The following is a 57,524-nucleotide window of genomic DNA, read 5'->3' as shown; positions in this document are numbered from 1 at the left end:
TGCTGGGTAACGGAGCTTTGGCGGCTTAATCTTGCTTCAACTGAAGTGACGTAGGGTCCCCCCATGTATGGGCGGACCCTACATTTTTAAGCGAACTGTAGTAATGGGTGATCACGCATTGTTTTTAAGTTGCCGCAGATACCCGACTACATCCGGCGCCCCCGCCAGGCGCAATCCCTCACCCAATGCGTTGGCCTCGGGTGAGTGCTTGGGTAATAGCAGAAACTCCGCAGCGCCTGGGCCGCCCAGCAGGGAAAGGCGCGCATAGGGCAGGCCCTTATCCAGCAGCAGCGCCATAAAGGCCGAGTCGCTCCATGCCGCATTGGGCATGCCCAATACGTGGTAATGCTGCTGCAGGTCAGCCAGGCCTTGCTCGCTTAAACGGTAATAGCTGAGTTCGGCCGGTAGGTTGACTTCCAGCTCGCGTCGACGGGCATAGGCAATGGCGCAGGCAAAAGCTTCGCTGTGATGCTCGCCCGCCCAAAATACGCGATCACCCCGCCAGCTGGCTTGTCGCAAACCGATGCGTTCGCCCGCGAGAAAACGCGGCAGCGCCGTACTGATTATTTTGACGAAATCCTTGTAACTGATGATGCGCACTTGTCGGCACGCCCCACTGGCGGCGAAGGTTTCGAAGCTCGCGTGGCTATCCTGTTGAGGATTGCAGGCGGATAACCCCTCAATCATGCGCAGGTCGAATGATGTCAGTTGCTGTTTTTGCGTTTCAATGACGCGCACTAACATGGCGTGTGCCTGCGCTTTGTCTTCCTGCACAGGGCCTGAGAGCGAGCTGCGCGGCAGGTCTATAAGACGGTGCAGCTGAGGTCCATCTTGCCAGCCGATACTTTCACGCAGCTGCGGCAGTGCGTTGAATGGCAGTTTTAGCTGGCTGGCGCGCTCAAGGATCTGCCGTTGTCCACGGCCGACAAGGCCCAGCCGTTGTGCCAAAGCACCCAGGCGTGAGCTTATGGTGGAGGGCTGCTCAGGCAGACTCATGGCCGGGTAAAACTCCTAGTAGACTCATTACAGTTTGGCAGAGCTCGTTGGCTGCTGCACTGGCTTTGTCGGCCGTTTTGACAGGTTCTTTATGGCTTGGCAGCCATGGCTGGGCGCTTTGCGGGTTATCGCATACGCCGGTAAAAGGGGCACCCGGCCATTTTTTACCGGTCACTTGCACGGGGTATGGCAAGATTGCCGCAGTCAGTTGCAAAGGTGCCTCCATGCCCAGTCTGGTGTTTGATATTGCGTTATCAGCCGAGCGCTTGCGTGCCGTCTATCAGGGGCGCGCCAACCGGATATTAGTGCAAAGTCGCGATGGGCGGAGTGTCAGTGTACCGGCTCACCATTTTCGGCCGTTTCTCACCCATGACGGTGTTTACGGATCCTTCGAACTTGAGTTCAGTATTGCGGGTGAGTTGCTCAGCCTGCGCCGTATCGGTTGATACCGCCGCGCGCCTCGCCTATCAGACTCTCAGCCGGCTATAATCGCAGTCTTTGTAACTTTATCGAGCTAAGCCTGCCCATGTATACCCTGGCCCGCGAGCTGCTGTTTAAACTCTCCCCCGAAGCGTCCCACGAGCTGTCCATCGACCTGATCGGTGCTGGTGGTCGTCTGGGGCTAAATGGCTTAATGACCAAGCGCCCGGCCGTCCTGCCGGTCAAGGTGATGGGGCTGGATTTTCCTAACCCGGTCGGTCTGGCTGCAGGCTTAGATAAGAATGGCGACGCCATTGATGGCTTTGCCCAGCTGGGCTTCGGCTTCGTTGAAATCGGCACCGTGACGCCACGCCCGCAGCCGGGCAACCCTAAACCGCGTTTGTTTCGTTTGCCTCAGGCCGAGGCGATCATTAATCGTATGGGCTTCAACAATCACGGCGTTGATCACCTGATGAGTCGCGTGCAGGCCGCTAAATACAAGGGCGTGCTGGGTATCAATATTGGTAAGAACTTCGACACCCCGGTTGAGAACGCGGTGGACGATTACCTGCTGTGCCTGGACAAGGTCTATCAACACGCCAGTTATGTGACGGTTAACGTCAGCTCGCCAAATACGCCAGGGCTGCGCAGCCTGCAGTTCGGCGATTCGCTCAAGAGCCTGCTCGAAGCTCTGCGTAAGCGCCAAGAAGCTCTTGCTGCTCAATACGGCAAACATGTACCGCTGGCGATCAAAATTGCTCCCGATATGAGCGACGAGGAAACCATCGAATTCGCCAATGCGCTAGTTGAGGCCGGAATGGATGCGGTGATTGCCACCAACACCACGCTCAATCGCGACGGTGTGCAGGGGCTGGAGAGTGCGGACGAAGCGGGCGGGCTTTCTGGTGCGCCCGTGCGTGAGAAGAGCACGCATATTGTTCAGGTGTTGGCGGGTGAGTTAAAAGGCCGTCTACCGATTATCGCCGTGGGCGGCATCACTGAAGGCAAGCATGCGGCCGAAAAAATTGCAGCAGGTGCAAGCTTGGTGCAGATTTATTCCGGTTTTATATACAAGGGCCCGGCGCTTATTCGCGAAGCTGTTGATGCGATAGCGGCGCTGCCGCACAGGCCTCGTACATAAAAAGGGCTCCTTGAAAGGAGCCCTTGGTTTGCATCCGGCGCTCGAATGAGCGCGTTGGGTGGGTCAGTAAGTTGCCGGGCTAGCCGACAGCGTGAAGTTCGTTAAGTCGATGGATGCCGGCAGTGCCTGTCATGCCGTCCCAGTTATCCCCGCGGCCTTCGCGCCAGCCGTTCAACCAAGCTTGGCGCACAGAGGGGAGTGTGAAGGGGCAGAGGTCGCGGGATTTACCACTGATGCCATATTGATAACCGCGCAAAAAAGCTCTTTCTAACGGATCACGCTTAAGTCTTTTCATAGGGTGAAGCCCTCAATGTTGACTGTTATGTCCCTTAGACCTTGTCGCAAGGTCAGGCAGAAATGGTCTGCCTACGGAGTTCGCTGCCGGCGTCGCGAGCCTCCTTGCCATCACCGTTGCAGTGATGACCTAGGGTGATTTCTAACCAATGCACGGGTGGCTGTGAATGATCGTTTTGTCATAAGGCTGTAGCCTTTTTGAGGGTCAGGCCATAAGGGCGGTGGCAGGTGTCTTGGTTTTTCTCTTTGGCGCCTATGCTGTGGGCGTAAAGGTGTTTTGCGATCGCGAATGTATTGCGATTGAGATTGTTGTTTATTCCGACGAAGGGTCGTGCTGAGGCGCTTTGTCACTTATTTTGGTTGTGCTGATTTTACGGCGCACCGTTGATTGCCTTAGGCACTGGAAACTCCCATGTCGGAACGCTACGAACTCTTTCTCACCTGCCCCAAGGGCCTCGAAGGCTTGCTGCTCGAAGAAGCCAGCAGCCTCGGCCTTGAAGAGGCGCGTGAGCACACTTCAGTCATTCGTGGCATGGCGGACATGGAAACCGCCTACCGCCTTTGCCTGTGGTCGCGCTTGGCCAACCGTGTGCTATTAGTGCTCAAGCGCTTCAGCATGCAGGATGCACAAGGCCTCTATGAAGGTGTGCTGGAGGTCGACTGGTTCGAGCATTTGGAATCCAACGGCAGCCTCGCCGTTGAGTTCAGTGGCAACGGTTCCGGCATCGATAACACTCACTTCGGTGCCTTGAAGGTCAAAGACGGCATCGTCGATAAGCTGCGCCTGAAAGACGGCACACGCCCTTCAGTCGATAAAGTGAACCCGGACATGCGCGTGCACCTGCGACTGGATCGCGGCGAAGCGATCTTGTCTCTGGATCTGTCTGGCCATAGCTTGCACCAGCGCGGTTACCGTTTGCAGCAGGGCGCTGCGCCGCTCAAAGAAAACCTCGCGGCAGCCGTGTTGATTCGTGCCGGCTGGCCGCGTATTGCTGCCGAAGGCGGCGCGCTGGCTGACCCGATGTGTGGGGTTGGCACCTTCTTGGTAGAAGCGGCAATGATTGCCGCCGATATTGCGCCGAACCTGACCCGTGAGCAGTGGGGCTTTAGCAAATGGCTGGGTCACGTACCCGCCTTGTGGAACAAGTTGCGGGCTGAAGCTCAGCAACGCGCCGACATTGGCATGGCTAAGCCGCCACTGTGGATTCGCGGTTACGAAGCCGACCCACGTCTGATTCAGCCCGCGCGCAACAATATTGAACGCGCGGGCATGAGTGATTGGATCAAGGTCTATCAAGGCGAAGTGGCGACCTTCGAGCCGCGCCCTGATCAGAACCAGAAAGGTTTGGTGATCTGTAATCCGCCCTATGGCGAGCGACTGGGTGAGGAAGCCAGTTTGCTGTACCTGTATCAGAGCCTTGGCGAGCGTCTGCGTCAGGCCTGTATGGGCTGGGAAGCGGCAGTCTTTACCGGCGCCCCAGACCTGGGCAAGCGCATGGGTATTCGCAGCCACAAGCAGTACGCTTTTTGGAACGGCGCGCTGCCGTGCAAGTTGCTGCTGATTAACGTGCAGCCCGAGCAGTTCGTCACCGGTGAGCGCCGCACGCCGGAGCAACGTGAGCGCGAGCGTGAACAAATAGAAGCCGACAAAGCCCCGCTTGAGCCGCTGGAGCGTCAGTACAACAAGAATGGCAACCCGATTAAACCCGCATCGGCACCCGCCCCCTTGGTGGAGTTGGCCCGTTTGAGCGAGGGCGGGCAGATGTTCGCCAACCGCCTGCAAAAAAACCTTAAGCAACTGAGCAAATGGGTGCGTCGTGACGGTGTACAGTGCTACCGCCTGTATGACGCTGACATGCCGGAATACTCCATGGCAGTGGATTTGTACGGTGATTGGGTGCATGTGCAGGAATATGCCGCCCCCAAGTCAATTGATCCTGAAAAAGCCAAAGCGCGCATGTTTGATGCCATTGCAGCAATTCCGCAGGCGTTGAACGTCGATAAGAGCAAAGTGGTTGTCAAACGCCGTGAACGCCAGAGCGGCACCAAGCAGTATCAACGCCAAGCGACTCAGGGCCAGTTTGTAGAGGTCAACGAAGGTGGCGTGAAGTTGCTGGTCAACCTCACTGATTACTTGGACACCGGTCTGTTCCTGGATCACCGTCCGCTGCGCTTGCGCATCCAGAAAGAGGCTGCCGGTAAGCGCTTCCTTAATCTGTTCTGCTACACCGCCACGGCTACCGTACATGCTGCCAAGGGCGGCGCACGCACCACCACCAGCGTCGATCTGTCAAAAACCTACTTGGACTGGGCGCGGCGTAACCTGTCGCTCAATGGCTATTCGGACAAGAACAAGCTGGAGCAGGGTGATGTGATGACCTGGTTGGCCGAGGACCGTGGCGAATATGAGCTGATCTTTATTGACCCGCCGACCTTCTCTAACTCCAAGCGCATGGAAGGTATTTTCGACATTCAGCGCGACCACGTGCAGATGCTCGATTTGGCCATGGCGCGTTTGACTAAAGACGGCGTGCTGTATTTCTCCAACAATTTCCGCAAGTTCGTGCTCGATGACAGCGTGGCTGCGCGTTATCAGGTTGAAGACATCAGCGATTCGACGCTTGATCCGGATTTTACCCGCAACCAGAAAATCCACCGCGCCTGGCGGATCAGTCTGCGTAGCTAATGCTAAAGCGCGCCTGCCCGCAGGCGCGCTTTAAGCTTTGTTGCGAATCAGCGCGCGCAATGCGAAGCGGTTTGGATGGCAGGCTTGGGCCACATCGGCAGGCACCGGCAGGGGTTCATCGTTTAACCAAGCGGCAATCAATTCACCGGCCAGCGGTGCGCTGATTAGCCCGCGCGAGCCATGCCCGCTGTTGATATACAGGCCTTGCAGCCAAGGGCAGGGCGCTTCCGGTAATTTGCGGGCGTCCTTGCTCAGCGCGGCATAGGTATCGGCAAAGGCGCTTGCATCCGCTAGGGGCCCGACAATCGGTAGGTAGTCGGGGCTGGTGCAGCGAAAAGCCGCACGTCCTTGCAGCAGATCGGTGTTGAGCATGGCGGAGTTAAGCTGATCTGCAAATTTCGGCGAAATCTCGTCCAATAACTGCAAGTTACTCAGGTGGTCGGCGCTGCTTAGCGTCAGGTCGTCACTGTTGAAGTCAAAACTTGCGCCCAAGGTGTGCTCATCCAAACGTGCCGGCGCGACATAGCCTTCAGCGCATACCACTGTGCTTAACGTGCGGCTGGCTGCTGTGGCGGGCAAACGGCTGATCTGCCCACGGATGCGTTTAAGCGGCAGTTGCGCGGCCTGAGTAAAGCCTTTGATTTCAGCAGCGCTGGCCAACACCACGACATTGGCACTGGCCAGCAACTGCTGGCCGTTCCAAGCCTGCCAACCATCGTCTTCACGGCGCAGTTCCAGGGCCTCTTGATGAAGTTGTAGGTGGATATTCGGCTGCCGAATAAGCAACTGACACAGGGCTGGAGGGTTTACCCAACCCGCTTCTGGGTAAAACAGGCCACCCGACGGTAAGGCGATGCCGGCCTTACGCTCAGCCGCAGCTTTGTCCAACTCCAGCAGCAGGTCGCTCGGGAAGGCGGCCGCAAGCTGCGCTTGACGCAGCGTTTCTTTGGCGTCGAAGGCCAGTTGCAGTACGCCACAATTATCCCAGTCCGTACCTTTTTGCAGGCGTTCCAAGAGCCGGCGAGTGTAGCCATAGCCGCTGACAATCAGGCGCGACAGCGTAGTGTGGTGAGCGGAGAGCTTGAGGTAGAGTACCCCTTGTGGGTTGCCTGAGGCTTCTTGAGCAATGCCCATGTGACGCTCCAGCAATGTGACCTGCCAACCCCGCTGGGCCAGACTCGCGGCCGTGGCGCAGCCTGCCAGCCCTGCGCCAATCACCAATGCACGCCGTTCGCCAACGGGTTGTGGCGGGCGAGCGAACCAGGGCTTTTGTAGCGCTGCGGAGCTACCAACAAACACGCCTTTGAGCACTTCCCATTTTTTCCCTAAACCTGGCACTCGCTTCATGTTGAAGCCAGCATCGTTTAGCCGACGGCGCACATAGCCGGTGCTGGTAAAGGTGCCCAAGGTGGTGCTGGTGTGCGACAGCCTAGCCAGGGCTGTAAACAGTTCTGGCGTCCACATGTCCGGATTTTTTGCCGGGGCAAAGCCATCTAGAAACCAGGCATCAACCTTGGCATCCAGCTGGCCGATTAGCGCCAGCGCATCGCCTATCAATAACGTCAAAACAACACGGCCGCCGGCAAAGACCAAGCGCTGAAAGCCCGGATGCAGCGCGATGTACTGCGCCAGTAATTGCTCTGTGTACGGTGCAAGTTCCGGCCACAACGCCAGCGCACGCATGAGGTCTGCTTTGCTCAGTGGGTATTTTTCCACGCTAACAAAGTGCAAACGCGCCGCCGGGCAGGCCTGCTGTTCGAACAACTGCCAGGCGCAGAGAAAGTTCAGCCCGGTGCCGAAGCCCGTCTCGCCAATCACAAGTTGCTGATCGCCCGTCAGCGCGCTGAAGCGTTCAGGCAGCTGATTGTTGGCGAGAAACACATAGCGGGTTTCAGCCAAGCCGTTTTCGTTAGAGAAATACACATCGGCGAACTGGCTGGACAGAGGCTGGCCCTGATCATCCCATTCAAGGCAGGCTTGTTGGTGCGGGGCATAAGGGGCGGCGGGCATATGCGGCTCGCTCACGGGTAGTCGATGGCGACGATGTACCACGTCTTCTCGCCGGTTGGGGTGTGCACCCGCACCTCGGCATCCAAGCTTTTGCCGATCAACGCTTGCGCGAGAGGGGCATCGATGCTGATCAGGTTCAGCTTAAGGTCCAATTCATCTGGGCCAATGATGCGGTAGCGCGACTCGGCGCCTTCTTCATCTTCTAGGGTTACCCACGCACCGAAATAAACCTTGTTAGGATCACTGGGACCAACGCTGACAACCTTAAGGCTCTCTAGTCGTTTGCTTAAAAAACGCACACGGCTGTCGATCTCGCGCAGCATCTTCTTACCGTAGGTGTATTCGGCGTTTTCTGAGCGGTCGCCTTGCGCGGCCGCCTCGCTAACCGATTGGGTGACTTGTGGGCGACGCACGTGCCAGAGCTCATGCAGCTCAGCCCGCATGCGGGCCTCGCCCTCGGGGGTGATCAAGGGCGTGCCAGCGGAGCGGGGTGGGCGGTAACGGCTCATAGGTCAGCTTGTTAGAGGCGGAGCGCGAGTCTATCAGCCCTCGCGCAGCACCGTCAGCGGGCTGACATTAAGGGCGCGGCGTGTCCCGAAAACACCTGCGGTGCCCACCAGCAATGCACCGATTATAGGCAATAACAGCAACCATGGGTGCGGTTCCCAGCTGAGGTCGAAGGCAAAGCGGTAGAGCAGGAAGCTGATTAGCTCACAACCGAACGCTGCCAGCAGACCACTGCTGGCACCCAGTAAACCAAACTCGGCGCAGCGTGTTCTCAGCAGCAACTTACGCTCGGCACCCAGTGCACGCAGCAAGGCACCCTGGCGGATGCGTTCATCCAACGTGGCTTGCAAACCGGCAAATAGCACGGCAAGGCCGGCGGCGAGGACGAATAACAGAACGAACTCGATGGCCAGCGTGACCTGAGCAAGAATGCTGCGCAGTTGCGCCAGCAACGCTTCAACTTGCAGCAGCGTCACGGCGGGGAAAGCCCGTGAAAGCTCGACCAGTTGTTGCTCTTGTTGAGGCGGCAAGTAGAAGCTGGTCAGGTAGGTGACGGGCAGGTCTTGCAAGGTCCCCGGTTGGAAGATCATGTAGAAATTGGGTTGGAAGTTGTTCCAGTCCACTTCACGCAAACTGCTGACTACCGCATCACGGTTGATGCCGCCCACGTTGAAACTCAGGCGGTCGCCCAGCTTTAGTTGCAGTCCTTCGGCCAATTCAGATTCCACCGAGACGCCGGGCAAGCCGCTGGCGTTACTGTTATCCCACCAGCTGCCGGCGACGAGGGTGTTGTCGGCGGGTAAGTCAGCGGCCCACGTCAGGCTCAGATCGCGACGAGTCGCCCGCTCGCCTTGGGATTCTTTGCTGACGATTTGCCGCACAGGCTCACCATTGATCATCACTAACCGGCCGGGTACCACCGGGAACAGCGGCGCCGGGTGGGGTGATAATTGGCTCAGGCGTGTGCTAAACGCCTCTTTGTCGGCCGGCAGGATGTTGAGGGCAAAGTGATTGGGTGCATTCTCGGGCAGTTGGTCCTGCCAGGTGTCGAGCAGTTCACCGCGCAGCAGGGCGATCAGCGCCATGGCCAGGATAATCAAGCCGAAGGCCAGCGACTGTCCGGCTGCGGCGAGTGGATAGCGCAGCAGTTGACCCAAGCCCAGCCGCCACGGCAATGAAGCCTTGGCCAACAAGCGGCGCAGGCTTTTTAAGCCGAGCAGTAGCAGGCCGCCTAGCAAAAAGGCAGTGACCAAGCCACCGCCGAGCAGGGCGAAGGTCAACTGCAGGTCCAGGCTCAAGCGCCACATGATCAAGCCCAGCGCGAGCAACGCTGCGCCATATACCAGCCAAGAACTGGCGGGTACGGGCAGCATATCGCGGCGTAAAACCCGTAACGGCGGTACGCGCCCGAGTGCAGCCAATGGCGGAAGAGCGAAGCCAGCGAGGGCGACCAGCCCAGTTGCCATCCCCGTCAGGGCGGGCCAAAGACCGCCCGGTGGAATGTGCGCCGGCAGCAAGTCATGCAGAAGACCGAACAACGCTAATTGAGCCAGCCAGCCCAGCAGTGCGCCGGTTAGACTGGCGGTGATACCCAGCAGTGCCAGTTGCAAGCTGAACAAGCCAAGCGCTTGGTTGCGTGACAGGCCTAGGCAGCGCAGCAGCGCGCTGGCATCAAAGCGCCTAGCCGCAAAGCGCGCCGCCGACATGGCCACGGCCACCCCGGCCAGTAGCACGGCGGCCAGGCTGGCTAGGTTGAGGTAACGTTCGGCCCGACCCAGGGCATTACCGACTTGGCGATTGCCATCTTTGGCATCTTCTAAACGCTGGTTGGGTGCAAGATCAGGGGTGATGGTCTGGCGATACTGCGCCAATGCATCGTGGCCTCCGCGCCACAATTCTTGATAACGCACGCGGCTGCCGGGCTGCACCACGCCGGTGGCGGCTAGGTCATCTAAATGCATCAACAGGTGCGGGGTCAGGCTGTAAAAGTCCCCGGCTTCATCAGGTAAAAAAGTCAGCACGCGGGTTAGGCGCAAGGTTTTTGCGCCAACCTCGACGCTATCACCGGGTGTGAGGTTGAGTGCAACAAATAAGCGGGCTTCTGCCCAAGCCTCTCCGGGTTGCGGGCCTGGGCCTACCTGTTCGGTGTCGTAGAGTGCAGCGGCACTTTTTAACTCGCCGCGCAGTGGGTAAGCGCTATCAGCGGCCTTAACGCTGGCCAGTTGGATGCCGGCCTCGCTGGCGACCACACTGGAGAACTCAACCAGCTGAGCATGTTCGAGCCCGAGTTGTTTGCCGTTACTGATTTGCTCTGCTGTGCTGGGTGAGCTGCCGGTCAGGCGTAAGTCGGCGGCCAGAAATTCGGTGGCGCGCAGCAACATGCCGTCGTTTAGACGTGCACCGAAATAGCCGATGGCAGTGCTAGCGGCTACCGCAATCACTAAGGCGAAGAGCAGTACACGCAGCTCTCCTGCGCGGGCATCACGCAGCAGTTGGCGACTGGCTAATGACAGCAGGCGGGTAAACGGCAAATGCTTCATCAGGGTTCCACGTGGTCGACCAGATGGCCGCCTTCTAAGCGAATCAGGCGCTTGCAGCGATGAGCCAGGCGCTCATCATGGGTGACGAGCACCAGTGTTGCGCCGCGTTCTTTGTTCAGTTCGAATAACAAATCGCTGATTCGCTCACCGGTGTGGCTGTCCAGATTGCCAGTCGGCTCATCCGCAAACAGCACCGCAGGCTCCGCAACAAAGGCGCGGGCAATCGCCACCCGTTGTTGTTCGCCGCCCGATAGCTGGCGTGGGTAATGGGTCAAGCGCTGCCCCAAGCCAACCCGCTCCAACAGGGCTCGTGCACGCTGGCGTGCATCGGCATGGCCTTCAAGTTCGAGCGGCAGCATGACGTTTTCCAGTGCATTCAAACTGTCGAGCAGCTGGAACGACTGAAAGACAAAGCCAACATGCTCGGCGCGAACGCGTGCGCGCTGGTCTTCATCGAGGCTACCCAGATCATTGCCAGCCAATATCACACTGCCACTGCTGGGCAGATCAAGCCCGGCAAGCAAGCCGAGTAGGGTGGACTTACCTGAACCTGAGCGGCCAACAATGGCCAGGCTGTCACCGCTAACCAGCGCCAGCGACAGATCATGGAGTATGGTTAGTTCGCCTTCCGTGCTGGTAACCACTTTGCTAAGGTTTCGCGCGGTGAGAATACTTGAGCTCATGGAGAATCCAATGCGTACATGGTTATTCGGTACTGCCCTAAGCGTGTTGCTGTGGGGGCCTGCGGCGTTCGCGGGTACCGTGCTGGTGGTGGGCGATAGTATCAGCGCAGCTTTTGGCATGGATACCCGCGAGGGCTGGGTTGCTTTGCTCGAAGAGCGCTTGGTTGAGCAGGGTTTTGATCAGCGCGTGGTGAATGCATCCATCAGTGGCGATACCAGTGCAGGCGGCGCCGCGCGGCTGCCTACGCTGCTTACAGAGCATCAGCCAGAGCTGGTTATTATCGAACTGGGGGGCAATGATGGCCTGCGTGGTCAGCCTCCTGCGCAATTGCAACAAAACCTTGCGGCGATGGTTCAGCAGTCACAAAAGATGGGTGCCAAGGTGCTGATTTTGGGGATGCAACTGCCGCCTAATTACGGGGTGCGTTACACCACGGCATTTGCAGCGGTGTTCGCCACGGTGGCGCAACAGTATGCGACACCCTTGGTGCCCTTCGTTTTGGAGGGTGTAGGGGGCGTGCCTGCCATGATGCAAAGCGACGGCATCCACCCCACGGCGCAAGCGCAACCCAAGCTGCTGGATAACGTCTGGCCAACGCTAAAACCTTTGCTCTGATGGACTTTTCTACAGGCAGTCTTTCGGCTACTGTTGCGGCCTGTAATGGAGCCCTGAATGCCGCGCCCTGCTTGGTCCTTATTCGCTTACCAACTGATCGAGCCTGACGAACAACTTGACCTGTTCGCGTGCCGAGAGGCGCGCGTGCACCTGTTGGCTCGCCAGCTTGAATTGGGCGAATTTGCTGACCGTACACTGTGTGGGGGGCTGCTGCCTGCGCAGCCATCATGGCGTGATCTGAGCAAGGCCATGCTGCGTGATGAGCGCTTGTGCGTGGCCTGTCGAGCCACATTAGAGGCGCAAAAGCGCGGTGAGCGTCGCATATTGCCGGGGCGTTGAGCTGTGCCAGCGGCTGATCAATCGGTGTACAATCGCTAACTCATTTAACCCATCATTTTCGTCAGGAATTCCCGGATGTTGTCGCGTGCCTTTGCCGTCACCCGCTGCCTGCCCCTTGCTGCTGTTTTCGCGGCAGCGCCCGTTAGTGCGCTTGAGTTCCCTATGCCGCCGCCTGGCGAGGATATCGTGGGCGAGGTCCGGGTGATTCAGGCCAAGTATGAAGACACCTTTGCCGATCTTGGCGTGGTTAATGACCTCGGCTACCTAGAAATGGTCGCGGCCAACCCGGGTGTTGACGCTTGGCTGCCGGGAGTTGGAACCGAGATTATTCTGCCTACGCGTTACATCCTGCCGCCGGGCCCGCGTGAGGGCATTGTGATTAACCTGGCTGAATACCGCCTGTACTACTACCCAAAAGACCGTAACGTGGTGCACACCTACCCACTGGGTATCGGCCGTGAAGGTTGGAGCTCGCCAGTGGCTAATGCGCACATTACCGCCAAAACGCCGAATCCGGGCTGGACACCGCCGCAGTCGATCCGTGATGAGCACGCCGCAGACGGTGACCCGCTGCCGGCCTACGTGCCGCCAGGGCCGAATAACCCGCTCGGGCCATACAAGATGGGTCTTTCGGTGCCCGGCTACCTGATCCACGGCTCAAATAAGAAGTTCGGTATCGGTATGCGCGTAAGTCATGGCTGCTTTCGCATGCTTAACCACAACGTCCTGAAGCTGGCATCACTGGTGTCTGTAGGCACGCCGGTGCGCATTATCAATGAGCCTTACAAGTTTGGTCGCAGTGGCGGCAAAGTTTACTTGGAGGCGCATGCACCTTTGGATGAAACAGGCGAAGCTTCGGTGGTCGATAAGCACACCGCTGTGATCAATGCGCTGCTTAAAAATGACGAGTTCGCTAATGTGCGCCTGGATTGGGAAATGCTGCGTGAAGTGGTAGCAGCGGAAGACGGTTTGCCGGTTGAAATCGCTCAGCCGGATCAGGCCATGGTGGCCGTAGAGCCCGCTATTTAACCCCTTAGCGTCTACCTGCTAACTTGCGGCGTAGCGCATCAAGGTTTCACCTGACACCCCGCGAAGGCTAAGCCTTCTCGGGGTTTTTTGTTTTGGCGGGGTTCATTCTGTTGACGGTAGATTAGGTTTAAAGCGCTGCCGGCGATGTTCAGTCACAGAACTGTTCCAAGGTTTCCAGCAGCACTTTTATCTTGGTGATGGATTCTTGATACTCAGCCTGGCCGTTGGAGTCAGCGACGATGCCGCCGCCGCCCCAGCAAGTGATCTGTCCGTCTTTGGCCAGCAGGGTACGGATCGCGATTGAACTGTCCATTTCGCCGCGCACATCCAAATACAACAACGAGCCGCAATACAGCGCACGGCGGGTGGGCTCTAATTCTTCGATAATCTGCATCGCGCGAATTTTCGGAGCACCGGTAATCGAGCCACCGGGAAAGCTACCAGCGATGAGGTCTAGGGCATCTTTATCGGCTGCCAATTCGCCGGTAACGGCGCTGACCAAGTGATGCACATTGGGATAGCTTTCTAAGGCAAACAGTTCAGGCACCTGCACTGAACCGATCTTGCAGCTGCGACCAAGGTCATTGCGCAGCAGGTCGACAATCATCAGGTTCTCTGCGCGATCTTTAGTGCTGCTAAGCAGCGCGTCGGCTTGCGCTTGATCCTGTTGTGGCTCGGCGTGGCGAGGGCGAGTGCCTTTGATCGGGCGAGTTTCGACGTGGCCTTGACTGACCCGCAGGAAGCGCTCAGGTGACAGACTGATAATTGCGCCGCCGTTCGGCAATACCTGATAACCGGAAAAAGGCGTCGGGCACGCCCTGCGCAATGCTTGATAGGCCGTCCATGGCGAGCCCTGATAAGGCGCCCGAAAATGCTGGGCAAAATTCACTTGGTAGCAGTCGCCCGCCTGAATGTAAGCCTGAATCCTAGCGAACCCCTGCAGGTACTGCGCCTCAGTCATGTTGGACTGAAACGCCTCCTGCAATTTGAACGATTGTTGAGTAAGCGCTGGCGGCGAAGCAAACAAGGCGATTAAGCGCTGACGTTCGGCCACCGCCAGGCTGGGATGAAAGACTAACTGGCTGCGCTGTTGTTGATGATCAGTGATCAACGCCCAGCCATACAGGCCAAAACGGGCATCGGCGAGATCAAGGTCATCCACAGCGTGGGAGGGCAGTTGCTCCAGCCTTCGGCCGAAGTCATAGCTCAAATAACCAATCAACCCGCCAACAAATGGCAGTGGGGTTTCGACAGGCGCTTGCGCCTCGCCCAGCGCGCTGAGGCTCTGACGCAGGCGTTGCAAAAAGGCATTGGCTGGCTCATCAGGCGTCGGTACCAGCTCTGCGATTGGCCAGGCACTTATCAGGTCATAGCGCCCACGCTGCGCCATTGGGCGCCCGGCATCCAGCAATACAGCACCGGGCGCATGCATCACGCAGCTGAAGTAACTCGATGGGTCTGCTTGGTAGGGCAGGGCCATTACAAGACAAGTAGGCATATGAGAGGTGCCGAGGTGTGCGGGCGACGATTGTAAAACGTCACCGACATTCAGCCTAGCGCTGACATAGGGCTTTAGCCGGGATGTTTGGGTGCATCCGCCTGAGCAGCCCACCTGGCGTCAGCGTTATTTGCGCAGGCTGGCGCCCAGCCAAGTTAAAACGCTGCAAGTGACGGCTGAAATAAAAAACACCCCATAAAGGCTGGGCCTTTGTGGGGTGTGGTGTGAGCGTCTGCTCAGCTCAGATTAATCCGAGCTTTATGTGTATGACCGATCAAATCAGGTCGTTGATACGTGGCCAAACAACTGTTGTGAGAAGCGCGTGCGCTCTTCGGCTGTTTCGACTATGCCTTTCTTTTTCAAGTCAGCTAGACGGGCTTCGACAGCATGGGCGCGATGCGTAAGGCCGCAGTCGTTAGCAATCTGGATGTTTAGACCTGGGCGGGCGTTGAGTTCAAGAATCAACGGGCCTTTGTCCTGGTCCAACACCATGTCCACGCCGATATAACCCAGGCCGCACAGTTCATAGCAACCGGCGGCTAGTTTCATAAAGCCATCCCAGTTTGGCAGTTGTACGCCGTCCACCGCGTTGGTGGTGTCCGGGTGTTTGCTGATTTTGTTATTCAGCCAGGTACCGCGCAGGGTTAAACCGGTGGCCAAGTCGACCCCCACGCCGATGGCGCCTTGGTGCAGGTTAGCCTTGCCGCCGGACTGGCGAGTTGGCAAGCGCAGCATGGCCATGACCGGATAGCCCATCAGCACAATAATGCGGATGTCAGGTACGCCTTCGTAGCTGATGCTTTTGAAGATTTGATCCGGGGTGACGCGGTATTCGATCAGTGCACGATCACGGTGGCCGCCGAGTGAATACAGCCCCGTGAGAATGCTGGAGATCTGATGTTCGATCTCTTCATGGCTGATGATCTTTCCCGAGATGGTCCGATACTTATCTTCGAAGCGATCGGCGATGACCAAAATACCGTCGCCGCCAGCCCCTTGCGCTGGCTTAACCACGAAGTCCGGCCGATCACCGATGATGTCACGCAGCTTATCGATGCCTTTTTCGGTATCGATAACGCCATACATTTCCGGCACATCAATGCCCGCTTCGATGGCGCGAAGTTTGGTGATGATTTTGTCATCGACGATCGGGTACAGGTGCCGTTTGTTGTACTTCAGCACGTAGTCCGCGTTGCGTCGGTTAATGCCCATGATGCCTTTGGCTTCAAGGGCTTTCCACGTCTTGATCAGACCGAACATGGCATTAGTCCTTGAGGAAGGCTTTGAAACGGAACAGTTCGGTCAGGCGGTAACCGCGGTAGCGACCCATCGCCAACATAAAGCCAACCATGATCATCAGCACTGCAGGGAAGGTGAAGATGAAGTAGTTCAGGCCCTTCACGCTCATCAGTAAGTGCGCCAAGGTGGCGGCGAACAGGGTGCCGATGGCGACCTTGAAGGCATGACCACCGCCACGCTCTTCCCACGTGATCGACAAGCGCTCGATGGTCATGGTCAGAATTACCATTGGGAACAGTGCAACCGATAGGCCGCGCTCAAGCCCAAGCTTGTGGCTAAACAGGCTGATAGCAGCGATCAGTACCACGACAAAGGTCAGCACCACTGAGAGGCGCGGCAGCATCTGCAGTTTCAGGTGTTCAAGGTAGGAGCGCAGCGAAAGGCCCAGTGCGGTGATGATGGTGAAGAACACAATGCCGTAACCCAGCTGCATCTCTCGGAAGGCCAGAGCAATCAGTACCGGGGTAAAGGTACCGAGCGTTTGCAAGCCGCCGAGGTTGCGCAGGATCAAGATCACCAGCACACCAATCGGGATCATGACCATGATCATAAAGGTCTGTTGAGTCTGCAGCGGCAGGCCATACAAGCTGTATTCGAGGAAATCAGCGTCGGTGTTTTCGTCGGTCAACTTGGCTAAGCGTATGGCATTCATTTCGCTGTTGTTGAGGCTGAAACTGACTTGCGCCTGCTTGCCGCCTTCAAGGGTGACCAGGCTGTCATCGCCGGTCCACCAGACCAGCCGATCAACTGGCAAGCCTTGTTCGCCACTCTCTGGGTTGAAGTACAGCCATTTTTCGCCGTTGAAGCTGCGCAGCCAAAGCTCCGGGCTCTGCTGGATTTCAGCGGCGAGGCGGATGGTATGCACGCGCTGCATGGGCACGTGGGCAATGGACAGGAGCAGCTCAATAGCCGTGGCCTTATTAGCGGTTGAGGCATCGCCGCTCAGCAGCAGTTTGACGTTGTCGTCATTGCTGTTGTTAACGCGTTTGATGGTCTCGCTGATAAAGGTTTCAACGTCTGCTGAGTGCTGACGGATGGGTGCGAGTAATGCTTCAGCAGCAATCTTCTCGGCCCCTTCAACGGGGATGCTGTCACGGAAAATCGGGCCTTTAGCTTTGGCTTGTTCGCCGCTGTAGCGCTTTGTCAGCACCAAGCGGTAATACAGCGTTTGCTTGCCACTGGCGCGACGGGCAGACCAGGTCACTTTGCGATTGCCGTCGGCGCGGTTGATGCTCACGCCGTAGTTATTGGAGATAAAACTCTCATTCAGGCTGACGAAGTCCTGGGCCAGTGGAGGCACGAACATTTGCAGCTTAACCGGCTCGCGCGGGTTGGCCTGAAACTCGACCTTGGCGTCGATGTTCCACAAATCATCAGTTTCGTCTTCGGTCATGGGGATGCCGAGGATGAAAATCTGATAAGCCGTAATCAGAATGCCCAGGCTCACAAGGAGTATGACCAGGACTTTCAGATGGAGGGTAAGAGAGCGCATGGCATTTACTCGTCAGGGGCAGGGCTAGGGTTTACGTCAAGGGCACAAGCAGGTTTACCTGCTGCGTATTTAAGGCTTGGATCGACTAAGGCCGAAAAGCGTTTAAGCGCCTCGGACCCTATCAATAATGGGTATTGAAATGCACTACGGTCGGTCAAGTTAACTTCAATCGTGCGCAAGGAAGTACCCATGCAGACGTCCATTTCAATCACTGGACGTGCTGTGTAGGTTTTTTCTTCATTGGGATCATAGTCGCCCGCGCGGCGTTTGATTTTACTAATGCGCGCCAAGGGCCGTTCGATCGGGTTGCTGTGCGCTTCATCGATGGCCAGGTAGAAACGCACCCACGTCTCACCATCACGCTTAAAGCGTTTTATTTCGCGCGCGCTTAGTGAGGCGGTTTTGGCCCCGGTGTCGAGTTTGGCGGCGAGCTTTAGGTCGAGGTCGAAAAGTCGGACGTATTCATTAAGCCCATAGACTGTTTTGTCCTCGGCGAAACTCAGGCCGGGAGCAAGTAACAGGCAAAACAGTAGAAAAGAGGGCTTGAGTCTCATAAGTCCTGAGGCGCGGTGTTGATGAGGGGGCTAGCAAAAAATGGGCAATGCGTGTCGCCGGTGGCGTACTTGAGTTGGCAGTCTAGCAGGCAGACCGCTGTTCATCTGTAGGTCGCAGCGGCATGCATTCTATCATGGGCTTTTTCAGTCAGGACAGACGCTTATAAGCGTTTATGCAAGTAAGGTCGCAGTGCTGCGAGGTGGATAATCAGCGACTAAAGTAGCATGCATAAGTGTCAACAATATCAGTGAGTCATTTGACATTTAATGAGCTGGGAGTTAATTTCCCGTCATCTAAATAGTACAGTGTCGACAATATGCTTGATTTGATTGAGCCTGCCCAGTTCAGCCAAGATGACTCAGAAACCCTCTCCGAGCAGGTGTTTCGGCGTATCCAGGCGGCCATCGTCAAAGGCGAGATTGCCCCCGGCAGTAAAATTTCTGAACCGGAGCTGGCGCGCACCTATGGCATTAGCCGTGGGCCGCTGCGTGAGGCCATTCACCGCTTGGAAGGCCAGCGCTTACTGGTACGCGTACCGCATATTGGTGCGCGGGTGGTGTCGCTGAGTCACGCCGAGCTGATTGAGTTGTATGAAATTCGCGAATCCCTAGAAGGTATGGCATGTCGCTTGGCAGCTGAGCGCATGACCGTAGCGGAAATCGACGAGCTGCGTCGGGTGCTTGATCTGCATGAGCAGGACGCCGCCTTTAAAGCAGGCGTCGGCTACTACCAGCAGGAAGGTGATTTTGACTTCCACTACCGCATCATTCAAGGCAGCGGTAATAAAACTCTGACCCAGATGCTGTGCGGTGAGTTGTATCAACTGGTGCGCATGTACCGTTTGCAGTTTTCCGCTACACCCAATCGCCCGCGCCAAGCATTTGTTGAGCATCACCGCATTCTCGACGCCATCAGCGAGCGCGACGGCGAGTTAGCCGAATTATTGATGCGCCGGCATATCGGCGCCTCCAAACGTAATATCGAGCGCCACTATTCCATGAGCTCCGCCAGTGCCAAGAGCATGGGGCAGGGCGTGCCCAGCAAAACAGTCAAACCCCGAGGTGAGTCATGAGTGTGAAAAGTCCCGGCCAACGTTTCCGTGATGCGGTAGCTGACGAGCATCCGCTGCAAGTCATCGGTGCAATTAATGCCAACCACGCCTTGTTGGCCAAGCGTGCGGGTTTTAAGGCGATTTACTTATCGGGTGGCGGCGTAGCAGCAGGCTCGCTGGGCTTGCCGGACTTAGGTATCACTGGTCTGGATGATGTGCTCACCGATGTGCGGCGCATTACTGATGTCTGCGACTTGCCGCTGCTGGTGGACGTTGACACCGGTTTTGGCAGCTCGGCGTTTAACGTGGCGCGCACCGTTAAGTCGATGATCAAGTTCGGCGCGGCCGCGATTCATATCGAAGATCAGGTCGGTGCCAAACGCTGCGGCCATCGCCCTAATAAAGAGATCGTGTCTCAGCAGGAGATGGTCGATCGGATCAAGGCGGCTGTGGATGCCCGCACCGATGATAGCTTCGTCATCATGGCGCGCACCGATGCGCTGGCCGTAGAAGGCCTGAACTCAGCCTTGGACCGTGCTGCCGCCTGTGTTGAAGCCGGCGCCGATATGATTTTCCCAGAGGCGATTACTGAACTTGCGATGTACAAGACGTTTGCCGACCGAGTAAAAGCGCCCATCCTGGCCAATATCACTGAGTTTGGCGCCACACCGCTATTCACCACGCAAGAGTTGGCCTCGGTGGATGTCGGCCTGGTGCTATATCCGCTGTCGGCTTTCCGCGCCATGAACAAGGCGGCTGAAAACGTTTACATGGCCGTGCGCCGTGACGGCACGCAGAAGAATGTGATCGATACCATGCAAACGCGCATGGAGCTGTACGAGCGCATCAACTACCACGCCTTTGAGCAGAGCTTAGATGCGTTGTTCGCTGCCAAAAAATAGTTGCCCCACATAAGAACAACGACCCGACTGCACCGGATGAGGAGATATACGCGATGAGCGCGACCCCAGAAACCCCGAACCCAGGCTTTAAGCCGAAAAAATCTGTGGCCCTGAGTGGCACAGCGGCTGGCAACACCGCCTTGTGCACCGTTGGCCGCACCGGTAACGACCTGCACTACCGCGGTTATGACGTGCTCGACTTTGCCAATCGCTGTGAGTTTGAGGAAATCGCTCACCTGCTGGTGCATGGCAAGCTGCCTAACGTGGCAGAGCTTGCCGGCTACAAAGCCAAGCTCAAGGCCCTGCGTGGTCTGCCAGCGAGCCTCAAGGCCACCCTTGAGCATCTGCCGCCGTCGGCACACCCGATGGATGTGTTGCGTACCGCCGTGTCTGTGTTGGGCTGTGTGTCGCCGGAAAAGGACGACCATAACCACCCGGGGGCGCGTGATATCGCTGACAAGCTGATGGCCTCGCTGGGTTCTGCGCTGTTGTACTGGTACCACTTCAGCCACAACGGCAAGCGCATTGAGGTGCAAACCGACGATGACTCCATCGGCGGCCATTTTCTCCATCTTCTGCATGGCGAGAAGCCCCGTGAGTCGTGGGTGCGTGCCATGCACACCTCACTCAATCTTTACGCTGAACATGAATTTAATGCCTCCACCTTTGCCTCGCGGGTGATCGCCGGTACCGGCTCTGACATGTTTTCCTGCATCGCTGGCGGTATTGGCGCGTTGCGTGGACCTAAACATGGCGGCGCTAACGAAGTGGCATTCGAGATTCAGAAGCGCTACGACAACGCCGATGAAGCGGAAGCCGACATCCGCGCGCGGGTGGAGAAGAAAGAAGTGGTGATCGGTTTTGGTCACCCGGTTTATACCGTCAGCGACCCGCGTAACAAGGTGATCAAAGACGTTGCCCGCGAACTCTCGGTCGAGCAGGGCAATATGAAGATGTACGACATTGCCGAGCGTTTAGAGTCAACCATGTGGGAGATCAAAAAGATGTTCCCCAACTTGGATTGGTTCAGCGCCGTTAGCTACCACATGATGGGTGTGCCGACCGCCATGTTCACTCCGTTGTTCGTCATCGCCCGCACCTCAGGCTGGTCCAGCCACGTGATTGAGCAACGCATCGACGGCAAGATCATTCGTCCAAGCGCCAATTACGTCGGCCCGGAAGATGTGCCGTTCGTACCGCTCAAGGAGCGCCATTAATCGTGATTACTCTCAATAGCCTCTACCGCAAGCCACTGCCCGGCACCGTGCTGGATTACTTCGACACCCGCGAGGCCGTCGATGCCATCGCGCCGGGTGCCTATGCCAAGTTGCCCTACACCTCTCGCGTACTCGCTGAACAGTTAGTCCGCCGCTGCAGTCCGGCGATTTTGACCGAGTCGCTGAAGCAGCTTATTGAGCGTAAACGCGACCTGGATTTCCCTTGGTACCCAGCGCGAGTGGTCTGCCATGACATTCTCGGGCAAACCGCACTGGTTGATCTGGCCGGCTTGCGTGATGCGATCGCCGAGCAGGGCGGTGACCCGTCCAAGGTCAATCCGGTGGTGCCGACCCAGCTGATCGTTGATCACTCCTTGGCTGTGGAATACGCAGGCTTTGATCCGGAGGCATTTGAGAAAAACCGCGCGGTTGAGGAGCGCCGTAACGAGGATCGCTTCCACTTTATCGAGTGGACCAAAACCGCGTTCAAGAACGTCGACGTGATCCCGGCTGGCAACGGCATCATGCACCAGATCAACCTGGAGAAAATGAGCCCGGTGATTCAAGCGCGTGGCGGCGTGGCCTTCCCGGACACATGCGTTGGCACTGACAGTCATACCCCGCACGTGGATGCGCTTGGTGTCATCGCGGTGGGTGTTGGCGGCCTAGAAGCGGAAACAGTGATGCTTGGCCGCGCCTCAATGATGCGCCTGCCAGACATTGTCGGTGTCCACTTGGTTGGCAAGCGTCAACCGGGCATTACCGCCACCGACATCGTCCTGGCCCTGACTGAGTTTTTGCGTGCACAGCGCGTGGTCGGCGCTTGGGTTGAGTTCTTCGGTGAGGGTGCTAACAGCCTAACCATCGGTGACCGTGCAACCATCTCCAACATGTGCCCCGAATACGGTGCTACAGCCTCGATGTTCTACATCGACCAGCAAACCATCGACTACCTCAAACTCACTGGCCGTGAGCCAGAACAAGTGGCGCTGGTTGAGCACTATGCCAAGACCACCGGCCTGTGGGCTGATGCACTGGTCACCGCTGAATACGAGCGGGTGCTGAGCTTTGATCTGTCCAGCGTGGTGCGCAACATGGCCGGCCCGAGCAACCCGCATCGTCGCCTGCCGACCTCCGCTTTGCATGAGCGCGGCATTGCTGACGAGGCCATGTTGGCAGCCGGTAAAGTCGACGAGGCCGAGGGTCTGATGCCTGATGGCGCCGTAATCATCGCTGCGATCACCAGCTGCACCAACACCTCTAACCCGCGCAACGTAGTAGCCGCGGGCCTAGTGGCGAAGAAGGCTAACGAACTCGGCTTGCAGCGCAAGCCCTGGGTTAAAACCTCGTTTGCACCGGGCTCTAAGGTCGCCAAACTCTATCTGGAAGAGGCGGGCCTGTTGTCCGAGATGGAGCAGCTCGGTTTCGGCATCGTTGGCTACGCCTGCACCACATGTAACGGCATGTCCGGTGCGCTGGACCCAGCCATTCAGCAAGAAATTATCGACCGCGACCTGTATGCCACGGCTGTTCTGAGTGGTAACCGTAACTTCGATGGGCGTATTCACCCCTACGCCAAGCAAGCGTTCTTGGCTTCGCCGCCGCTGGTGGTAGCGTATGCCATCGCCGGCACAGTGCGCTTTGATATTGAGCAGGATGTGCTGGGCCTGGATAAGAGTGGCAACCCGGTCACGCTGAAAGACCTGTGGCCCAGCGATGAAGAAATCGACGCCATCGTCGCCTCCTGCGTTAAGCCGGAGCAGTTTCATCAGGTTTACATCCCGATGTTTGATTTAGGCACAGTGACCGAGTCTGAAAGCCCGCTGTACGACTGGCGCCCGATGTCGACCTATATCCGCCGTCCGCCTTACTGGGAAGGCGCGCTGGCCGGCGAGCGCACGCTCAAAGGCATGTTGCCGCTGGCGGTGCTGCCGGACAACATCACCACCGATCACCTGTCGCCTTCTAACGCCATCTTGCTGGATTCAGCGGCGGGCGAGTACCTGCACAAAATGGGCTTGCCGGAAGAGGACTTCAACTCTTACGCCACCCACCGCGGCGACCATTTGACGGCGCAGCGTGCGACCTTCGCCAACCCACAGCTGGTCAACGAAATGGCCGTGGTGGATGGCAAGGTGCAGAAGGGCTCGCTAACCCGCGTCGAGCCGGAAGGCAAAGTAATACGCATGTGGGAAGCCATCGAAACCTATATGGGCCGCAAGCAAAACCTGATCATCATCGCCGGTGCCGACTATGGCCAAGGCAGCTCGCGTGACTGGGCTGCCAAAGGACCGCGTCTGGCCGGTGTTGAGGTGATTGCCGCTGAAGGCTTTGAGCGCATTCACCGCACCAACCTGATCGGTATGGGCGTGCTGCCGCTGGAGTTCAAACCAGGCACTACGCGGCTGACCTTGGGCATCGACGGCACGGAGAGCTACGACGTGATTGGCACGCGCACACCGCGCGCCACCTTGACGCTAGTCATCAACCGTCGCAACGGCGAGCGTGTTGAGGTGCCGATGACGTGCCGTTTGGACAGCGACGAAGAAGTGCTGATTTACGAAGCTGGCGGCGTGCTGCAGCGTTTCGCCCAAGACTTCCTTGAGTCCACCAAGGGCTGATCTGCCACCGGGGCGGCAACGCCTTGGTCTTTCGTAGGGTGGGTCATGCTGTATCGATCCACCTTGACCGCGCGTGCGGTGGACGGGGAAAAACTGTCCACCCTACGGTTTCAAAGGCTAGGTAATCACTATGTCTCAGTTACCCCAGATCAAAATCCCCGCCACCTATATGCGTGGCGGCACCAGCAAGGGTGTGTTCTTCCGCTTGCAGGACTTGCCAGAGCGCTGTCAGGTGCCAGGCGCTGCGCGTGACGCGCTATTTATGCGCGTGATCGGCAGCCCTGACCCTTATGCCGCACAAATTGACGGCATGGGCGGTGCTACGTCATCAACATCCAAGTGCGTGATTGTGTCCAAGAGTAGCCAGCCGGATCACGACGTCGACTACCTCTATGGCCAGGTGTCGATTGATAAGGCTTTTGTCGATTGGAGCGGCAATTGCGGCAACCTGTCGACGGGTGCCGGTGCGTTCGCGATTCACGCAGGCTTGGTCGATCCATCGCGCATTCCTGAAAATGGCATGTGCGTGGTGCGTATCTGGCAGGCCAATATTCAGAAAACCATTATTGCTCACGTGCCAGTGGCCCACAGCCAGGTGCAGGAAACCGGTGAGTTCGAGTTGGACGGGGTGACCTTCCCAGCTGCTGAGATTGTGCTGGAATTTCTCGACCCCTCGGATGACGCAGAAGGGGGCAGTTCGATGTTCCCCACCGGTAACCTAGTCGATGAGCTGCATGTGCCAGGTGTTGGCACCTTTAAGGCCACCCTGATCAGCGCCGGCATCCCCACGGTGTTCGTTAATGCTGAAGATATTGGCTACAGCGGCACCGAACTGCGCGAGCAGATCAACGGTGACCCTGAGCAATTGGCGCGTTTGGAAAAAATTCGCGTAGCCGGCGCCCTGCGCATGGGCCTGATCAAAAACGCTGATGAGGCGCTCACCCGCCAACACACACCCAAAATCGCCTTTGTCTCTAAACCCAAGGACTATCAGGCATCCAGTGGCAAAACGGTGCAGGCCAATGAGGTCGATTTATTGGTGCGCGCGTTGTCGATGGGCAAGCTGCACCACGCCATGATGGGCACCTGTGCGGTGGCCATTGGCACAGCAGCGGCGATTCCCGGAACGCTAGTCAACGTGGCGGCAGGCGGCAGTGCACGTGAGACAGTAAGTTTTGGTCATCCGTCCGGTACCTTGCGCGTTGGCGCCCAAGCCGCTCTGGTTAATGACCAATGGACGGTGACAAAAGCCATTATGTCGCGCAGTGCGCGGATCCTGATGGAGGGCGCGGTGCGGGTGCCGGGCGATTGTTTCTAAGGCACATGCAGGGTGAGCGCCGCGATGATCATGGTGTGTAGGAAGGGCTTATTGATCAGCGGCGCGGCGCGGGGCCAATGCGCTTGCAAGTTGAAATGGTGCCCCGCGCTGCTGTTTCAGGCTACTTAAAGCGCCGCTCGACGCCTTTTTCCACCAATATTTTCGCGGAAATCTCTTCCACTGAAAAAGAAGTAGAGTTGATAAAATTAATGTTCTCGCGGCGGAACAGGTTTTCCACCTCGCGAACTTCAAACTCGCATTGGGCAAAACTGGCGTAACGGCTGTTGGGCTTACGCTCGTTACGAATGGCGGTCAGACGATCTGGATCGATAGTCAGGCCAAACAATTTGTCTTTGTGTTTTTTCAGAATATCGGGCAGCTGCAGGCGCTCCATATCGTCTTCGGTGAGGGGGTAGTTGGCCGCACGAATACCGTACTGCATGGCCATATACAGGCACGTTGGGGTTTTACCGCAGCGCGATACACCCACCAGAATCATGTCGGCTTTGTCGTAATAGTGAGTGCGCGCGCCATCGTCGTTATCTAGGGCGAAATTGACCGCCTCGATCCGCTCCATGTAGTTGGAGTTATGGCCAATGGAGTGCGATTTACCGACTGAGTAGGAGGAGTGCGACGTCAGTTCCTGCTCCAGTGGCGCGAGAAAGCTTGAGAAAATGTCGATCATAAAGCCATCAGATTGCGCCAAGATGTCGCGGATATCCTGGTTGACGATGGTGTCAAAGATGATCGGCCGAGCACCGTCTTTGTCTGCCGCGCTGTTGATTTGTTGTACCATGGCGCGGGCCTTTTCCACGCTGTCGATGTAAGGGCGCGTGAGTTTGGTGAAGCTGATGGTTTCAAACTGGGCCAGTAAGCTTTGGCCCAGGGTCTCAGCGGTTATGCCGGTGCCATCGGAGATGAAAAAAGCGGTTCGTTTCATTTGCGCCATGGGCCTTAAGCTGAGGACGAATCTTGGCTATCATAGGCCCGATTTTACAGGGCCGGTCAGGCCGGCATTGTTACTTATTTTCCAGGGTCAGGCCACAATCGCGCAGGCTACTTGCCGCCGAATGCTGCCGGTCCCTAACCAGCTTGTGCATGAGTTTGCGCGCAAACTCTGCACAAGCCCTGAGCTTTTCCAACACTTAAGTGGAGAGATCACCTTGGTAGAGTACGTAGTTTCCCTCGATAAGCTCGGCAATCACGATGTTGAGCACGTAGGGGGCAAGAACGCCTCCCTGGGCGAGATGATCAGCAACCTTGCCGGCGCCGGTGTTTCGGTGCCTAGCGGTTTTGCCACCACAGCCCAGGCTTACCGAGATTTTCTCGAGCAGAGTGGCCTAAACGCACAGATTCACGCAGCGTTGGACGCTCTGGATGTTGATGACGTCAATGCGCTAGCAAAAACTGGTGCGCAGATCCGTCAATGGATCATGGACGCCGAATTCCCTGAGCGCCTTAATCAGGAAATTCGCAGCGCTTTCGCTACCATGGCCAATGGTAATGACAACATGGCCGTCGCTGTGCGCTCTTCCGCCACCGCAGAAGACTTACCCGACGCCTCTTTTGCCGGCCAGCAGGAAACCTTCCTGAATATTCGTGGCGTCGAAAACGTTATTCGTGCAGCCAAGGAAGTGTTTGCCTCGCTGTTCAATGACCGAGCTATTTCGTACCGCGTGCACCAAGGCTTCGATCACAAATTGGTCGCCTTATCGGCCGGCGTGCAGCGTATGGTCCGCTCTGAAACCGGCACCGCTGGCGTGATGTTCACCCTCGACACTGAATCCGGCTTCCGCGACGTGGTGTTTATCACGGGCGCCTATGGCCTCGGCGAAACCGTGGTGCAGGGCGCAGTCAACCCAGACGAATTCTATGTGCACAAACAAACACTGGCAGCCGGTCGCCCGGCCATTTTGCGCCGCAACCTGGGCAGCAAAGCGATCAAGATGATTTACGGCGACGAAGCCAAGGCCGGTAAGTCGGTCAAGGTCGTCGATGTTGATCGCGCCGAGCGTGCACGTTTTTGCTTAAGCGATGCAGAGGTCAGTGAGTTGGCCAAGCAGGCCATGATCATTGAGCAGCACTACGGCCGGCCGATGGACATCGAATGGGCTAAGGACGGCGATGACGGCAAGCTGTATATCGTTCAGGCACGTCCGGAAACGGTGAAAAGCCGCACCAATATCAATGTGATGGAGCGCTACTTGCTCAAGGAAACCGGCACGGTGTTGGTTGAAGGCCGTGCAATTGGCCAGAAGATCGGTGCAGGTCGCGTGCGCGTCATTAATGATGTGTCCGAGATGGATAAAGTCCAGCCCGGTGACGTATTAGTCTCCGACATGACTGACCCGGATTGGGAGCCGGTGATGAAGCGCGCCAGCGCCATCGTCACCAACCGTGGTGGGCGTACTTGCCACGCTGCAATTATTGCCCGCGAGCTGGGTATCCCAGCAGTGGTGGGCTGTGGCAATGCCACTCATGTGCTGAAAGATGGCATGGGTGTGACGGTTTCCTGTGCTGAAGGCGATACCGGCTTTATCTTCGAAGGTGAGCTAGGTTTCGATATTCGCAAGAACTCGGTCGACGCCATGCCTGATCTGCCGTTCAAGATCATGATGAACGTGGGTAATCCGGATCGCGCTTTTGATTTCGCCCAGCTGCCCAACGCAGGCGTAGGTTTGGCTCGCCTGGAGTTCATCATCAACCGCATGATTGGCGTGCACCCTAAGGCGCTCTTGAACTTTGCCGGCCTACCGCCAGAGATCAAGGAAAGTGTTGAGAAGCGCATTGCTGGCTACGATGACCCGGTCAATTTTTATGTCGAGAAGCTGGTCGAAGGCATCAGCACCTTGGCCGCTGCATTTTGGCCAAAGAAAGTCATCGTGCGGTTATCGGACTTTAAGTCCAACGAATACGCTAACTTGATCGGTGGCAAGCTGTACGAGCCGGAAGAAGAGAACCCAATGCTGGGTTTCCGCGGCGCTTCGCGTTACATCAGCGAGTCCTTTCGCGATTGCTTCGAGCTGGAATGCCGGGCGATGAAGAAGGTGCGCAACGAGATGGGCCTGACTAACGTCGAGATCATGGTGCCGTTTGTGCGCACGCTTGGCGAAGCCAGTCAAGTGATCGACTTGCTGGCCAGCAATGGCCTGAAACGCGGTGAGAACGGGTTGCGCATCATCATGATGTGCGAGCTGCCGTCCAACGCGATTCTGGCTGAGGAGTTCCTTGAGTTCTTCGACGGCTTCTCGATCGGCTCCAACGATCTGACTCAACTCACGCTGGGCCTGGACCGTGATTCCGGTATCGTTGCGCACCTGTTTGATGAGCGTAATCCGGCGGTGAAGAAGCTGCTGAGCAATGCTATTCAAGCCTGTAATAAGGCCGGTAAATACATCGGCATCTGCGGTCAGGGCCCTTCGGATCACCCGGATCTGGCGCGCTGGTTGATGGAGCAGGGTATCGAAAGCGTATCGCTGAACCCAGATTCGGTGCTCGACACCTGGTTCTTCTTAGCCGAAGGCCAAGCCCCGGCCTGATAGCCCATCAGCGTGATGGTTAAGGGCAGGTTAAACCTGCCCTTTTTTGTGTTCAGCGCATTCATGTGTTTGACCCCTGTGGGGCTCGCACAAAACGCCTTCAGCAGTTTTGTGCTCTGCCATTCCCCGTGACGCTCTTATGGGGTGTATGCAGGGTGTGGATAATGGCTCCCGACAACTCGTTGCGATAGAGCGAAGATAGATGCAAAGCAGCAGTGTGCTTTTCCCCGTTGCCTTGATCAGCGCCGAACTGCGTGGCGATCTGAGTGAGGATATCTATCGCCTCAAGCCTGGTAACAGCCCTGACAAAAGCGTTGAGCTAGCCCTGACCCGCCTCGGTCGTGCGGGTTATGAGCACGAGCGCGGTGTGCCGCTGATGCTGATTCCCGGCAGCTTCTCCAATCGACGTTTCTGGTTCTCACCCAAAGGCATTGGCTTAGGGGCTTACTTGGCCCGCGCAGGCTTTGATGTGTGGATCGCCGAGATGCGTGGCCACGGGCTGTCACCGCGTAACCGCGACTACCAGCGCAATACCGTGAGCGATTATGTGCGTTATGACTTGCCCGCTATCGCTGATTTTGTCCACGAGCTAAACCCGCAGAAAGCCCACTGGTTGGGTCATTCCTTAGGTGGGATCATCCTTGCTGGGGCGCTCGGCGGGCGTTATCTGGATGAGGCAAAGATAGCGTCTAGCGTGTTGTTTGGCAGCCAAATAAGCCGTGTCTACTGGCCCCTTAAGATTCCGCCCGTGGAGTGGGGCAGTCGTTTTTTGCTCAAGCGCTTCTCGCTGTTGTCTGGCTCACGGCTTAAGCGTGGCCCAGAAGATGAGCCGATCAGCTTGGTGGTTGAAAGCCTGCGTTGGCACGGCCTGTTTGGCCGCTTTGGCGATGCGCAGGGCGACTGGTGGGCTGGGCTGGCGGAGGTGCGAGTGCCGGTTATGGCTGTCGCTGCGCTGGGTGATAAACAGGATCCGGCCTGGGCCTGTGAGAAATTACTCAAACAGTTCGGCTCGCCCCTGAGTGAATTTCTTTGCTTGGGCAAACAGCATGGCTTTAACAGCGACTTTGGGCATGTCGAAATGCTCATCAGCAAAGACGCGCAACGTGAGGTGTGGCCCTTGGTCGAGCAATGGCTGCGCAAAAGCCCACAGGTAGCGGCTGAACTGCACAGCCGTGTGCAAGAAGCACCTAAAATCGCTTGCGCTGAGTAAAACCGCGAGCGGTGTCACTTATTAACGATGTCACCTTTAAATACTGCGGCGCAGGGTCGTATACCGGCGTTAAGCATTGAGTCTGAGCTGGCCAGCTGCCGCGCGTTGTATGTCACCCTGTGCCAAGGTCTTGCGCGTTGATTTATGTAACAGGCTGGTTCGGATCGCCCGTTAAGCCCTCTCACATTACCTAAGGAGCTTTGCCATGCATTACATCACCCCTGATCTGTGCGACGCCTACCCGGAACTGATCCAGGTGGTTGAGCCAATGTTTAGCAACTTTGGTGGCCGCGACTCCTTTGGCGGCGAGATCGTCACTGTCAAATGCTTTGAGGACAACTCGTTGGTTAAAGAGCAGGTTGATCTGCCGGGTAAAGGCAAAGTGCTGGTGGTAGATGGTGGAGCCTCCATGCGGCGTGCGCTGTTGGGTGACATGCTCGCCGAGAAAGCGGCGAAGAACGGCTGGGAAGGCATTCTGGTGTATGGCTGCGTGCGTGATGTCGACGTGCTGGCGCAGACCGACTTGGGTATCCAGGCGCTGGCCAGTCACCCAATGAAAACCGATAAGCGTGGCATCGGCGACCTCAACGTAGCCGTGACCTTCGGTGGCGTGACTTTCCGCCCAGGTGAATTCATTTATGCCGACAATAATGGCGTGATCATTTCACCCTCTGCGCTGCAGATACCGGAGTAGGGCGCTTGCAAGAAACTGTCATGCACGAAACTGACAATGCGCAGTGGGGCTTGGTGCACGCCTTTGTTCTCAATGGCCTAGGCGGCGCCCGCAGTATTGCCCGGCAGGAGTTGCAAGGGCTGGTGCTGGGTGAGCAGGAAAGTCTTTGGCTGCATTGGGACCGTGGCCATCCGTATGCGCACACCTGGTTACGTACAGAAAGCGGCTTAAATGAATTTTGCTGCGACTTGCTGTTGGAAGAAAATACCCGTCCGCGCCTACTGGCGCTGCCTGAGCAGCAACTGCTGCTGTTCTTGCGCGGGCTGAACCTCAACCCGGGCGCTGAGCCTGAGGACATGGTTTCGGTGCGTATCTTTGCTGATACACAGCGGGCGATTTCTCTACGCTTGCGACCGCTGCGGGCCACTGAGGCGTTAATTGAAGACCTGCTGGCGGGTAAGGGGCCGAAAACCTCTGCTGAGTTGATCCTCAGCATGGCGCATTACTTGACCGATAAAGTCGAGCTGCTGGTCAGTCAAGTCTCTGAGCAAATTGATGACTTGGAGGAGCGTGCGGATGCTGAGGTCAGCCAGGCCCCCGATCACTCGAATTTGCTACAGATGCGTCGCCGTGCTGCCAGTCTGCGGCGCTTTTTGGCGCCGCAGCGGGATATTTATGCTCAGCTGACTGCCAGTGCCCAGGCCTGGTTTGTCGAGGCTGATGGCAGCTACTGGAACGAGTTGAATAATCGGTTAACTCGCTACCTAGAAGAGCTCGAGCTGAGTCGCGAGCGCGTTAGCTTACTGCTGGAAGCTGATAACCGCCGCATGGATGAACGGATGAACCGTACCCTGTATCGGTTCGGCATCATTACCGGGATTTTTCTGCCCATGAGTTTTCTGACCGGTTTGCTAGGCATCAATGTCGGCGGGATTCCGGGCTCCGAAAGCCCGTATGGTTTTTTGCTGGCCTGCACCCTGATGGCCGTGGTTGCCCTGGTGCAGTGGCTGCTTTTTCGCAGCTTACGCTGGATCTGATGTGACCTGCCCGGTGTTGCTCTCGTCTAGCCGACACATCCTCTGAGGTGCGCCATGCACGATCCATTTGAACAATCGCTGCGCGATTTACTAAAGTCACCTGCCTCGAGCCATGACGACGATGCTTGCCTGCATCGCGTGCTAAAAACCGCCAATCGTCAGGTGGGCGCCGGTGATTTGTTTGCATTGATGGGGCACTGGGCAGGTGCGCTGATGATCGCGCTGAACAAGGGTTCGGCACATATCGCGCCGGTATCACGCCGAAAATCTTCTGAAGCTCATTTAAATAAGGCTGACTAAGCATGGAATTTACTCAAGTTCTTGTGGACGCCATGGCCAGCGTATGGGCCCCAATTGCTGCCTTTATTCCGCGCCTGCTCGGCGCAATGGTGGTAGTGCTGCTGGGTTTTGTGGTGGCCAAGTTTCTCGACACACTGCTGTCCAAGCTGCTCGGCAAAATTGGCTTGGACCGCCTGATGGCGGGTACAGGCCTGACCAAGCTGTTGAGTCGTGCTGGAATTCAGGTGCCGGTGTCAACCCTGATCGGCAAGATCGTTTACTGGTTCGTATTGTTGATCTTCTTGGTTACGGCCGCCGAGTCCTTGGGCTTAGAGCGTGTTTCGGCCACGTTTGACATGCTGGCTTTGTACCTGCCGAAGGTGTTCGGAGCGGCCTTGGTGCTACTCGCCGGTATCCTGCTGGCGCAATTGGTCAGCGGCTTAGTGCGCGGTGCAGCGGAAGGCGTAGGGCTCGATTATGCAGGCGGCTTGGGTCGAGTAGCCCAAGGCCTGGTAATCATCATCAGCATCTCAGTGGCGATCGGGCAGCTTGAGGTTAAGACCGACCTGCTAAATAACGTCATCGCTATTGTGCTGATTTCGGTAGGTTTGGCTGTTGCCTTGGCGCTCGGCTTGGGCAGTCGGCATATCGCCAGTCAGATCCTCGCGGGCATTTATGTGCGTGAATTATTTGCGGTGGGGCAACAGGTGCAGGTGGGTTCGGTCGAAGGGCAGATTGAGGAGATTGGCACTGTGAAAACGACCCTGCTGACAGAAGCTGGCGAGCTGGTTTCCGTGGCCAACCGCACTTTGCTTGAACAGCAGGTAAGCAGCCGCTAAGGCTATTCCCTGTTATTGTATGCGGCCACTGCGCAGCCTGCTTTTCAGGCTGCGTTGGCCTATGTCCTGACTGTCGGCCTGACTTGTTTTGAATAAAGCCCATTCTGCCTCCCTGCGTTATGACCCCCGCGAACTCTCGGACGAAGAGCTGGTGGCGCGTGCCCATGACGAGTTATTCCACATAACCCGCGCCTACGAAGAGTTGATGCGTCGCTACCAGCGCACACTGTTCAATGTGTGCGCGCGTTATTTGGGCAATGACCGCGATGCCGATGATGTTTGCCAAGAAGTCATGCTCAAGGTGTTGTATGGCATTAAGAACTTTGAGGGCAAATCAAAGTTTAAAACCTGGCTGTACAGCATTACCTACAACGAATGTATTACCCAATACCGTAAAGAGCGGCGTAAACGTCGTCTTATTGATGCCTTAAGTTTGGACCCCCTCGAAGAGGCGTCTGAAGAAAAGGTAACAAAGCCCGAAGACAAAGGCGGCCTTGATCGGTGGTTAGTGCATGTCAATCCCATTGATCGAGAAATTCTGGTGCTACGTTTTGTCGCAGAGCTGGAGTTTCAGGAGATCGCTGACATCATGCACATGGGCTTAAGTGCGACAAAAATGCGCTACAAACGTGCTCTTGATCGCCTGCGTGATAAATTTTCAGACAGTACTGAAACTTACCTAGAGTAATGTGCTCTTAGTTAGCGACAATTCTGGTAGAATTGCCGGCTGAGTTGTCTTGCGTTTGTCAGACAACTTACTGACCACCAAGATAGGGAACATTAGTAATGAAATTGAAAAACACTTTAGGCGTTGTCATTGGCTCGTTGTTAGCCACATCTTCCCTCAGCGCTCTGGCGCAGGGTCAAGGCGCTGTCGAAGTGGAGGGTTTTGCCAAGAAGGAAATCTTCGACAGCGGCCGTGACTTCAAAAACAACGGTAACCTGTTCGGCGGTAGCATCGGCTACTACCTGACTGACGACGTTGAACTGCGTCTGGCCTACGACGAAGTGCACAACGCCCGTGGCGAAGATGGCCGCAACATCAAGGGCGCAAACACCGCTCTGGATGCTTTGTACCACTTCAACAATGCTGGCGACGCACTGCGTCCTTACGTCTCGGCTGGTTTTTCGGATCAGAGCATCGGTCAATCCGGTCGCAATGGCCGTAACGGTTCGACCTTCGCCAACATCGGCGGCGGCGCTAAGTACTACTTCACTGACAACTTCTATGCCCGTGCTGGCGTTGAAGCTCAGTACAACATCGACCAAGGTGACACCGAGTGGGCGCCAAGCGTCGGTATCGGCATGAACTTCGGTGGTGGCAGCAAGCCGGCTCCAGTTGTTATGGCTGCAGCTGAGCCAATGGCTGAGCCAGTCGCTGCTGCTGAAGAGCCAATGGAGCTGGTTCGCGTTGAGTTGGACGTTAAGTTCGACTTCGACAAATCCAGCGTCAAAGAAGAAAGCTATGGCGACATCAAGAACCTGGCTGACTTCATGAAGCAGTACCCACAAACCACCACTGTGGTTGAAGGTCACACTGACTCCAAAGGCACCGACGCCTACAACCAGAACCTGTCCGAGAGCCGTGCAAACGCCGTTCGTGACGTGCTGGTCAACCAGTATGGCGTAGACGCTGCTCGTGTTAACGCTGCAGGCTACGGCGAAGCTCGCCCGGTTGCTGATAACGCCACTGACTCCGGTCGTGCTGTTAACCGCCGTGTAGAAGCTGAAGTAGAAGCTCAGATCAAGCAGTAAGCGATCTGGCTGTATAAAAAACCCGGCTCCGGCCGGGTTTTTTATGCGTGTTATTTACGACTCTAATTGCGCGGCGCCGTTTAACAGTCGTCAGTTGATGGGCCTTTTGCGGAGGATTACCGCCTGCGGGCTAAGCAACTGCGTTAGGTACCAACGGCCGCAAGTTGCATGTCAACGTGGGCGGCGACTTCACCAATTACCAGAATAGCCGGGCTTTTCAATTGAAAATCCTGCGCGGCTTGTTGCATAGCCGCCAAGCTGCTGCGGCATTCGCGCTGCTCGGGTAGCGAGGCGTTTTCGATCATGGCCACTGGCATGTCGGCGCGCATACCGCCGGCCAGCAGGTTTTCGCGAATTTCCGGTAGCTTGGCCACGCCCATATAGACCACCAAGGTGGTGCCGCTCTGGGCCAGGGCTGACCAGTTCAGGCTGCTGTCGTCCTGAGTGTGCGCGGTCACCAACGTGACGCCGCGGGCAACCCCACGTAGGGTCAGGGGAATTCCACAATTGGTAGCACCTGCCAGGCCTGCGGTGATGCCGTTGACCATTTCCACGTCGATGCCGTGTTCACTCAGCCAGTCGGCTTCTTCACTGCCACGTCCGAAGATGCAGGGGTCGCCGCCTTTTAGGCGTACTACGCATTTTCCCTGTCGTGCATAACGCAGCATCAGACGATGAATAAATGCCTGTGGGGTGGAGCGGCAACCGCCGCGCTTGCCGACTGGCATGATCCGAGCGTTAGGGCAGTGCTCCAGCACTGCGGGATTAACCAAGTCATCAATCATGACGATGTCGGCCTGATGCAGGGCCTTTACTGCCTTTAGCGTCAGCAGATCGGGGTCACCTGGACCTGCGCCTACCAGCCACACTTTTGCGCTCATTCTGATCTCCTCAGGCAGTTGTTGCGGTGGACGCCACGTGCGCGACCAGCAGTCGTTTTATTTCCGGTACACAGGAGCCGCAGCGGGTGCCGCATTTGAGTTCTTGCTTGAGAGCAGTTAGGTCCAGGCCCTGAGCAATGCCTGCGCACACAGCGTCTTCACTGACGTTCAGGCAGTTGCACAGGGTTTTGCTGGAGCCTGTGCTGTAAACCGCGCCAGGTGGTGTCGACACAGGCGCGAGCAACCAGCGGCGTAAATCAGCATCCGCGCTACCGGTCTCCCACAGGCCTTTGAGCCAATTGCGCGCAGCGGTTTCGCCGGCCAAGCGGATGGCGGTGATGCGTCCATCTTCGATGCGCACGCGCTTACCCACCGCTTTGCGCGGGTCGTCATAGGCCAGTACCGGGCCCTCATGCAGGCCGAGCAGGCGATCAATCTGCGCGAGTAGTTCCGCCTCAGGCGCCACGGCGCAAGCGGCGCGAATCAGCAGAGCGGGGCGTTCACGTCCGGTTAACGTCAGGTTGGCATAGGCGAAGTCTTCGAACAGCGGACGCAGGGCCTGGAAGCGTGCTTGCACCTCGCCCTCGACCAGAGCGAAGAACGTCCATGGCAGCTCGACTTTTTCCACTTCGACGCCAGCATGTTTGAGCTCTGGTTGCTTTGACAGTGGATCGAATTCCGGTTGGGTCAGCACATTGGTGCCCAAGCCTTTAAGAAAACGATTGCCCCAATGCATCGGCAGGTAGGCCTGGCCGGAGCGTACCGAGTCATCGGCCTGCACCGGCACGATCAGGCTGCCACGCCTGCTGCGTACCTTGACCAGCTCGCCATTGAGCAGACGACGCCGACGCAGTTCGTCGGGGTGCATGCTCAGTAGGGCTTCCGGCGCGTGGCCGAACAACCGGGCAGCCGAGCCGGTGCGGCTCATGCCATGCCACTGGTCACGCAGTCGGCCGGTATTGAGGGTCAGCGAGTAGCGCGTATCGCGTTTTTCCTTGGGCGCGCGATAAGGGTCGGCATGAAACTGCGCGCGTCCGCTTGGGGTTGGAAATTGGCCATCGCTATACAAGCGCGCCGTTCCTTCAGTAGCGCCGGCCGGGAACGGCCATTGCTGCGGGCCTTGGTTATCAAGCAGCGCGTAGCTCAGCCCCGAGAGGTCGAGATCGCGATGGGTGGTCAGGTGTTTGTATTCTTCGAACAGTGCACTGGGACTGGCGAAGTCGAACAGGCTGGGCAGGCCGGGGCGGAGCAGTTTTTCTAAACGGCGGGCGAAATCTGTGGTGATCGCCCAGTCTGGCCGTGCCTCAAAAGGCGCGGACACGGCGCGGCGTACATGGCTGACGCGACGCTCGGAGTTGGTCACCGTACCTTCCTTTTCGCCCCAGCTGGCCGCGGGCAGCAGCAGGTCAGCGTAGTGGCAGGTCTCGGTGGTGAAGAAGGCTTCCTGCACCACCACGAATGGGCAGGTGGCGAGGGCTTCGTGCACTTTATTCTGGTCGGGCAGCGATTGCGCCGGGTTGGTACAGGCGATCCACAGGGCTTTGATCTTGCCAGCGTGTACCGCGTCGAACAGTTCGATGGCGGTTAATCCGCTGGTCTCCGGCAGGGCGTCGACGCCCCAGTACTGCGCGACTTCGGCGCGATGCAAAGGGTCGGCGGCATCGCGATGGCCCGGCAGCAGGTTAGACAGGCTGCCGGTTTCGCGACCGCCCATGGCGTTCGGCTGGCCGGTTAGGGAGAAGGGCCCGGCGCCAGGCTTGCCAATCTGTCCGGTGGCCAGGTGCAGGTTGATCAGCGCGCTGTTCTTGGCGCTGCCGCTGCTCGACTGGTTGAGGCCCATGCACCACAGCGAAAGAAAGCTCGGTGCGCTGCCGATCATCTGCGCGCAAACCTGCAAGGTTTCCTGGCTGATGCCGCACAGTTCGCTGACCATCTGTGGGTTGTAATCGCGCACCAAGGTTTTTAGAGCATCGAAACCCTCAGTGTGCGCCTCTATATAGGCGCGGTCGATCCAGCCTTCCCACAGCAGGATATGCAGGATGCCATGGAACAACGCGACGTCGCTGCCCGGCAGGATCGCCACGTGCAGGTCGGCCAGGTCGCAGGTGTCGGTACGCCGTGGATCGATCACGATGACCTTCATCTGCGGGCGCTTGGCCTTGGCTTCTTCCAGGCGGCGGAACAATACCGGGTGGGCAAAGGCCATGTTGGAGCCTGCGATCAGCACGCAGTCGCTTTGTTCGATGTCCTCATAGTTGCAGGGCGGTGCGTCGGCCCCAAGGCTGCGCTTGTAGCCAACGACTGCCGAACTCATGCACAGGCGCGAGTTGCTGTCGATATTGTTGGTACCGACCAGGGCGCGAGCCAGCTTGTTGAACGCGTAATAATCTTCGGTCAACAGCTGGCCCGAGATATAGAACGCCACGCTGTCCGGGCCGTGTTCGCGGATGGTCTCAGTGAACACATTAGCCGCATGATCCAAGGCGTTGTCCCAGCCCGTGCGCGCTCGGGCCAAGCCCTTGCCCAGACGCAGTTCGGGGTACTGGCCGCGAGCATCGAGATCGCCGGTCAGGTGCAATATCGCGCCTTTACTGCACAGCTTGCCAAAGTTGGCCGGGTGATCCGGATCACCCTTGACGTCGGTGATCGTCTCGCCGTCGTGTTCGATCAGCACGCCGCAGCCGACGCCGCAGTAGCAGCAGGTCGAGGCGGTGATGCGGATCTCAGCGGTTACAGACATGGCGTGTGATTCCCAGATGGCAGAGGGCGGGCGTCAGGCGCAAGCGGCTGTAGCGGCCGTGTTCAGCAGGGCCAGCAGTACGCGGCCGTTTTCCACCTTAGCCTCGTGCCGGTGGGCGCAGCCCTGGTCCGGGGCCACGACTTCGCCGCTGGCCAGCTCGATTTGCCAGTTGTGCAGCGGGCAAGCCACCCGCTTGCCGTAGATCAGACCCTGGGACAGCGGACCACCCTTGTGCGGGCAGCGATCGTCGAGGGCGAAGACCTGGTCGTCGGCAGTGCGAAAGATGGCGATATCGCCTTTGGGCCCGGCGACGATGCGGGCACCCAGCGGGTTGATTTCATTCAGGTCGCAGATATCCAGCCAGTTCATGCGTGCGTCTCCAGTTCCAGCAATGCGATGCGGTCGAATTCTTTCTTCAGCTGCGGTTTGGCCAGCTGTTCCTTCCAAGGGTCCTGCTCGAACGACAGCGAGAACAGCAGGCGCTCATGCAAGGCCTTGCGCTGCTCGGCGTTCTCCAGCACGCCTTTCTTGATATGTTCCATACCCACGCGCTGCATGTAGTGCACGGTGCGCTCAAGGTAGAAGGCTTCTTCGCGGTAGAGCTGGAGGAAGGCCAGGCTGTATTCCATGACGTCTTCGGCGGTCTTAACCTTGACGAAGAACTCGCCGGCCTCGGTCTTGATTCCGCCGTTGCCGCCGATATAAAGCTCCCAGCCGGAGTCGACGCCAATGATGCCGACGTCTTTGATGCCAGATTCGGCGCAGTTACGCGGGCAACCGGAGACCGCCAACTTGACCTTGTGCGGCGACCACATATTGAACAGTGCGTGCTCAAGGTCGATGCCCATCTGCGTCGAGTTTTGCGTACCAAAACGGCAGAATTCGCTGCCGACGCAGGTCTTCACGGTGCGGATGGATTTGCCGTAGGCGTGGCCGGACGGCATGTCGAGGTCCTTCCAGACGCCGGGCAGGTCCTCCTTCTTAATGCCTAGCAGGTCGATACGTTGACCGCCGGTAACCTTGACCATGGGCACGTTGTATTTGTCGGCGACATCGGCGATGCGGCGTAGCTCCGAGGCGTTGGTGACGCCGCCCCACATGCGCGGTATCACCGAATAGGTGCCGTCTTTCTGGATATTGGCGTGGGCGCGCTCGTTGATAAAGCGAGACTGCGGGTCGTCCTTGGCCTCGCCTGGCCAAGTGGAGATCAGGTAGTAGTTCAGCGCCGGGCGGCAGGTGGCGCAGCCGTTCGGCGTGCTCCAGTTGAGGAAGGTCATGGTTGCCGGGATGCTGATCAGGTGCTGTTCACGGATCGCCTTGCGGATCTGACCATGGTTGAGGTCGCTACAGCCGCAGATGGCTTTTTCGCTCTTGGGCTTCACGTCCGCAGCGCCGCCGACGGTATTGATCAGGATTTGCTCAACCAGGCCAGCGCAGGAGCCGCAGGAGCTGGCGGCCTTGGTCTGCTTTTTGACATCATCGACCGAGAACAGCCCGTGTTGCTGAATGGCTTTGACGATAGTGCCTTTACACACACCGTTGCAGCCGCACACTTCCATGTCATCGGGCATTGACATGGCCTTGTTCTGGCCTTGATGGCCGGTGTCGCCAATGGCGTTTTCGCCGATGCCGGCCGCACCAAACATCAGGTGATCGCGAATCTCGCTGACGTTGTGGTTTTCGCGGATCTGACGGAAGTACCAACCGCCGTCGGCGGTGTCGCCATAGAGGCAGGCACCAACCAGGACGTCGTCCTTGATCACCAGCTTCTTGTAGACGCCGCCGATGGGATCAGAAAGGGTGATGGTTTCGGTGCCTTCGGCGCCCATAAATTCACCGGCGGAGAACAGGTCGATGCCAGTGACTTTGAGTTTGGTCGAGGTGACCGAGCCCTGATAGCGGGCGAAGCCGAGTTGGGCGAGGTGATTGGCGCAAACCTTGGCCTGCTCGAACAGCGGTGCCACTAGGCCGTAGGCGATACCACGGTGGCTGGCGCATTCGCCGATGGCGTAGACCCGTGGATCGAAGGTTTGCAGGGTGTCGTTGACCAGGATGCCGCGGTTGCAGGCGATCCCGGATTGTTCCGCCAAATCACTGTTGGGGCGGATACCAGCGGCCATCACCACCAGGTCAGCGGGGATGACGTCACCGTCTTTAAACTTCACCGCGCAGACCCGGCCTTCGCCGTTGTCCAATAGTTCGGCGGTGAGCTTGGGCAGAAGGAACTTCAGGCCACGGTCTTCCAGCGATTGCTGCAGCAAGCGTCCGGCGGTGGCGTCGAGTTGGCGCTCCATCAACCAATCGCCGAGGTGCACTACGGTGACATCCATGCCGCGCAACTTAAGGCCGTTAGCCGCTTCCAGGCCCAGCAGGCCGCCGCCGATGACTACCGCATGCTTATGGGTCTTGGCAGTTTCCATCATCATCTGGGTATCGGCGATGTCGCGGTAACCGATCACCCCGACCAGGTCTTTGCCTGGAATTGGCAGGATAAACGGGTTGGAGCCGGTGGCGATAAGCAGGCGGTCGTATTCGGCCGATGTGCCGTCATCCGCAATGACCAGGCGCTTCTTGCGGTCGATGCTGACCACCTTACGGTTGAGCATCAACTGGATGTTGTTTTCGGCATACCAGTTGAGATCGTTGAGCACGATTTCCTCAAAGGTTTGCTCGCCGGCCAACACAGGGGAAAGCAGGATGCGGTTGTAGTTCGGGTGCGGTTCGGCACCGAACACCGTAATGTCATAGAGATCTGGGGCGAGCTTGAGCAGCTCTTCTAGGGTGCGTACACCCGCCATACCGTTGCCGACCATTACCAGCTTGAGCTTTTGCATGCTGGCTATCTCCTGAATAAAAAATCGCGTAGAAGGTGTCCAGAGCACTGTGTAAGGCTGCTCCGCGACGGCTCGAAGAAGGATTGCCCTAAACGGCAGGCCAAAAAAAAAGCGTCCCGCCAGTTACCTAGCGAGGACGCCTTTGTCCAAGATCCCGATCTACCGGGAAGTGCTGTCCTCTTCGTTGAGGGCTGCGCTTTATTAAATTGTAATTTTAATAATGCAGGGCTTGTGCCAACTTGTGATGTGCCGAGTTAAGCGGGACACAGCGCATGTTGCCGAGTATGAGCGCGCTGTTATGCACTTTTTGAAGACGCCCTGCGCTGCATTGGTGCGCGTTTATTGGGCCGGGTTAAGCCAGTTGACCTTGTTGAATTTTTCACTGAAGGCTGCAGGCATTTGCACCACCTTGCCCAGTGTGTAGTTGAAGAAAACAAAGCCGGATTTGGCCATGGCCACTAACGCGCCGTCAGCGGGGCGTGTGATGCGAAAGGTAATATCGCCGCCATAAGGGTTGAAATCCATTACGCCGACCTCGAACAGCAATTGATCGCGGGCATGCGCTTCCGCGCGGTAAGTGGTAGCGAGGTCGGTGACGATGATGCCAGTGCCGCCTTCTTGGGTTTCTTCGATGCCAAATTCAAACAGAAAGCGTGCCCGCGCTTCGGAAATCATTGAGATCATCGAATCGTTGCCGAGGTGGTTGGCGGCATTGATATCGGTCACCCGCACAGTCAGGTGGGTGGCGTAGCAGAACTGGTCTTCGGGAAATTCAAGGGTCAGGCGGGCCATGGACGATTCTCGTTCGGGCGTGAGGGGCGTGTGACGTGGTTGCGCTATTGTACGCGGCCAAACAGTGGCACGAGATGTCAGTTAGCGCGCGAATTAACGCCGTGTTTTTACCCTATGAGTTTGCAGCTGCCTCTAGGGCACGGAACGATACAGCTGCCGGGCTGACTGTATCTGTTCGGCACTCCCTCTGTTCTTACCAGGCAAAGTTACCGCTCAGCCAGGCCTGCAACTGGCTGAGTAGTTTTGGCGCTGTTTAGGCGGCCGGGCGCAGTTGCTTCTGGTAGAGGAACTCCAGCACGGCAGCGCGATACTCGTGGTAGCGCGTATCGTGGGCCAAAGCGATGCGTTCACGCGGGCGCTCCAGCGCCACCTCAAGAATCTCGCCAACACCGGCCGCCGGACCGTTGCTCATCATCACAATGCGGTCGGACAGCAGCACGGCTTCGTCGACATCGTGGGTGATCATGATCACCGTATTACCGAGGTCGGCATGAATCTCCATCAGCGAGTCCTGCAGATGGGCACGGGTCAGTGCATCAAGGGCGCCGAAAGGTTCGTCCATCAACAGTACTTTGGGCTGCATGGCCAGGGCGCGAGCGATGCCAATACGTTGTTTCATCCCCCCGGAGATTTCGCTGGGGCGTTTGTCCTTGGCATGCATCATGTGCACCAGGTGCAAGTTGTGCTCAATCCATTCACGCATTTCACGGCGTGTTTTTTTGCCCTGGAACACCTGGCGAACGGCCAATTCGACGTTCTGATAGCAGGTTAGCCAAGGCAGCAAGCTGTGGTTCTGGAACACCACAGCGCGCTCCGGCCCTGGTTCATTGACTTCGCGGCCATCGAGGATCACGCCACCCGTGGTGGCCTGATGAAGGCCCGCAACAATATTCAATACAGTAGATTTTCCGCAGCCGGAATGGCCGATCAAGGAGACAAATTCGCCCTTGTCGATTTTCAGATTTACGTTCTGCAGTGCGCAGTACAGACCCTTGTCGGTGGGGAAGCTGATGCCAACGCCGGTTAGTTCAAGGTGTGCATGGTTCATGTAAGGCTCCTGAGTGTGGCTTAGCGCAGGTCAGCGTTTTTGTCCCAGCTAACACGGCGCTGGAGCATAAGCATAAGGCGATCGAGAACGAAGCCGATCAGGCCGATGACAACCACCGCGACCATAATCCGACCCAGTGAGTTGGAACTGCCATTCTGAAACTCATCCCAGATAAACTTCCCCAGGCCTGGGTTTTGCGCGAGCATTTCCGCCGCGATCAACACCATCCAGCCAGTGGCGAGCGATAACCGCAGACCGGTGAATATCATCGGAATAGCGGCCGGTAAGACAATCCGGCGGACATGGCGCATCGGCGAGAGGCTCAGCACGCGGCTTACGTTCTGCAAGTCTTTGTCCAGGTTGGCGACCCCGACGGTGGTGTTGATCACCGTAGGCCACAAGCAGCACAACGCGACCGTGACCGCAGAGGTGACGAAGGATTTGGCGAACAACGGGTCGCTGCTGGTATAGACAGCGCTGACCACCATGGTCACCAGGGGTAACCAGGCCAGTGGTGATACCGGCTTAAAAATCTGGATCAACGGGTTGATCGCGTTATAAATGGGCTTGCTCAGGCCGCAGACAATCCCCAGCGGAATCGCCACCAGTGACGCTATAACGAAGCCTGTCATAACGGTGTACAGGCTGGTGAGTATCTGCTTGAAGAAGGTCGGCTTGCCTGTATAAGGACGAATGCTGACCTCGGCCTCAGGGTTTTTTGCAAGCTTATCGGCGTTTCGTTGTTCTTGGCGCTGGTAGAACGCATCGGCCTTTAGCTGTTCACGTTGGTGCTCCTTAACCAGGCCAACGAACTGAGTGGCCACCTGTGTTGGGCCGGGGAACTTGCCGAGGCTGGTGTTGATACTGCCGGCAGCAATCTGCCAGAACAGAAGAAACACCAGTACACCAATTATCGGCAGCAACAGGTTCGGCAACCAGCGTTCAAGGGCTATGCGCTTGGCAGATTTAAGGCTGTCTTGAATGGGTTGTTGTGCCGCAGCGGGATTGCTCATTGTCGTTTACTCGATACAGAGGGGGCGAATGGTTCGCCCCCTAAGGCAATGGCGAATTTAGAGCTCGGTATCGGCTTTCAGACCAATCGAGAACTGGTTGATGTAGGCGTTGGGCTTGCGTCCATCGTAGGTCAGGCCATCGATAAACTCATTGGTCGGCGCGCGAAAGCCCTCTTCGGCGGCTGGCGGGAAGTCCTCAGCTTTGGCTTTGCCTTCGGCAATCAGCTCATCAGCGGCACTGCGATACACCGCCGGCAGATACACCTGCTTGGCAATGTCGAAGTACCAGCTATCCGGCTTAACTTCGCCGATCTGGCCCCAACGCCGCATCTGCGTCAGGTACCAGATGGCGTCGGAGTAGAAGGGGTAGGTGGCGTTGTAGCGGAAGAACACGTTGAAGTCAGGTATGTCGCGAACATCACCTTTTTCATACTCAAAGGTGCCAGTCATCGAGTTGGCAATTACCTTGGCATCTGCGCCGACGTACTCAGGACGAGAAAGGATTTCTACGGCTTCTTTGCGGTTGGCATTGTTATTTTCATCCAGCCACATGCCGGCGCGGATAAGAGCCTTGATCAGGCGCTTGTGGGTTTCCGGGTTGGCGTCGGCCCAGCCTTTGGAAACGCCCAGTACTTTTTCCGGATTGTTCTTCCATATCTCGTAGTCGGTGATTACCGGCACGCCGATACCCTTGAACACAGCGGCCTGGTTCCAAGGCTCACCCACGCTATAACCATCGATGGTGCCAGCTTCGAGGGTAGCCGGCATTTGCGGGGGTGGTGTAACCGAAAGCAGGACGTCGGCATTCAGCGTGCCGGTAATGTCGCCTTTGGCCGGGGCATAGAAACCAGGGCTGATTCCACCTGCGGCGAGCCAGTAGCGCAGCTCATAGTTATGGGTGGAAACCGGGAAGACCATGCCTAGGTTGAAGGGCTTGCCTTTGGCCTTGTACTGCTCAATCACCGGCTTCAGGACATCGGCCTTGATTGGGTGCACCGGCTTGCCGTTTTCCATCGGCACATGCTTCTTCATTTCCTCCCACACGGCATTGGACATGGTGATGGCGTTGCCGTTGAGGTCCATGGAAAAGGCGGTGACGATGTCGGCCTTGGTGCCGAAGCCGATGGTGGCACCCAGAGGTTGGCCTGCAAGCATGTGAGCGCCGTCAAGCTCGCCGGTGATCACGCGGTCCAGTAGCACCTTCCAGTTGGCCTGCGCCTCCAAGGTTACGTAGAGGCCTTCTTCTTCGAAGAAGCCCTTTTCGTAAGCGATGGCCAGCGGTGCCATATCGGTTAGCTTAATAAAGCCGAGTTTGAGTTCGTCTTTTTCCAATTCGGCAGCCAGGCTCATCTGCAGGCTTAGCGGGTTGAGTAACAGGGCAGCGGCGCAGCTGAAGCCGGCCAAGGTTTTTTTCAGTAAGGAACGGCGAGTATTGAAATGACGCATGGTGATTCCTCAAGTCTCAGAAACGAAAAAAGACGTCAACGGTCAACGCTGCCAGCTTGAGCAGGTTGCCTTTGACGTCTTTGTCTATTCGTCCCGATCACCGCCGTTGGCGATCTGAAGACGGGTGTAAGGTCTACGAGTGTCTTAGCAAGGGGCTTGCCAGCTTTGTTAGATGCCACGCGTGCTATTGCATATAAGGTCCTAAGGAGACCTCTATAGATTCTCGAATAGCGGATTAAATTTGTTTAAATACAGAATGTTAGGATCAATATCTAATTATGTTTGTAGTTATTGAGTAAATAACTGAGCAGTTATTCAGCGCTTCCCAGCCAGCCCATTCAGGCACCATCACGAACCATAGTCGTGCAGCTAAGCGCTTGCTTGAACGCTTTTGGTTCGCTGGGATTAGGCGCGAGGGCAACGCTTCGCTGGCCGCCGCTTCGCCTCGCCTCATTTCGCTAACGTCTTCATCCACCTGCTGTGTGGGCGCATTGCTCGGTGCAGCGTTACTGCGCAGCGGGTCGGCGCTGCGCTTCTTCGGTGAACTCCTTAAGCCAACGCAGTACTTCAACTGCTTCCCAGCGCGTGGGGTCAAACATGGCATAGGCCAGGCCCTGGTAACCGACCACATCCAGCTGGCGGTGATACCCGGCACGCTGCAGTAAGGCTTCGATCTCCGCAAAGCAGGTGTTGAAGTGCACCCGGTTAAACGGCGTTTTGCCCTCGGTGACGATGCCTTCAAGCTGTAATTCATTGACGGTGACCCGGACTTTTTCCAGGGGCATGCGGTTTACGCTGTGTTTCAACTGCAGTACGTCGAGCATCTGGATACTCCTGGTAACGCCTTGTATGAGCCTGTATTCAGGCTTGCACGGTTGGCTGGATGACATGGCCAAGGGTAATCGAAAAATACTGTACAAATAAACAGTATTCGATAATAGTAAGCCCACAGTCTTATCCGATACCTGTTCGATCTCTCCCGCTGTGCGCCGCAAAGTCGACGGCGACAGGTACTGCAAAGGAGTCACTGACAATGCAACAGATGCTGATGACAATTGTGCTGTCGAGCCTCTTGGTCGGTTGCGCGCAACCGCAACGTGATCAACCTCGCGCCAATGGCTCTTACCTAGTGATTGAAAACGGCCAGGCGTGGGCCGTGTTGGTTGCCGATGGTAAGCGCGTGGAGGAGCAGGGTACGGTGGTGGACATGATCAAACTGCCCAGCGAAGGCCTGGCCGTGGCCGCCAGCTACGTGGTGGAAACGGCTAATTGCGGGCGTGTGCAATGGTTGAGTGAACGCTCCGATGCAGCCGACGGCATGACTAATCGGATGTCGCTGCACAGCGGCAACCAATTGGTCCAGAGCGGCTGTGTGATAACCGAGGGCCTTAGTCGGGTGTGGACGGTACTCGATTACTCCGGCTGAAATGTCAGAGAGCACCTCGCGGTGCCCTCTTTACGCTTACTCGCTGTCGACCTTGGCCTTGTTGGCTGGCAGCAGACCATCTGCGCGGAACATGGTTTTGATCCCGCGAAGGGCTTGGCGAATACGGTCTTGGTTTTCAATCAAGGCAAAACGCACATGGTCATCGCCGTAATCACCGAAGCCGATACCGGGCGATACGCAGACTTTGGCCTCCAGCAGCAGCTTCTTAGCGAAATCCAATGAGCCAAGCTGGGCGTACTGCTGAGGTATCTTGGCCCAGACGTACATCGAGGCTTTAGGGTTTTCGACCATCCAACCCAGCTCATGCAGGCCCTTAACCAGCACGTTGCGCCGCTGCCGGTATTGCTCGGCGATATCACGCACGCATTGCTGGTCACCTTCGAGGGCAGCAATCGCCGCCACCTGCAGCGGGGTGAAGGTGCCGTAGTCGTGGTAGCTCTTGATCCGCGCCAGAGCGTTGACCAGTTCCTTATTGCCCACCATAAAGCCGATGCGCCAACCGGCCATGTTGTAGCTTTTCGACAGGGTGAAAAACTCCACGGCGATGTCCTTGGCACCCGGAACCTGCATGATCGACGGGGCTTTCCAGCCGTCGTAAACAATGTCGGCGTAGGCCAGATCGTGAATGACCAGCACGTCATATTGTTTGGCCAGGGCCACTACGCGCTCGAAAAAATCCAGCTCTACGCACTGCGCGGTGGGGTTGGAGGGGAAACCGAGGATCATCATTTTCGGTTTAGGGATCGACTCTCGAATCGCCCGCTCCAACTCGGCGAAGAAGTCTACGCCGGGGATCAGTGGAACTGAACGCACCTGCGCCCCGGCGATTACTGCGCCGTATATATGAATCGGGTAGCTGGGGTTGGGTACCAGCACCGTATCGCCATGGTCTAGGGTGGCGAGCATCAGGTGGGCCAGGCCTTCCTTGGAGCCGATGGTGACAATGGCTTCGCTTTCCGGGTCAATCTCGACCGCGTAGCGGTCTTTGTACCAGCGAGAAATGGCGCGGCGCAGACGCGGAATACCGCGCGAAGTGGAGTAGCCATGGGTGTCTTCACGCTGGGCGACTTGCACCAGCTTCTCAACGATATGAGGCGGCGTAGGTCCGTCGGGGTTGCCCATGCTGAAGTCGATAATATCTTCGCCGCGGCGACGCGCGGCCATCTTCAGCTCGGCCGTGATGTTGAACACGTAAGGGGGGAGTCGATCGATGCGCGCAAAGCGGCGCGGCGCACGTGTGTCAGTCATGTCTATCTCGCAAACGTAAGCGCCCGGAACCGTCCGAGCGACGTTGGCCAGTGCACTGGCCAGATGGCGAAGATAAGCGGCGCGCCAGCCCTCTGTCTAGAGCAGTTGCCGGCAAATTTTGCAACACAGCTGCAAGAACGTGTGGTACCTGCAAGCCTCTTTAGCTGCCGAGCATGTCGTGCATGGCGATGATCTGTTCAGCGACGTGCGCCAGTTTCTGCTGGCGACTCATGGCTTGACGGCGCATCAAGGTGTAGGCCTGTTCCTCGTCGCAGCTTTTCATCTTCATCAACAAACCCTTGGCTAACTCAATGCGCTTTCGTTCGGCTAACTGTGCATCGCGCGCCTGCAACTGAGCGCGCAGTGCCTGGTCGCTTTCGAAGCGCGCCATGGCCACATCAAGGATCGGTTGCAGGCGTTGGACGTGAATACCCTCGACGATATAAGCGCTGACGCCGCTCTGGATCGCTTGGCGCATAACGCCTGGGTCGTGCTCGTCGGTGAACATCACAATTGGGCGCGGCTGGTCGCGGCTGACCAGCACCACCTGTTCCATCACATCGCGGCTGGGTGATTCGGTATCGATCAGAATCACATCAGGACGAACCGCCTCGACGCGCTCGGGCAAGTCGATGGTCAGGCCTGACTCATCAATCACCTCAAAGCCGGCCTCAATAAGTGCCGCTTTGAGGCGTCCAACTTTTTTGGGCGTGTCATTGATCAGCAGTATGCGCAGCATATTAGCGACTCTCCTGCTGGGCGCCGATCGGCGCATCAACCAGGGCGTGCAGGGCAAAGCTGCGGGCATAGCCGGCCGGATCGTTGCCGTCCCAAATCTGGCCACCGAGCAATTGGCTGCTGCGCATCTCGCTTGGTACGGCGATACCGAGGGACTCTGCAGCCTGGCGGTAGAGGTCGAGTTGCTGGACTTGGCGGGCGATGGTCAGGTAGTCCGGGTCTTCACGCAGCAGGCCCCAGCGGCGAAACTGGGTCATAAACCACATGCCATCAGACAGGTAGGGCTGATTGACTTCACCGCCTGCATGAAAACGTAGTGGGTGTGCGTCCTGCCAGGCATGGCCGAGACCGTCTTGGTACTGGCCGAGGAAGCGCGGTTGGATAGCCGAGAGCGGCGCGTCGACATACTCGCTGCCACTGAGCAGTTGAGCCGCACTGCGACGGTTTTCTTCACTCTCATCAATAAACCGACTGGCTTCCAGCACCGCCATGATCAAGGCGCGGGCGCTGTTAGGGCACTGCTCGGTAAATTGATGGGTGCAAGCCAAGACTTTTTCCGGGTGATCGGGCCATATCGCCTGGCTGGTGGTCAGGGTGCAACCCATTTGTTCATCCACCGCCTGGGCGCTCCAGGGCTCGCCAACACAGAAACCATCGATGCGCCGTGCCTTAAGGTGGGCAAGCATTTGCGGCGGCGGCACGACGACGCTGTCGACATCTGTCAGCGGGTGAATGCCTTGACTGGCCAGCCAGTAATTCAGCCACATAGCGTGCGTGCCGGTGGGGAAGGTCTGGGCGAATATTAATTTTGCGCCAGACTGGTGCGTGCGTTGCGCCAGTGCGCTAGCAGTGCTCACGCCGGCAGCTTGTAGCGCAGGCGATAGGTTAATGCTCTGGCCGTTCTGGTTAAGGCCCATGAGCACGGCCATATCAGTGGCTGGCGCACCGCAGAGGCCTAATTGCACACCGTAGACCAGCCCGTAGAGGCTATGAGCGGCGTCCAATTCGCCGCTCAGTAATTTGTCACGCAACGTGGCCCAGGAGGCCTGGCGTTGCAGGTTGAGGGTCAGCCCATGTTTCTCGGCAAAACCCTGAGTGGCAGCGACGATAACGGAGGCTGCGTCGGTGAGGGCCATAAAGCCGATATTCAGGACTGGCTTTTCCGGCGCAGCGCGGCGGCTGATGTCGTGCTCATTCATGGTGCTTTCCCTATGCCCAAAGCAAAAAGGTGCCGTGCCAAGCGCCGAAATTAGTCGGCGATCAGAACGACACCATTGTCTATTTAAGCCGTTTCCGCCTTTGGAAACACTCTATGCCTTAAGCCAAAGCAAGGCATATGCCATGTGCTTGGGAGGAGCCTGTGAGTCAAAAAACGAGAAGCCCCGCACAAGGCGGGGCTTCTCTTTACACGTGCAGCGCGATGCGTTGTTTCGTTAGGCTTGAACGACCGGGATGTTGGCGTTCGCAGCCGCTTCACGGAACTCGGCGATCTGGTCGAAACTCAGGTAGCGGTAAACGTCCGCTGCCATGGTGTCGATTTCTTTCGCGTAGACCATGTACTCCGCAACAGTCGGCAGTTTGCCAGTGATTGCTGCAACCGCCGCCAACTCGGCCGAAGCCAGGTAGACGTTGGCGCCATCACCCAGACGGTTGGGGAAGTTACGGGTTGAGGTGGATACCACGGTGGAGTTCGGCTCAACGCGCGCTTGGTTACCCATGCACAGCGAGCAACCTGGCATTTCCAAACGTGCGCCAGCTTTGCCGTAGATGCCGTAGTAGCCTTCTTCGGTCAGCTGATGCTGGTCCATCTTGGTCGGCGGCGAGAGCCACAGGCGGGTTGGCAGCGAACCTTCGACTTTTTCCAGCAGCTTGCCGGCTGCGCGGAAGTGGCCGATGTTGGTCATGCACGAACCGATGAACACTTCGTCGATCTTTTCGCCGGCAACGGTCGACAGCAGACGGGCATCGTCCGGGTCATTCGGTGCGCAGAGAACCGGCTCGTTGATGTCGGCCAGATCGATTTCGATGATCTCGGCGTACTCAGCGTCTTTGTCAGCGGTCATCAGCTTAGGCTCAGCCAACCACGCTTCCATCGCTTGAGCGCGGCGCTCCATGGTGCGCGCATCGCCGTAGCCTTCGCTGATCATCCAGCGCAGCAGGGTGATGTTCGAGCGCAGGTACTCGGCAATCGCCTTTTCTGGCATTTTAATGGTGCAGCCAGCAGCCGAACGCTCGGCAGAGGCGTCGGACAGCTCGAAGGCTTGCTCTACCGTCAGCTCTTCCAAGCCTTCGATCTCGAGGATGCGACCCGAGAAGGCATTGATCTTGCCTTTTTTCTCGACAGTCAGCAGGCCTTTCTGAATGGCCACATAAGGGATGGCATGTACCAGGTCACGCAGGGTGATGCCTGGTTGCAGCTTGCCTTTGAAGCGCACCAAAATGGACTCTGGCATGTCCAGCGGCATCACGCCGGTGGCTGCAGCGAACGCGACCAGGCCGGAACCGGCTGGGAACGAAATGCCCATCGGGAAACGGGTGTGCGAGTCACCACCGGTGCCGACAGTGTCCGGCAACAGCATGCGGTTCAGCCAGCTGTGGATGATGCCGTCGCCAGGACGCAAAGACACGCCGCCACGGGTGCGGATGAAGTCCGGCAGGGTGTGGTGGGTGGTCACGTCGATTGGCTTTGGGTACGCCGCGGTGTGGCAGAACGACTGCATGACCAGGTCAGCGGAGAAGCCCAGGCAAGCCAGGTCTTTCAGCTCGTCACGGGTCATCGGGCCAGTAGTGTCCTGGGAGCCGACGGTGGTCATCTTCGGTTCGCAGTAAGTGCCAGGGCGTACGCCTTGACCTTCCGCCAGACCGCAAGCCTTGCCAACCATCTTCTGCGCCAGAGTGAAGCCCTTGGTGCTGGCGGCCGGCGGCTCAGGCAGCTTGAACAGATCAGTTGGGCCAAGACCCAGTTCAGCGCGCGCTTTCTCGGTCAGACCGCGACCAATGATCAGCGGGATACGGCCGCCAGCGCGGACTTCGTCAAGCAGAACTGGCGTCTTCATTTCGAAGGTGGTCAGGACTTCGTCAGTGCCGTGCTTGCAAACTTTGCCGGCATGCGGGTACAGGTCGATTACGTCGCCCATGTGCATGTTCGACACGTCGAATTCGATTGGCAGAGCGCCCGCATCTTCCATGGTGTTGTAGAAAATGGGCGCAATTTTGCTGCCGAAGCAGAAACCACCAGCGCGCTTGTTCGGCACGTTAGGGATGTCGTCGCCGAAGAACCACAGCACCGAGTTGGTGGCGGATTTGCGCGAGGAGCCAGTACCGACCACGTCACCTACGTAAGCGATCGGGAAGCCTTCGCCACGCATGGTTTCGATTTGCTTCATCGGGCCGGTTACGCCTTGCTCGTCCGGCACGATGCCGTCGCGAGCCATTTTCAGCATGGCCAGGGCGTGCAGAGGGATGTCCGGGCGTGACCAAGCATCTGGTGCTGGGGACAGGTCGTCGGTGTTGGTTTCGCCGGTGACTTTGAAGACGCGCAGGCTGATTTTATCGGCCAGGGTTGGACGGTTTTTGAACCACTCGCCATCTGCCCAAGACTGCATGACACCTTTAGCGTGTGCGTTACCGTTCTTGGCTTTTTCAGCGACGTCGTGGAAGGCGTCGAACATCAGCAGGGTGTGCTTCAGTTGCTCGGCAGTCACGGCAGCCAGTGCGTTGTCATCAAGCAGCTCTACCAGCGTGGCGATGTTGTAACCGCCTTGCATGGTGCCCAGTAGCTCAACAGCGTGTTGTGCACTGATCAGCGGGGAGGTGGCTTCGCCTTTGGCAACGGCAGAGAGAAACCCGGCCTTTACATAGGCGGCTTCATCGACGCCCGGCGGCACGCGGTTGGTGATCAGGTCGAGCAGAACGGCATCTTCGCCGGCGGGTGGGGTTTTCAGCAGCTCGATCAGGCCTGCGGTTTGTTCGGCGTTCAGCGGCTGGGGCACGATACCCTGAGCGGCACGCTCTGCTACATGTTTGCGATAGGCTTCAAGCACAGTTATTACCCTCATCAGTGGTCCCATCGGCTAGTCCGGGACGCGATCTAGAAAACAGCGAGCCTTACGCTTCGTGGCTTTGGTGGCCGCTTAGCTGAGATTTTGCGGTTTTCTTGCAGAAGCTGTTTTCAAAGTTTTACGCCGGCAGGACGGGCTTGATGAGGGTCGGTGCTGACACTTGAAGGGTGGCTCAAGAGTCAGCACCCACATCGAACCTGCAGGATTGACTGTGCTCGTGACGCTTTGAAAACAGCTTCCAACGGACGTTGCTGCCCATAAAAGGCCGGTCGATTCTACTGGAAAGCATTGCTAAAGTTAAGCCGAAGGCCCTGCTTATATGGGGGTGATCTGCCTTAGACAAAGGGCTAAGATAGCTGCCCCTCACAAGCTCTCGTGCATCCGCTATGTCCAATCAGCGCATTAAAACTCCTTGTGTCGGCCTGTGCTCCACGGTTTACGGTGATTTGGTTTGCCGTGGCTGTAAACGTTTTCACCATGAGGTGATTAACTGGAATGGCTATAACGACGAAGAAAAACACGCCGTTTGGCTACGTCTAGAGGTGTTGCTTGTGCAGGTTATGGCCGCAAAACTCGATGTGTTTGATGCCGATCGCCTGCGCAGCCAGTTGGAACAGCGCAAAATCCGCTTTGTGCCGCAGCAGTCGCCTTACTGCTGGGCCTATCAGCTGATTGCCCGTGGTTCGCGTGTTATCACTCAGTTAAATGCCTACGGCGTGGTGGTGCTGCCAGAGTTTCGCGAGTGGAACCTGCCTGAGTTACGCGATGCGATTGATCGTGAGTTCTTTCTGCTGTCCGAGGCGCACTACGAGCGCTACATAGCGCCGCGTTTCTTGCTCGAAGGTCTTGAGGCCAGAGCGTGAATCCTCTTTCATCTCATGCGGGGTGTTTGATTTAACCGGCAAACACCGCAACGCAAGCGCGCAGCAAAATGCCACTGCACCTCACAGCCCGCAGTGTTGATCTTTTGTACTGAGCATTGATGAACTGTCGCTGAGGCGACAGCTTTTTTCTTCAGTCCGACAGCGTGACCCGGGCCAGTGCCGCTGGCCCAGCAAATTCGTTAGGCTTGCAACTATTCAGCGCCTGTTCTGCCAAAAGCGGCTTGGCGGTTGCAGTGGCTCCGCTCAAACGGCGGGGTGACGTTTCCCCGATCGACCGGGAAACCCTCGCACTTATTAACTTTCTGCCTGCGGTGTTCCCCCCTATGACGCGTTTGAAAGGCTCGGATCTCCTCGCCCTCGGTTTTATGACGTTTGCGCTGTTCCTCGGCGCCGGTAACATCATCTTTCCGCCCAGTGCTGGCCTAGCAGCGGGTGAAAACATTGGCCCAGCGGCGCTGGGCTTTTTGCTCACAGGCGTTGGTTTGCCGTTGCTGACCATTGTTGCCCTGGCTCGGGTCGGCGGCGGTATAGCGTTGCTAACGGCGCCGCTGGGTAAGCATGCAGGGGTTGTGTTCGCGGTCGCGGTCTACTTAGCCATCGGGCCGTTGTTCGCCACACCGCGAACGGCTGTGGTGTCGTTTGAGATGGGCGTTGCGCCTTTTAGCGGTAACAACAGCACCGCTTTGCTGCTCTACACCTTGGCTTATTTCGCGGCTGTGCTGTTCCTGTCCCTTAATCCCGGGCAACTGGTGGAGCGGATCGGTAAATACATCACCCCTGTGCTGTTGGCGGCATTGCTGGTATTAGGCGGTGCGGCCCTGTTGGTGCCTGCGGGTGAAATCGGCCAAGTGTCAGCTGAATACCAGAGCACGCCCTTCGTGCAGGGGTTCCTGCAGGGTTACCTGACCATGGATACCCTCGGCGCACTGGTGTTCGGTATCGTGATTGCGACCGCGATTCGTGACCATGGCGTGACGGATGGCAAGCTGATCACCCGCTATTCGGTGATGGCTGGGCTGATCGCTGCCGTGGGGTTGTCATTGGTTTATCTGACGCTGTTCTACCTTGGCGCAACCAGCCAAGGCATTGCGGGTGAAGCGCAGAATGGTGTGCAAGTGCTCACTGCCTATGTGCAACACACCTTCGGCACGGCGGGCAGTCTGCTACTGGCGGTGGTCATAACCTTGGCCTGCTTAACCACGGCCGTGGGATTACTGACCGCGTGCGGTGAGTTTTTCAGCAACTTGTTGCCGGTCTCTTACCGAACGGTAGTGATCACTTTCGGTCTGTTTAGCCTACTGGTGGCCAATCAGGGTCTGACTCAGCTGATTAGCTTTTCCATCCCGGTCTTGGTTGGCCTCTACCCGCTGGCGATCGTGCTGGTGGCGCTCAGCTTGCTGGATGATCTATGGCGCTCACCCGCGCGGGTATTCCGCCCAGTGATGGCGGTCACCCTGATTTTTGGTCTGGTTGATGGCATTGCTGCTGCCGGTGGTAAAGGCTTGATTCCGAGTTTCTTTAGCCAATTGCCCCTCGCGGACCAAAGCCTTGGCTGGTTGTTACCGGTGCTGGTGACCTTAGTGCTGGCTGTGGTGGTGGACCGTGCGCTAGGCGTAGCAAAACCCGCTGCAGCTTAAGTGTTGTTGCTGACAAAAAGGCCACTCACTGAGCGGCCTTTTTGTCAGTGCGGCGGTCGCCGCAGTGTGTATCTCTATCCGGCCAGTCGGTCGCCCCAGCACGTTGGTCATTGTCAACGCCAGCTAAGAACCGGCCAGCCGGCTTGTTGGGCGACCTGCAGCAGCGTTGGGTCGGGGTTAACCACATGGGGTTTTTCGACCACCTGCAGCAGCGGTAGATCGTTACGTGAATCGGAATAGAAATAAGCGCCGTCTAAGGTCTCGCCTTGTTCTTGCAGCCAATCCTGTAAGCGCGTGACCTTACCTTCGCGGTAAGTCAGCACGCCTTGGGTACGGCCGCTGTAGTGACCGTGCTGTTGTTCTAGGTCGATCGCCAGCACTTCCTCGATTTTCAGCCGCGCAGCCACCGCGCTGACTAAAAAATGTGCCGACGCTGAGATCACCAAAATGCGATCCCCAGCGGCGCGATGGTTGGCCAGGCAGCGAGTGGCGTCGCTGTAGAAAATCGGCTCTATCACATCCTCAACAAACGGCTCGACCACATGCGCGACTTCCTCAGCGGTGCGGCCTACCAGAGGCGATAAGGTAAACGCCATGTAGTCCTCCATGGCGAGGCTACCGGCGGCGTATTGATGCATCAGTTCTTGTTCGCGAGCGATAAAGCTCTCGCCATCAGCCCAACCGAGCTTGACCATTTCCGCGGTCCACAGGCTAGCGCAGTCACCGCCAATCAAGGTTTCGTCCAGGTCAAAAATTGCTAGGGCCATCAGGCCACCTCACAAATAGCGTTGTCTTCAATGTTCAGGTTAATGCGCTGACCACGGGCGTGCAGGTCCGCTGGGGAGCGATTAAGTACGTCCACCAGCAACTCGACGCCGCGCGCCTCAATGCGGTAACGAATGACGTTGCCGAGCAGGCTATGGCTGCGAATCTGGCCCTCAATGCTGCCTTGCATGCCAATTTGGATCGCCTCTGGACGAATGGCCACGCGGCTATTGATTGGCCGCAGCAGTAAACGGCTGGCGGCATTGGCATCAAGCAGGTTGTAGTTGCCGATAAAACCGGCGGCAAAGGCATCAGCAGGTGCGGTGTAGAGAGTTTCCGCGTCGCCGCTCTGGACGATTTTGCCGGCATTCATCAGGAAGATGCGGTCGCTCATGATCAGCGCCTCTTCTTGGTCATGGGTGACAAAAATAGTGGTCAGGCCCAGCTCCTGCTGAATGTTGCGAATCTGCTCGCGCAGGTGCTTGCGAATGCGTGCGTCCAGCGCTGACAGCGGCTCATCCAATAGCAGCAGGCGCGGGCGGGTGACCAGCGAGCGGGCTAGGGCTACGCGCTGACATTGACCACCGGACAACTGCTGCGGGTAGCGATTGGCGAAGTCGTTCAGCTCAACCAGTTCCAGCACTTGCTTAAGACGCTGCTCGGCTTCGCTGCCCTTGACCTTTTGCATGCGCAGGCCAAAGGCGACGTTCTGCTGCACGGTCATATTGGGGAACAGGGCATAGCTCTGGAACACCATGCCGATGCCGCGTTTTTGCGGGGCAACGGGCACCAGGTCCTCGCCGTCGAGAAGGATTTGCCCGCCATTCACCCCCGTCAACCCGGCGATGCAGCGCAGCAGGGTGGATTTGCCGCAGCCCGATGGGCCGAGCAGAGTGATGAACTCGCCCTTAGCGATTTCGCAGTTGATATCACTGAAAATCGGCGTGTCGCCGTAGCGTTTATGCAGGCCTTGAATACTCAGATAACTCATGACTTGTCCTTATTCAGGCGGTTGGCCGCCCAGGTCATCAGCAGCACGAACATAAAGTAGGAAATCACCAGGGCGCTGGTGAAGTGACCACTGTCGTTGCGCATGTTGTAGAGGTACACCTGCAGGGTTTCATAGCGGCTGCCGACCAGCAGGTTGGCAAACACGAACTCACCGAACAGGAAGCTGAACGAGAGGAACACCGAGACCATCAAGCCTTTACGCAGGTTGGGCAGCACCACCATAAAGGCTGCGCGCCAGGTGCTGGCACCGAGCAGGTGGGCGGCGTCCATCAGGTCGCGTAGGTTGATCGCTTGCAGGTTGTTGCTGATTGCCCGATACATAAACGGCAGGGCGATGGTGAAGTAACAACCAATCAGGATCCATGGCGTACCGAGGATCGGCAGCGGGCCGCCGGCAAACAGTTGCATCAGGCCCACCGACGAGACCACCGGC

The 57,524-nt window shown here is 57.4% G+C and carries 50 protein-coding genes (2 of these 50 only partly in view); 23 read left to right on the top strand and 27 right to left on the bottom strand.

What is annotated here, in order from left to right:
* A protein-coding gene (locus WF513_RS09925; protein ID WP_339079220.1) for a retention module-containing protein crosses the window boundary here: on the top strand, positions 1–29 show its 3' portion. Its footprint begins 9,238 nt before the window's first position; only the last 29 of its 9,267 coding nucleotides appear in the window; its start codon lies off the left edge, out of view; it ends in the stop codon at positions 27–29.
* 82 nt (positions 30–111) lie between these two features.
* On the opposite strand, the gene WF513_RS09920 is transcribed toward WF513_RS09925, so the two are convergent.
* Entirely contained in the window at positions 112–996 is an 885-nt protein-coding gene (locus tag WF513_RS09920; RefSeq protein WP_339079219.1) for a DUF6685 family protein, read from the bottom strand.
* Between the two features lie 224 nt (positions 997–1,220).
* Between WF513_RS09920 and WF513_RS09915 the strand changes: the two genes are divergently transcribed.
* Together WF513_RS09915 and WF513_RS09910 are read left to right on the top strand one after the other, a co-directional pair.
* Positions 1,221–1,442, top strand: a complete 222-nt coding sequence (locus WF513_RS09915) for a DUF2835 domain-containing protein (protein WP_339079218.1) — start codon at positions 1,221–1,223, stop codon at positions 1,440–1,442.
* Positions 1,443–1,522: 80 nt separating this feature from the next.
* Entirely contained in the window at positions 1,523–2,557 is a 1,035-nt protein-coding gene (locus WF513_RS09910) for a quinone-dependent dihydroorotate dehydrogenase (RefSeq protein ID WP_339079217.1), read from the top strand.
* 79 nt (positions 2,558–2,636) lie between these two features.
* On the opposite strand, the gene rmf is transcribed toward WF513_RS09910, so the two are convergent.
* Positions 2,637–2,852, bottom strand: a complete 216-nt coding sequence (gene rmf / locus WF513_RS09905) for a ribosome modulation factor (protein ID WP_339079216.1) — start codon at positions 2,850–2,852, stop codon at positions 2,637–2,639.
* Between the two features lie 411 nt (positions 2,853–3,263).
* Here rmf and rlmKL point away from each other — a divergent pair, with 411 nt between their 5' ends.
* A complete protein-coding gene (rlmKL, locus tag WF513_RS09900; protein ID WP_339079215.1) occupies positions 3,264–5,537 on the top strand; it encodes a bifunctional 23S rRNA (guanine(2069)-N(7))-methyltransferase RlmK/23S rRNA (guanine(2445)-N(2))-methyltransferase RlmL in 2,274 nt (757 codons plus the stop codon).
* 30 nt (positions 5,538–5,567) lie between these two features.
* On the opposite strand, the gene mnmC is transcribed toward rlmKL, so the two are convergent.
* The 4 genes from mnmC to WF513_RS09880 are packed head-to-tail and all read right to left on the bottom strand — an operon-like array spanning position 5,568 to position 11,277.
* Positions 5,568–7,547 carry a bifunctional tRNA (5-methylaminomethyl-2-thiouridine)(34)-methyltransferase MnmD/FAD-dependent 5-carboxymethylaminomethyl-2-thiouridine(34) oxidoreductase MnmC gene (gene mnmC / locus WF513_RS09895; protein WP_339079214.1) on the bottom strand — a complete coding sequence of 660 codons (1,980 nt, stop codon included), beginning with the start codon at positions 7,545–7,547 and terminating at the stop codon, positions 5,568–5,570.
* A gap of 11 nt (positions 7,548–7,558) precedes the next feature.
* Positions 7,559–8,056: a transcription elongation factor GreB gene (greB, locus tag WF513_RS09890; protein ID WP_339079213.1), complete on the bottom strand. Its 498-nt coding sequence runs from the start codon at positions 8,054–8,056 to the stop codon at positions 7,559–7,561.
* 33 nt (positions 8,057–8,089) lie between these two features.
* Complete coding sequence (locus WF513_RS09885) at positions 8,090–10,594, bottom strand: ABC transporter permease (RefSeq protein ID WP_339079212.1); 2,505 nt, start codon at positions 10,592–10,594, stop codon at positions 8,090–8,092.
* The gene (locus tag WF513_RS09880) at positions 10,594–11,277 is read right to left on the bottom strand and encodes an ABC transporter ATP-binding protein (RefSeq protein WP_339079211.1); all 684 of its coding nucleotides are present in this window, start codon (positions 11,275–11,277) and stop codon (positions 10,594–10,596) included. The genes WF513_RS09885 and WF513_RS09880 overlap by 1 nt, the downstream gene beginning before the upstream one ends.
* Positions 11,278–11,287: 10 nt before the next feature.
* On the opposite strand from WF513_RS09880, the gene WF513_RS09875 reads away from it, so the two are divergent.
* From WF513_RS09875 to WF513_RS09865, 3 genes are all read left to right on the top strand, one after another.
* Positions 11,288–11,893, top strand: a complete 606-nt coding sequence (locus WF513_RS09875) for an arylesterase (protein ID WP_339079210.1) — start codon at positions 11,288–11,290, stop codon at positions 11,891–11,893.
* Between the two features lie 57 nt (positions 11,894–11,950).
* On the top strand, positions 11,951–12,232 hold the full coding sequence (locus tag WF513_RS09870) for a hypothetical protein (protein ID WP_339079209.1): 282 nt from the start codon (positions 11,951–11,953) through the stop codon (positions 12,230–12,232).
* 75 nt (positions 12,233–12,307) lie between these two features.
* Positions 12,308–13,261, top strand: a complete 954-nt coding sequence (locus WF513_RS09865; RefSeq protein ID WP_339079208.1) for a L,D-transpeptidase family protein — start codon at positions 12,308–12,310, stop codon at positions 13,259–13,261.
* Between the two features lie 148 nt (positions 13,262–13,409).
* Here the strand turns inward: WF513_RS09865 and pabB are convergent, their stop codons facing one another.
* The 4 genes from pabB to WF513_RS09845 form a co-directional block, all read right to left on the bottom strand.
* A complete protein-coding gene (gene pabB / locus WF513_RS09860; protein WP_339079207.1) occupies positions 13,410–14,759 on the bottom strand; it encodes an aminodeoxychorismate synthase component I in 1,350 nt (449 codons plus the stop codon).
* 279 nt (positions 14,760–15,038) lie between these two features.
* A complete protein-coding gene (locus WF513_RS09855; RefSeq protein ID WP_339079206.1) occupies positions 15,039–16,019 on the bottom strand; it encodes an alpha-L-glutamate ligase-like protein in 981 nt (326 codons plus the stop codon).
* Positions 16,020–16,023: 4 nt separating this feature from the next.
* Entirely contained in the window at positions 16,024–17,550 is a 1,527-nt protein-coding gene (locus WF513_RS09850) for an inactive transglutaminase family protein (RefSeq protein ID WP_339079205.1), read from the bottom strand.
* Positions 17,551–17,555: 5 nt separating this feature from the next.
* Positions 17,556–18,104, bottom strand: coding sequence for an ATP-dependent zinc protease (locus WF513_RS09845; RefSeq protein WP_339079204.1), 549 nt, complete (start codon positions 18,102–18,104; stop codon positions 17,556–17,558).
* Between the two features lie 317 nt (positions 18,105–18,421).
* Between WF513_RS09845 and WF513_RS09840 the strand changes: the two genes are divergently transcribed.
* The 5 genes from WF513_RS09840 to prpF all read left to right on the top strand — a co-directional run bounded on the left by WF513_RS09840 (position 18,422) and on the right by prpF (position 25,214).
* A complete protein-coding gene (locus tag WF513_RS09840) occupies positions 18,422–19,177 on the top strand; it encodes a GntR family transcriptional regulator (protein WP_339079203.1) in 756 nt (251 codons plus the stop codon).
* Positions 19,174–20,058 carry a methylisocitrate lyase gene (prpB, locus tag WF513_RS09835; protein ID WP_339079202.1) on the top strand — a complete coding sequence of 295 codons (885 nt, stop codon included), beginning with the start codon at positions 19,174–19,176 and terminating at the stop codon, positions 20,056–20,058. The genes WF513_RS09840 and prpB overlap by 4 nt, the downstream gene beginning before the upstream one ends.
* A 53-nt stretch (positions 20,059–20,111) precedes the next feature.
* The gene (gene prpC, locus WF513_RS09830; protein WP_339079201.1) at positions 20,112–21,275 is read left to right on the top strand and encodes a 2-methylcitrate synthase; all 1,164 of its coding nucleotides are present in this window, start codon (positions 20,112–20,114) and stop codon (positions 21,273–21,275) included.
* A gap of 5 nt (positions 21,276–21,280) precedes the next feature.
* Positions 21,281–23,896: a Fe/S-dependent 2-methylisocitrate dehydratase AcnD gene (acnD, locus tag WF513_RS09825; RefSeq protein WP_339083510.1), complete on the top strand. Its 2,616-nt coding sequence runs from the start codon at positions 21,281–21,283 to the stop codon at positions 23,894–23,896.
* Between the two features lie 130 nt (positions 23,897–24,026).
* Positions 24,027–25,214, top strand: coding sequence for a 2-methylaconitate cis-trans isomerase PrpF (prpF, locus tag WF513_RS09820; protein WP_339079200.1), 1,188 nt, complete (start codon positions 24,027–24,029; stop codon positions 25,212–25,214).
* Between the two features lie 121 nt (positions 25,215–25,335).
* Here prpF and WF513_RS09815 read toward each other — a convergent pair whose 3' ends face one another.
* Positions 25,336–26,154, bottom strand: a complete 819-nt coding sequence (locus WF513_RS09815; protein WP_339079199.1) for a pyruvate, water dikinase regulatory protein — start codon at positions 26,152–26,154, stop codon at positions 25,336–25,338.
* A gap of 223 nt (positions 26,155–26,377) precedes the next feature.
* Between WF513_RS09815 and ppsA the strand changes: the two genes are divergently transcribed.
* From ppsA to WF513_RS09775, 8 genes are all read left to right on the top strand, one after another.
* Complete coding sequence (ppsA, locus tag WF513_RS09810) at positions 26,378–28,753, top strand: phosphoenolpyruvate synthase (protein WP_339079198.1); 2,376 nt, start codon at positions 26,378–26,380, stop codon at positions 28,751–28,753.
* 202 nt (positions 28,754–28,955) lie between these two features.
* Complete coding sequence (locus WF513_RS09805) at positions 28,956–29,963, top strand: alpha/beta fold hydrolase (protein ID WP_339079197.1); 1,008 nt, start codon at positions 28,956–28,958, stop codon at positions 29,961–29,963.
* 205 nt (positions 29,964–30,168) lie between these two features.
* Positions 30,169–30,657 carry a ribonuclease E activity regulator RraA gene (gene rraA / locus WF513_RS09800; RefSeq protein WP_339079196.1) on the top strand — a complete coding sequence of 163 codons (489 nt, stop codon included), beginning with the start codon at positions 30,169–30,171 and terminating at the stop codon, positions 30,655–30,657.
* A 20-nt stretch (positions 30,658–30,677) separates the two neighbouring features.
* Positions 30,678–31,673 (top strand): zinc transporter ZntB, encoded by a 996-nt coding sequence (locus WF513_RS09795; RefSeq protein ID WP_339079195.1) that lies wholly within the window; start codon positions 30,678–30,680, stop codon positions 31,671–31,673.
* A gap of 54 nt (positions 31,674–31,727) precedes the next feature.
* Positions 31,728–31,973 (top strand): CrfX protein, encoded by a 246-nt coding sequence (locus tag WF513_RS09790; protein WP_339079194.1) that lies wholly within the window; start codon positions 31,728–31,730, stop codon positions 31,971–31,973.
* 2 nt (positions 31,974–31,975) lie between these two features.
* The gene (locus tag WF513_RS09785) at positions 31,976–32,791 is read left to right on the top strand and encodes a mechanosensitive ion channel domain-containing protein (RefSeq protein WP_339079193.1); all 816 of its coding nucleotides are present in this window, start codon (positions 31,976–31,978) and stop codon (positions 32,789–32,791) included.
* An 88-nt stretch (positions 32,792–32,879) separates the two neighbouring features.
* Positions 32,880–33,479, top strand: a complete 600-nt coding sequence (gene sigX / locus WF513_RS09780) for an RNA polymerase sigma factor SigX (protein ID WP_339079192.1) — start codon at positions 32,880–32,882, stop codon at positions 33,477–33,479.
* 98 nt (positions 33,480–33,577) lie between these two features.
* Positions 33,578–34,546: an OmpA family protein gene (locus WF513_RS09775; RefSeq protein WP_339079191.1), complete on the top strand. Its 969-nt coding sequence runs from the start codon at positions 33,578–33,580 to the stop codon at positions 34,544–34,546.
* A 143-nt stretch (positions 34,547–34,689) separates the two neighbouring features.
* Here the strand turns inward: WF513_RS09775 and cobA are convergent, their stop codons facing one another.
* The 9 genes from cobA to WF513_RS09730 form a co-directional block, all read right to left on the bottom strand.
* A complete protein-coding gene (gene cobA / locus WF513_RS09770; protein ID WP_339079190.1) occupies positions 34,690–35,427 on the bottom strand; it encodes a uroporphyrinogen-III C-methyltransferase in 738 nt (245 codons plus the stop codon).
* A 10-nt stretch (positions 35,428–35,437) separates the two neighbouring features.
* Positions 35,438–38,167, bottom strand: a complete 2,730-nt coding sequence (locus tag WF513_RS09765; protein ID WP_339079189.1) for a molybdopterin-dependent oxidoreductase — start codon at positions 38,165–38,167, stop codon at positions 35,438–35,440.
* Between the two features lie 33 nt (positions 38,168–38,200).
* On the bottom strand, positions 38,201–38,536 hold the full coding sequence (nirD, locus tag WF513_RS09760) for a nitrite reductase small subunit NirD (protein WP_339079188.1): 336 nt from the start codon (positions 38,534–38,536) through the stop codon (positions 38,201–38,203).
* The gene (gene nirB, locus WF513_RS09755) at positions 38,533–41,001 is read right to left on the bottom strand and encodes a nitrite reductase large subunit NirB (RefSeq protein ID WP_339079187.1); all 2,469 of its coding nucleotides are present in this window, start codon (positions 40,999–41,001) and stop codon (positions 38,533–38,535) included. The genes nirD and nirB overlap by 4 nt, the downstream gene beginning before the upstream one ends.
* Positions 41,002–41,340: 339 nt before the next feature.
* On the bottom strand, positions 41,341–41,793 hold the full coding sequence (locus tag WF513_RS09750) for a thioesterase family protein (RefSeq protein ID WP_339079186.1): 453 nt from the start codon (positions 41,791–41,793) through the stop codon (positions 41,341–41,343).
* Between the two features lie 253 nt (positions 41,794–42,046).
* The gene (locus WF513_RS09745; protein WP_339079185.1) at positions 42,047–42,841 is read right to left on the bottom strand and encodes an ABC transporter ATP-binding protein; all 795 of its coding nucleotides are present in this window, start codon (positions 42,839–42,841) and stop codon (positions 42,047–42,049) included.
* A gap of 20 nt (positions 42,842–42,861) precedes the next feature.
* Entirely contained in the window at positions 42,862–43,854 is a 993-nt protein-coding gene (locus WF513_RS09740) for an ABC transporter permease (RefSeq protein WP_339079184.1), read from the bottom strand.
* A gap of 57 nt (positions 43,855–43,911) precedes the next feature.
* Positions 43,912–45,300, bottom strand: a complete 1,389-nt coding sequence (locus WF513_RS09735) for a CmpA/NrtA family ABC transporter substrate-binding protein (RefSeq protein ID WP_339079183.1) — start codon at positions 45,298–45,300, stop codon at positions 43,912–43,914.
* 506 nt (positions 45,301–45,806) lie between these two features.
* The gene (locus tag WF513_RS09730; RefSeq protein ID WP_090241778.1) at positions 45,807–46,124 is read right to left on the bottom strand and encodes a transcriptional regulator; all 318 of its coding nucleotides are present in this window, start codon (positions 46,122–46,124) and stop codon (positions 45,807–45,809) included.
* 209 nt (positions 46,125–46,333) lie between these two features.
* Between WF513_RS09730 and WF513_RS09725 the strand changes: the two genes are divergently transcribed.
* Positions 46,334–46,726: a hypothetical protein gene (locus WF513_RS09725; protein ID WP_339079182.1), complete on the top strand. Its 393-nt coding sequence runs from the start codon at positions 46,334–46,336 to the stop codon at positions 46,724–46,726.
* Between the two features lie 36 nt (positions 46,727–46,762).
* On the opposite strand, the gene alaC is transcribed toward WF513_RS09725, so the two are convergent.
* From alaC to acnB, 4 genes are all read right to left on the bottom strand, one after another.
* A complete protein-coding gene (gene alaC, locus WF513_RS09720; protein WP_339079181.1) occupies positions 46,763–47,995 on the bottom strand; it encodes an alanine transaminase in 1,233 nt (410 codons plus the stop codon).
* A gap of 160 nt (positions 47,996–48,155) precedes the next feature.
* Entirely contained in the window at positions 48,156–48,734 is a 579-nt protein-coding gene (locus tag WF513_RS09715) for an ANTAR domain-containing response regulator (protein ID WP_339079180.1), read from the bottom strand.
* 1 nt (position 48,735) lies between these two features.
* On the bottom strand, positions 48,736–49,932 hold the full coding sequence (locus tag WF513_RS09710) for a CmpA/NrtA family ABC transporter substrate-binding protein (protein ID WP_339079179.1): 1,197 nt from the start codon (positions 49,930–49,932) through the stop codon (positions 48,736–48,738).
* 234 nt (positions 49,933–50,166) lie between these two features.
* Complete coding sequence (gene acnB / locus WF513_RS09705) at positions 50,167–52,776, bottom strand: bifunctional aconitate hydratase 2/2-methylisocitrate dehydratase (protein WP_339083508.1); 2,610 nt, start codon at positions 52,774–52,776, stop codon at positions 50,167–50,169.
* Between the two features lie 404 nt (positions 52,777–53,180).
* On the opposite strand from acnB, the gene WF513_RS09700 reads away from it, so the two are divergent.
* Positions 53,181–53,657, top strand: coding sequence for a DUF1289 domain-containing protein (locus tag WF513_RS09700; protein WP_339079178.1), 477 nt, complete (start codon positions 53,181–53,183; stop codon positions 53,655–53,657).
* A 344-nt stretch (positions 53,658–54,001) separates the two neighbouring features.
* The gene (gene brnQ, locus WF513_RS09695) at positions 54,002–55,315 is read left to right on the top strand and encodes a branched-chain amino acid transport system II carrier protein (RefSeq protein WP_339079177.1); all 1,314 of its coding nucleotides are present in this window, start codon (positions 54,002–54,004) and stop codon (positions 55,313–55,315) included.
* 113 nt (positions 55,316–55,428) lie between these two features.
* Here the strand turns inward: brnQ and WF513_RS09690 are convergent, their stop codons facing one another.
* The 3 genes in view from WF513_RS09690 to WF513_RS09680 are tightly spaced (each overlapping or abutting the next) and all read right to left on the bottom strand, a layout consistent with a single transcriptional unit that may run on beyond the window.
* Positions 55,429–56,082 carry an HAD family hydrolase gene (locus WF513_RS09690; RefSeq protein WP_339079176.1) on the bottom strand — a complete coding sequence of 218 codons (654 nt, stop codon included), beginning with the start codon at positions 56,080–56,082 and terminating at the stop codon, positions 55,429–55,431.
* On the bottom strand, positions 56,082–57,071 hold the full coding sequence (locus tag WF513_RS09685; protein WP_339079175.1) for an ABC transporter ATP-binding protein: 990 nt from the start codon (positions 57,069–57,071) through the stop codon (positions 56,082–56,084). The genes WF513_RS09690 and WF513_RS09685 overlap by 1 nt, the downstream gene beginning before the upstream one ends.
* On the bottom strand, positions 57,068–57,524 hold the 3' portion of the coding sequence (locus tag WF513_RS09680) for an ABC transporter permease (RefSeq protein ID WP_339079174.1). 338 nt of this gene lie beyond the right edge of the window; only the last 457 of its 795 coding nucleotides appear in the window; the start codon falls outside the window, past its right edge; it ends in the stop codon at positions 57,068–57,070. Before WF513_RS09680 ends, WF513_RS09685 begins: the two co-directional genes overlap by 4 nt.

Origin of the sequence: Pseudomonas sp. TMP9 (assembly GCF_037943105.1) — a bacterium.
Classification (GTDB): Bacteria; Pseudomonadota; Gammaproteobacteria; order Pseudomonadales; family Pseudomonadaceae; genus Aquipseudomonas.
The sequence above is the reverse complement of the archived record's forward strand: the minus strand, read 5'-3'. Positions and strand labels throughout refer to the sequence as shown.

Excerpts from the sequence above, each read along its gene's own strand:
- WF513_RS09920 (WP_339079219.1), bottom strand. The coding sequence starts at position 996 with ATGAGTCTGCCTGAGCAGCCCTCCACCATAAGCTCACGCCTGGGTGCT.
- WF513_RS09915 (WP_339079218.1), top strand. The coding sequence starts at position 1,221 with ATGCCCAGTCTGGTGTTTGATATTGCGTTATCAGCCGAGCGCTTGCGT.
- WF513_RS09910 (WP_339079217.1), top strand. The coding sequence starts at position 1,523 with ATGTATACCCTGGCCCGCGAGCTGCTGTTTAAACTCTCCCCCGAAGCG.
- rmf (WP_339079216.1), bottom strand. The coding sequence starts at position 2,852 with ATGAAAAGACTTAAGCGTGATCCGTTAGAAAGAGCTTTTTTGCGCGGT.
- rlmKL (WP_339079215.1), top strand. The coding sequence starts at position 3,264 with ATGTCGGAACGCTACGAACTCTTTCTCACCTGCCCCAAGGGCCTCGAA.
- mnmC (WP_339079214.1), bottom strand. The coding sequence starts at position 7,547 with ATGCCCGCCGCCCCTTATGCCCCGCACCAACAAGCCTGCCTTGAATGG.
- greB (WP_339079213.1), bottom strand. The coding sequence starts at position 8,056 with ATGAGCCGTTACCGCCCACCCCGCTCCGCTGGCACGCCCTTGATCACC.
- WF513_RS09885 (WP_339079212.1), bottom strand. The coding sequence starts at position 10,594 with ATGAAGCATTTGCCGTTTACCCGCCTGCTGTCATTAGCCAGTCGCCAA.
- WF513_RS09880 (WP_339079211.1), bottom strand. The coding sequence starts at position 11,277 with ATGAGCTCAAGTATTCTCACCGCGCGAAACCTTAGCAAAGTGGTTACC.
- WF513_RS09875 (WP_339079210.1), top strand. The coding sequence starts at position 11,288 with ATGCGTACATGGTTATTCGGTACTGCCCTAAGCGTGTTGCTGTGGGGG.
- WF513_RS09870 (WP_339079209.1), top strand. The coding sequence starts at position 11,951 with ATGCCGCGCCCTGCTTGGTCCTTATTCGCTTACCAACTGATCGAGCCT.
- WF513_RS09865 (WP_339079208.1), top strand. The coding sequence starts at position 12,308 with ATGTTGTCGCGTGCCTTTGCCGTCACCCGCTGCCTGCCCCTTGCTGCT.
- pabB (WP_339079207.1), bottom strand. The coding sequence starts at position 14,759 with ATGCCTACTTGTCTTGTAATGGCCCTGCCCTACCAAGCAGACCCATCG.
- WF513_RS09855 (WP_339079206.1), bottom strand. The coding sequence starts at position 16,019 with ATGTTCGGTCTGATCAAGACGTGGAAAGCCCTTGAAGCCAAAGGCATC.
- WF513_RS09850 (WP_339079205.1), bottom strand. The coding sequence starts at position 17,550 with ATGCGCTCTCTTACCCTCCATCTGAAAGTCCTGGTCATACTCCTTGTG.
- WF513_RS09845 (WP_339079204.1), bottom strand. The coding sequence starts at position 18,104 with ATGAGACTCAAGCCCTCTTTTCTACTGTTTTGCCTGTTACTTGCTCCC.
- WF513_RS09840 (WP_339079203.1), top strand. The coding sequence starts at position 18,422 with ATGCTTGATTTGATTGAGCCTGCCCAGTTCAGCCAAGATGACTCAGAA.
- prpB (WP_339079202.1), top strand. The coding sequence starts at position 19,174 with ATGAGTGTGAAAAGTCCCGGCCAACGTTTCCGTGATGCGGTAGCTGAC.
- prpC (WP_339079201.1), top strand. The coding sequence starts at position 20,112 with ATGAGCGCGACCCCAGAAACCCCGAACCCAGGCTTTAAGCCGAAAAAA.
- prpF (WP_339079200.1), top strand. The coding sequence starts at position 24,027 with ATGTCTCAGTTACCCCAGATCAAAATCCCCGCCACCTATATGCGTGGC.
- WF513_RS09815 (WP_339079199.1), bottom strand. The coding sequence starts at position 26,154 with ATGAAACGAACCGCTTTTTTCATCTCCGATGGCACCGGCATAACCGCT.
- WF513_RS09805 (WP_339079197.1), top strand. The coding sequence starts at position 28,956 with ATGCAAAGCAGCAGTGTGCTTTTCCCCGTTGCCTTGATCAGCGCCGAA.
- rraA (WP_339079196.1), top strand. The coding sequence starts at position 30,169 with ATGCATTACATCACCCCTGATCTGTGCGACGCCTACCCGGAACTGATC.
- WF513_RS09795 (WP_339079195.1), top strand. The coding sequence starts at position 30,678 with ATGCACGAAACTGACAATGCGCAGTGGGGCTTGGTGCACGCCTTTGTT.
- WF513_RS09790 (WP_339079194.1), top strand. The coding sequence starts at position 31,728 with ATGCACGATCCATTTGAACAATCGCTGCGCGATTTACTAAAGTCACCT.
- WF513_RS09785 (WP_339079193.1), top strand. The coding sequence starts at position 31,976 with ATGGAATTTACTCAAGTTCTTGTGGACGCCATGGCCAGCGTATGGGCC.
- WF513_RS09775 (WP_339079191.1), top strand. The coding sequence starts at position 33,578 with ATGAAATTGAAAAACACTTTAGGCGTTGTCATTGGCTCGTTGTTAGCC.
- cobA (WP_339079190.1), bottom strand. The coding sequence starts at position 35,427 with ATGAGCGCAAAAGTGTGGCTGGTAGGCGCAGGTCCAGGTGACCCCGAT.
- WF513_RS09765 (WP_339079189.1), bottom strand. The coding sequence starts at position 38,167 with ATGTCTGTAACCGCTGAGATCCGCATCACCGCCTCGACCTGCTGCTAC.
- nirD (WP_339079188.1), bottom strand. The coding sequence starts at position 38,536 with ATGAACTGGCTGGATATCTGCGACCTGAATGAAATCAACCCGCTGGGT.
- nirB (WP_339079187.1), bottom strand. The coding sequence starts at position 41,001 with ATGCAAAAGCTCAAGCTGGTAATGGTCGGCAACGGTATGGCGGGTGTA.
- WF513_RS09750 (WP_339079186.1), bottom strand. The coding sequence starts at position 41,793 with ATGGCCCGCCTGACCCTTGAATTTCCCGAAGACCAGTTCTGCTACGCC.
- WF513_RS09745 (WP_339079185.1), bottom strand. The coding sequence starts at position 42,841 with ATGAACCATGCACACCTTGAACTAACCGGCGTTGGCATCAGCTTCCCC.
- WF513_RS09740 (WP_339079184.1), bottom strand. The coding sequence starts at position 43,854 with ATGAGCAATCCCGCTGCGGCACAACAACCCATTCAAGACAGCCTTAAA.
- WF513_RS09735 (WP_339079183.1), bottom strand. The coding sequence starts at position 45,300 with ATGCGTCATTTCAATACTCGCCGTTCCTTACTGAAAAAAACCTTGGCC.
- WF513_RS09730 (WP_090241778.1), bottom strand. The coding sequence starts at position 46,124 with ATGCTCGACGTACTGCAGTTGAAACACAGCGTAAACCGCATGCCCCTG.
- WF513_RS09725 (WP_339079182.1), top strand. The coding sequence starts at position 46,334 with ATGCAACAGATGCTGATGACAATTGTGCTGTCGAGCCTCTTGGTCGGT.
- alaC (WP_339079181.1), bottom strand. The coding sequence starts at position 47,995 with ATGACTGACACACGTGCGCCGCGCCGCTTTGCGCGCATCGATCGACTC.
- WF513_RS09715 (WP_339079180.1), bottom strand. The coding sequence starts at position 48,734 with ATGCTGCGCATACTGCTGATCAATGACACGCCCAAAAAAGTTGGACGC.
- WF513_RS09710 (WP_339079179.1), bottom strand. The coding sequence starts at position 49,932 with ATGAATGAGCACGACATCAGCCGCCGCGCTGCGCCGGAAAAGCCAGTC.
- WF513_RS09700 (WP_339079178.1), top strand. The coding sequence starts at position 53,181 with ATGTCCAATCAGCGCATTAAAACTCCTTGTGTCGGCCTGTGCTCCACG.
- brnQ (WP_339079177.1), top strand. The coding sequence starts at position 54,002 with ATGACGCGTTTGAAAGGCTCGGATCTCCTCGCCCTCGGTTTTATGACG.
- WF513_RS09690 (WP_339079176.1), bottom strand. The coding sequence starts at position 56,082 with ATGGCCCTAGCAATTTTTGACCTGGACGAAACCTTGATTGGCGGTGAC.
- WF513_RS09685 (WP_339079175.1), bottom strand. The coding sequence starts at position 57,071 with ATGAGTTATCTGAGTATTCAAGGCCTGCATAAACGCTACGGCGACACG.